We start from the raw sequence: 55,286 nt of genomic DNA, 5'->3' as shown, positions 1-55,286 counted from the left end.
ACCAGCGCCAGGCCGTTAAACTGCACCTGCTCCTGGAAGATGGCGTGGGTGCCGACAATCATCTGCACCTCGCCGCTGGCGATAGCCTCCTGCTGCGCCTGACGGGCTTTGCCTTTCTGTTTGCCCGCCAGCCAGCCGACTTCTATGCCCAGCGGTTCGAACCAGTTGCGGAAGTTATTGGCATGCTGCTCGGCAAGCAGTTCGGTGGGCGCCATCAGCGCCACCTGTTTGCCGTGGACGATAGCGCGCAAGGCGGCCAGGGCAGCGACCAGCGTTTTACCGGAGCCAACGTCGCCCTGCACCAGGCGCATCATCGGCACGTCCAGCGCCATATCGTGTTCAATCTCGGCGGTAACCCGCGCCTGCGCGCCGGTGGGCTTAAAGGGCAGGGAGGCCAGCAGTTGGTTTTTCAGGGTATCGTTGGCGCCGAGCGGCAGGGCGTGATAGCGCTGGGCGCCTGCCCGCAGCGCCAGCATGCTGAGGTTATGCGCCAGCAGCTCTTCCAGAATCAGACGCTGCTGCGCCGGGTGCTTGCCGCTTTCCAGCTCGCTAAGTTGCAAGGAGGGAGGCGGGCGGTGCAGCGTACGCAGCGCCTCCGGCAGGCTCATCATCCCCTGCGCCAGCTCCGGCGGCAGGAGTTCGCTAATCGCGCAGGTTTCCAGGAGCTCAAGCGCCTGATCGGTGAGCTTGCGCAGGGTCGCCTGCTTGATGCCTTCGGTGGTCGGATAGACTGGGGTTAACGTTTCCTGCAGCTCCGGAGTACTCATATCGCCCTGGACGCGATATTCCGGGTGGATCATCTCGGCGCCGTACTTCCCGCGTTTGGCTTCACCGTAGGCCAGTACCCGACGACCGGTCGCGAGGCTGTTTTTCATCGCCGCGTTGAAGTTGAAAAAGCGCATGGTGAGGATGCCGGTGCCGTCGCTGATCTGGCAGGTCATCATCCGCCGGCCGCCGAAGGTGATATTGCTGTTGAGCACTTCACCTTCCACGGTGGCATAAACTCCGGGAAGCAGCTCGGCTATCGGGTAAAGATGGGTGCGATCTTCGTAGCGTAAAGGCAGGTGCAGCAGCAGATCCTGTACCGTATGCAGGCCAATCTTCGCCAGTTTGCTGCTCTGCGCAGCGCCCACACCGGTGAGTGAACTGAGCGGAACGGCATCTAACAGGCGGCCTGACATTGGGTTTACCTCGCAGCCTGCATGGTAGCCCACCACGCGGCATCGGCTTCCACTTCGCCCTGCTCGTTAACGTGGGGGTAAGGCAGACCTTTTTGTCTGGCGACGCGGGCCAGCACCGGATAGCCGCCTTCGAACAGCAGGCGCTGCTGCTCTTGTGGCGGCAGCATGCTGTTGGCGCGTTGGTACATCCCGGCATTCTGCCGCTGGCGCTGCGCCTCGTAGAGGATCAGCGCCGAGGCGACGGAGACGTTCAGCGACTGCACCATGCCGATCATCGGGATAATGATGTCCTGATCGGCCAGCGCCAGCGCTTCCTGGGTGATGCCGGTTTTTTCCTGACCCATCAGGATGCAGGTTGGACGCGTATAGTCGATTTCACGAAAATCGATGGCTTTGTCGGAAAGGTGAGTGGCGAGAATTTGCATGCCCTGGCCTTTCAGGTGGCCGACGGCATCTGCGATAGTGCGGTGGGTTTTAACCTGCACCCAGCTGTTGCTGCCCGCGGCGGCGGAGGCCATGGTACGCATCCGGCTGCTCGGCCAGACGGCATGCACTTCGTGTACGCCAACGGCATCTGCGGTCCGGATGACCGCAGAGACGTTATGAGGCTTATGGACCTGCTCCATGCAGACCGTCAGGTCAGGCTGACGCCTGGCGAGCATCTCGCAGATACGCTCGTAGCGCTTTGAGTTCATAAAGCTAGTTTCGGTTACGGGTGACTTTAATCACGTCCGGCATGACGCGGATTTTGCGCATGATATTCGCCAGATGCACGCGGTCGCGCGCGGTCAGGCGGATAAAGGCGCTGTATACGCGGCCATCTTTCTCTTCCGTATTCAGGCTCTGGATATTGGAAGACGCGGTGTTGATCGCCGCCGTCAGGTTAGCCAGCGCGCCCTGGTGGTTAAACATGTCCACCTTGATTTCGGTGATGAACTCCTGAGCGGTCTCTTTATCCCACTCAACCGCCATAAATTTCTCCGGCTCTTTCTGGTAGCCGCGAATGTTACGACAGGATTCATGGTGGATAACCAGCCCTTTACCCGGGCTGACGTGGGCGATAATCGGGTCACCTGGAATTGGACGACAGCACTTGGCGAAGGTGATCAACACGCCATCGGCGCCTTTGATTGGCAGATGACCGTGGTTCGACGCGTTGGCCGGCACCGGCGCCGCAGCGGCTTCGCCCTGCTGCAGGTTTTTTGCCACCACGACGCTCATGGCGTTGCCCAGACCGATTTCCGCCAGCAGATCGTCAAGCGAGGCCAGCTTCATGCGATCGAGTTCGCGCTGGATATTCTCCGGTGGGATCTCGGCGAGTTTGCGGCTTCCGCCCAGCGCGTGATTGAGCAGACGACGGCCAAGGCTGACCGAATCGTCGCGCTTAAGGTTTTTCAGCAGCTGACGGATCTTGGCGCGCGCTTTCGAGCTGACGACAAAGTTCAGCCAGGCGGCGTTCGGGCGAGCGCCCGGCGCGGTGATAATTTCGACAGTCTGACCGCTGGAGAGCGGCTGCGACAGCGGATAGGGCTGACGGTCGACGCGCGCGCCGACGCAGGCATGACCGATATCGGTATGCACCGCGTAGGCGAAGTCCACCGGCGTGGCGCCGGCAGGCAGTTCGACAATGCGCCCTTCCGGGGTGAAAACGTAAATCTCATCGGGGAACAGATCGGATTTTACGCTCTCGATAAATTCAAACGAGCTACCGGCGCTCTGCTGTAGCTCCAGCAGGCTTTGCATCCAGCGCTGAGCGCGGATCTGCGCGGTGGTGCTGCTTTCGCCGCCGTGCTCTTTATAAGCCCAATGCGCCGCTACCCCCATCTCCGCCATCTGGTCCATGTCTTCGGTACGAATTTGTACCTCGACCGGGACGCCGTGGGGGCCGATCATCGAGGTGTGCAAAGACTGATAGCCGTTAGCTTTCGGAATGGCGATGTAGTCTTTAAAACGACCCGGACGCGGTTTGTAGAGGCTGTGCATCTGGCCGAGCACGCGATAGCAGATATCGGCATCATGGACGATAACGCGGAAGGCGTAGATATCCATGATCGAGTGAAAACGTTGCTCTTTGAGCACCATTTTACAGTAGATGGAGTATAGATGCTTCTCGCGACCGCTGACGCGGCAGGGGATCCCCGCTTCCTGTAAACGCCCTTCGATTTCAGAGAGGATCTTTTGAATCATCTCCTTACGGTTGCCGCGCGCCGCTTTGACCACCTCTTTAATGACGCGGTAGCGGTTAGGGTACAGCGCTTCAAAGCCCAGCTCTTCGAGCTCGGTTTTGATGTGATGGATACCTAAACGGTGCGCCAGCGGGCTGTAAATTTCCAGCGTTTCGCGGGCGATGCGGCGGCGTTTATCCGGGCGCAGCGAGCCCAGAGTACGCATGTTGTGGGTGCGGTCGGCAAGCTTGATGAGGATGACGCGAATGTCCTGCACCATCGCCATGATCATTTTGCGAAAGTTTTCGGCCTGCGCCTCTTTCTTATCGCGGAACTTGAGCTTATCAAGTTTCGACACCCCCTCTACCAGCTCGGCGACGCTTTTACCAAAAAGCTGTTCCATGTCCTGATAGGTGGCGGGGGTATCTTCAATCACATCATGCAGCAGCGCGGCCATCAGCGTTTCATAGTCGAGCTTCATCTCGGCCAGAATGCAGGCTACCGCGACCGGGTGCGTGATATAGGGTTCACCGCTTGAACGTGTCTGACCCTCGTGAGCGTCACGTGCAACGAGATACGCCTGCCGCAGACGCTTAATCTGGTCTTCCGGCAGGTAGTTTTGAATCAGCTGATTCAGGCTTTCAAACAGATACAAGGGCGACCCGCTGTGTGATTAACGACGACCTTCAGCAATCGCGGTAACGGCTTGTAATTCAGCGGCTTCCTGCTCTTGCTGTTCCTGGCGCTCACGTACGTCGAGGATCTGGTTGTTGATCAGACCTTCTTCGATTTCGCGCAGTGCGATAACGGTGGTTTTATCGTTTTCTTCCGGTACCAGCGGATCCTTTCCGCCAACCTGCATCTGACGAGCGCGACGCGCGGCGACCAGTACCAGGTCAAAACGGTTACCAATTTTCTCTACAGCGTCCTGAACAGTTACGCGTGCCATACTTAAAATGCTCCACAGGTGAAGAAATGACTGGGCATGATACTGAATGTGGGTTCAGTCTGCCAATAGTTTGGTGATTAAAGCGCCATGTCGCTGCTTTTGGCGGCTCATGCGCAGACGTTCAGCGCGGATGATATTTTTCAGGTCGCTCAGGGCGGTGTCAAAATCATCGTTCACAATCAGGTAATCATATTCCGCGTAATGGCTCATTTCCGCAACAGCCTGGGCCATCCGTTTCGCGATCACCTCTTCGCTGTCCTGGCCGCGGCCGCGCAGGCGACGGTCCAGTTCATCTTTTGACGGCGGCAGAATAAAAATACTGCGCGCGCCGGGCATGCTTTTACGGATCTGCTGTGCGCCTTGCCAGTCGATATCGAGGAAGACATCGACGCCGGTCGCCAGCACCTGCTCGATCGCTTTACGCGACGTGCCGTAATAGTTGCCAAAGACCTCTGCATGTTCCAGAAACGCGTTTTCGCCAATCATCGAGCGGAATTCGTCGTGATTCACGAAGAAATAGTGTTCGCCGTGCACTTCACCCGGACGCGGCGCCCGCGTGGTATGGGAGACCGATACCTGGGTGTCATACAACGGTTGGGTTTTTAATAAAGCCTGAATCAGGCTGGATTTACCCGCGCCGCTAGGGGCGGAAACAATATAAAGCGTGCCTTGAGCCATGAGTGTCTTTTGTATGTGGTTATCGAAAGAGGTCCTACATACGAGCCTATTATACACGTCGCCGCGGCGTGACGCAGTCATTGTCACACTTTTTGCCGCTGTTTCTTTCATTTTGCCTGCCGTTTTCCTGAATACGCCAGCCTTTGCTGCAATGAGGCGTAAATCCTGGAAGGCGCTTCGCAAGGCGAAAAAGCTTCCGTCGCGGCTCGCGGCATTCTGCAGCAGACTCTCCGCCAGGTGATGGAGGAGGGGACTGCAATGCGTAAAGGAGGGTGGTGGCTGGCGTTAGGGATGTTCTCTGCCAGCGCGCTGGCGACGTGTCCGGACTGGCCGCCGGCCAGAGGAAGGCAGGAGACATCACGCCTTCATCAGCAAATTGTCGCCTGGAAAGAGGCTTACTGGCGGCAGGGCGCCAGCGGAGTGAGCGATGACGTTTACGACCAGCTCACTCTGCGCCTGGCGCAGTGGCGACAATGCTTTCCGGGCGCGACGCCTGAGGATGACGATCTGCCTCCGCCCACCGGCGATGCGCGTCATCCGGTGGCCCATACCGGCGTGCGCAAGCTGGCGGATGAGGACAGCGTTGCCCGCTGGATGAAAAATAAATCCGACCTGTGGATACAGCCTAAAGTGGACGGCGTGGCGGTGACTCTCGTTTATCGCCAGGGGCGTCTGGTTCAGGCCATTAGCCGCGGCGATGGTCTACGCGGTGAGGCATGGACCGCCCGAGCGCGGCAGATCCCGGCGCTGGCGAAAGTGATGACCGGTGAACTGGCCGACAGCGTACTGCAGGGGGAACTTTTTCTGCGCCGGGACGGCCATGTCCAGCAGCAGGCCGGGGGGATGAATGCGCGGGCGAAAGTCGCCGGGTTGATGATGCGAGCCGACGCGGCGGCGGCGCTCAGCCAACTGGACGTCTTTATCTGGGCCTGGCCAGACGGTCCGTCCGATATGCGCCGTCGTCAGCAGCTGCTGGCGCAGGCGGGGTTTAAGTACAGCGGACAATATACCCATCCGGTGTCGCGCATCGAGCAGGTGGCGCAGTGGCGCCAGCGCTGGTATCGCTCGCCGCTGCCCTTCGTCAGCGACGGTGTGATTGTGCGCGAAGGACGCGAGCCGCCGGGGCGAGTCTGGTCGCCCGGAAAGGGCGAGTGGCTGGCAGCCTGGAAATATCCTCCGGCATCGCGGGTGATGCAGGTACGGGCGATCCGTTTCAGTACCGGCCGCAGCGGCAGACTCAACGTGGTGGCCGAGCTTGAGCCCCAGCGGCTGGATGATAAACGCGTGCAGCGGGTTAACGTTGGCTCTGTGTCCCGCTGGCAGATGCTGGATATTGGGGTTGGCGATCAGCTGCAGATCAGTCTGGCAGGGCAGGGTATTCCTCGGGTCGACGCCGTCGTCTGGCGGACGGCCGAGCGCCATAAACCGACGCCGCCGCCGGCGAAATTTAATGCGCTAACCTGCTATTTCGCCACCCCTGAGTGCAGCGAACAGTTTCTTTCCAGGCTGATCTGGTTGTCATCAAAGTCCGCCCTGAATGTCGATGGCGTGGGGGAAAATTTATGGCGCGTCATTCAGCAGCAAAACCCGATGACGCATATCTTTTCCTGGCTGGCGCTTACCGTTGAGCAGCTGCAGGCGGTGCCAGGGATTTCCGCCGCCCGCGGGCAGCACCTCTGGCATCAGTTTGATCTTGTTCGCAAACGACCTTTTATCCGCTGGGTGCTGGCGATGGGGATCCCGGTGCCGCAGGGGGCGCTGGCGCAGCTCGAAAGCGAGAACTGGCATTTGCTGGCGGCAAAAAGTGAAGCGCAATGGCGCACGCTGCCGGGCGTGGGGGAGATCAGAGCCCGCCAGCTGGTGGCTTTCCTGCACCATCCGGACGTGGTGGCGCTGGCGCAATGGCTTAGCGGGCAGCGCATCCCCGGATTTTAAGGCGGTTAGTGGGCGTCATGGGTGTAGTGGAAGACCGGTAGCCCCAGTTTCCAGCGTAGCGCCAGCATGCGGGCGGTAAAGCCGAACAGCAGTGTAGCCAGCACCACCACATCGTGGCTGCTGACGTAATGTTGCAGAGCAATATAGAGTACGGCTGCGGCAAAGGAGATCCCGGCATACAGCTCTTTCTGGAAGACCAGCGGAATGCGTTTGCAGAACATATCGCGCAGTACGCCGCCGAAGACACCGGTGATCACGGCGGCAATAGAGGCGATAACCGGGCCTTCGCCCATGTCCAGGGCGATCTGCGCGCCGATGATGGAAAACACGATCAGCCCCAGCGCGTCCAGCACCAGAAACAGCCGACGAAGGTGCGGCATCACCGGAGCGGCAATGGTCGTGAGGACGGCGGCGACGGCGACAATGATGACATATTCGGGATGCTTCACCCAACCAAGAGGATAGTGCCCCAGCAGGATATCGCGAACGGAACCCCCGCCCAGCGCGGTCGCAGTGGCGATAATGATGACGCCAAACGTATCCATCCGCCGGCGCCCGGCAGCCAGTGCGCCGGTCATGGCTTCCGCGGTGATACCGATTAAATACAGAACATGAAGCAGCATAGATCCCCCCAGGTAATGGCGGGCAGGTTAACGATTTGTGCGCAGGATCACGATTGAGATTTTCTAAAGCGAATCATTTACGCCAGGAAAAATTAATGGAAATAGTATCCGTGATGGCTTGATTTAAAGGTTTATTGATTTTTTAGGGATTTTTATTGATTAGAAAAAGTAATGCTAAGTGAAGCGATGGGTATCACTATCGAAAACACTATGATTACGCAATGTTTAAGTCTCGTCCTTTATTCTTTTATTTTTCCTTTTCAAGGCCTGAGAAAATGAGCGTCGCCGCCGGGAATAAAAATCATCTGATCCGCCTGATAGCCGTGGTATTAACCGGGATTCTGGCCGGTCTGTCCGGCATGGTTTTGGCACTAATTTTACACGCGATTCAGCACCTGGCTTTTGGTTACAGTTATGGGCAGATCGTCGGTTCGGTGTCATTTTTACAGGGCGTCACGGAGTCGTCCTGGCCACGCCGCATCGTGGCAATCGTGGTCGGCGGCGCCGTCGCCGGATTTGGCTGGTGGCTGCTTGGTCGCTATGGGCAGAGGCGGGTTTCCATTGCGGCGGCGGTGGCCAACCCCTGCGTACCCATGCCCGCGGGCACCACGACGATCCACGCGCTGCTGCAGATCGTCACAGTAGCGCTGGGCTCCCCGCTTGGCCGCGAAGTGGCGCCCCGGGAAATGGGCGCGCTGGGGGCGGGGATGGTGGCGCGTAAGCTGCGCCTGCTGGAAGATGAAACCCGCACGCTGATTGCCTGTGGGGCGGGCGCGGGTCTGGCGGCGGTCTATAACGTCCCGCTGGCCGGGGCGTTGTTCAGCCTTGAGGTCATGCTGCTGTCGTTTAGCTGGGAAAAAACGCTGGCGGCGATGATGACCTCGGCGATTGCCGCCTGGACGGCCACCCTGGGGTTAGGGGATGAATCGCAATACCATTTTGTTTCCAGCGCACTTCCGCACACCTTTCTCTGGTGGGCGATTCTGGCGGGCCCGATTCTTGGCACCGGCGCCTGGCTCTTTCGCAAAGCGACCAGCGCGGCGCGTTCACGCGCGCGAAGTAACTGGCAGATGCCGGTGTTCTGTCTGCTGGGGTTTTCTCTTCTTGCCATCCTGAGTCTTTATTTCCCCGAGCTTCCGGGCAATGGCAAGGGTCCAATGCAGCTGGCGCTCAGCGACGGGCTGCCTCTCTCCATGGTCGCTGTCCTGTTAGTATTGAAGATGGTGGTGATTCTGGCGGTGCTGCGCGGCGGCGCGGAGGGTGGATTGTTAACCCCAGGGCTGGCGGTGGGCGGATTGGTCAGCCTGCTGCTCTGCGCGCTCTGGCAGCTCGGCTTCCCTGGCGGTGATAAAAGCAGCTTCGCTGTGGTGGGGGCGGCCGCGTTTCTCGCCGCCTCCATGCAGATGCCGTTGACCGCAGTGGCGCTGGTGATGGAGTTTACCCACATGGATCACAGCTATCTGGCTCCGGCGCTGCTGTGCGCGGCAGGGGCGTTTTTAACCTGCCGGGTGCTGGATAAAAAATAGGCTTACCGAGCCGCGGTGAAAGTCAGGGAGGGGCCCGTTGATCCTGAAAGTAAAATCAGCCGCGTTTTTTCCTGATGGTTGCCTCATGGTTAATAAGCCATATTTTTCGTGCAATGCCGCCGCCGTAACCGGTCATCGAACCATCTTTGCCGATAATTCGATGGCACGGGATGATAATCGCGACGCGGTTAGCGCCGTTTGCAGCAGCCACCGCGCGCGTGGCCGTTGGTTTACCTATCTCCATCGCAATCGATTGATAATGCGTCGTCTCACCGAAGCTAACGTGCTGTAAACGGCGCCAGACCGCTCGCTGGAATTCGCTGCCTGGGGTATCAAGCGCCACCTCGAACGATTGACGCTGTCCGGCGAAATACTCCGTTATTTCCTGTTGCGCCTGCCTGGTGTGGGCATTTTCACCTGCGATGATGCTGGCGTTGAACCGCCGCTGCAGGTCGCTGAATTCTGACTCCAGCGCTCGTCTGTCGACAAACTCCAGCAGACAAATTCCCCGTTGCGTTGCACAAACAAACATTGGCCCTAACGGGGTGGTAAAACGATGAATTAAAACAACCTGGCGTTGCGCGCTGGGTGCGAAACCGGTCAATTTTTTGCAGGTATAGCCGAAGCCGCTTAAGGACTCGTAACCGCTATCGAAAGCGACATCGGTAGTTGAGCGGCCTGCTTTTAATTCCTGAAGCGCCATATTCAAACGCTGCATCCGTTGAAAAGCCTGAAAGGTGATCCCGTGGTTTTGCAGGAACCAGCGGCGAACGCGTTCCGGGCTAATATCGTGCTGACGTAGCTCGCTATCGCTGAGGCGGACCTTTGGAGCTTCTCGCAGCAGGCGGAGCGCTTGTTCAACAAAGGCGGGGGCCGTCCGGGCATTCTCCGTCGGGCGACAGACTTTGCATGGCCGGAAGCCGGCATCCAGCGCGGATTTAAAGTCATTATAAAATTCGACGTTTTCCCGCCGGGGTTTTCGCGCCCGACAGACCGAGATACAAAATACGCCGGTGGTTTTCACGCCGACGAAAAAAACGCCGGTGAATTCCACCGCGCGTTCAAGCAGCGCCTGATACCAGATATCGCACTGCATGCTGTCGGTAATTTTCATGGTCAAAAAACACCTGAGAAAGAATGTTGGGTTTGCACCTGACATAATAAGTCTTTCAGTCTGGCCTGCGTCGCAGCATAAATAAAATTGCCCATCGAAATTCGTTTTACGCCCAGTGTCGATAAGGTGCTGAAGTCAGCCAGCTCAGGCATACACATTACGTTTAAGGGTAAAGGCACGTGGTGAACGATGGCGGTAATATCCTCCGCGCGGGTGACGCAAGGCACAAAAAAACCGCATGCGCCGTGTTTGGCGTAGAGTTGACCGCGATAGAGCGTCTGAACCAGCGCATCTTGTACGTTGAGAAGAAAGGTATCGGTGCGGACATTAACAAACAGACCGGGACAGGCGCGGGTTATTTCCTGCAGTTTGACGGCAAAGCGCTCCGCATCGTCAAGACGACGCGTACCATCCACCACATGACTATCCTCGAGATTTATTCCACTCACGCCGAGATGCGCCAGACGCCGGATATTGTCAATGATGTGGCTGGTTGTCGCGCCGTAGCCCGCCTCTAAATCGACGCTTAACGGCAGTTCGCTAACGGTTTTGATGCGTGAGACGACATAAAACAGCTCGTCAAAACTCATCTCTTCGCCATCTTCATACCCTAACATTGCGGCGATAGCAGCGCTGGAGGATCCCAGCGCCTGATAACCAGCCTGCTGAGCAGCCTGAGCGCTGCTGGCATCCCAGACATTGGCAAGCAACAAAGGTTGGTTTTGCTGGTGAAGCGCATTAAAGTCCATTCTTTTCTCTCGCGGTAGTGTTTTCCTGACTGTGCCGCGTTGTGCTTATTTGCCACAACCGAAAACTGGACGACTATTTTTTATAAGTAGATTCTTATCATTCGCCCGTGAGAGAGATAAATAAAAAGGCCATGATTTATCATGGCCCTGGATACCGAGATACATTAACAAACGAGAAAGCGTTACTCGATATTCTGGATTTGCTCGCGCATTTGCTCGATGAGTACCTTCAGCTCAATCGCGGAGTTGGTCACCTCGGCGTTAATCGATTTTGACGCCAGGGTGTTCGATTCACGGTTGAACTCCTGCATCATAAAGTCGAGACGGCGACCCACAGCTTCTTTCTTCTTCAGAATGTTATAGGTCTCTTTAACGTGCGCTTCGAGACGGTCCAGTTCTTCGGCAACGTCGATACGCTGCGCCATCAGCACCAGCTCTTGCTCAAGGCGGTTATTTTCCAGCTGTACTTCGGCATCTTCCAGCTTGGCGACCAGGCGCTCGCGCTGCCACTGGAGAATTTCCGGCATATGAGCGCGAACTTTCGCCACTTCGCCGCTCACGCCTTCAAGCCGCTGCTCGATAAGCGCTTTCAGGGCCTGGCCTTCCGTTTCGCGGGCGACGATGAAGTCGTCCAGCGCGCCGTCAAGAGCGGCCAGAATGTCGGCGGCGATGGCGTCGAGATCCTGCTCTTTGGCGGCCATCACGCCCGGCCAGCGCAGGATATCAACCGGGTTGATTTCCCCTTCATCGCTCTGCATTTTCACCCAGTTGGCAGCGTTTACCAGCTGTTTAGCCAGCTTTTCGTTGAGGATGAGTTCACCCTGAGCGCTGGGATCTTGTTCAAAACGCAAGGTGCATTCGACTTTACCGCGAGTCAGGCGGGCGCGAATGCGCTCGCGTACCACGGGCTCCAGACTACGGAACTGCTCCGGCAGGCGGAAGTACGTTTCCAGATAGCGCTGGTTTACCGAGCGCAGCTCCCATGCGGCGCTACCCCAGTCACCCTTGATTTCACGGCGGGCATAGGCGGTCATACTGCGGATCATAGGCGTTCCTGTTTTCGTAATAATGAATGCAAGGATTATAGCCGTGCGGGCGGTGACTTAACAGGAATAGTGATGAAATACTTCAAGGACGATTGTTTTAAGGGATATCGCCGCAAAGTTATTTTCGCCAGGGGCTGTAGGTGGGGTTATATATTATGGGAATCCGTAGTTAATATTTTCTGATATTAGATGCGGGCATGGAATTCGGATGCCTTTGTACAAATGCATATACCGCCAGACAAGCTATTCTGTGAGTTTTAGGAAGTATAATCACCAGAAATGAGATAGGGTATTACCTTTAAGCATTATGTATGTTTTTTTTGCATTGATTACTATAAATTTATTAAAATTTTGGAGATTATATTTATGTTGAGAATACTGTTATATTAATTATATCTAATTGTTTTGTTTTGGCCTTTTAAAGTTTTGTGCGGTATTGTCCGACTGAAAGAACGCTAGTATAGTCGTTTAAGATGAGTTCTATAAAAAGGATTTTAATATGGACGCTATCTTTGACAGAGTCGTAAGGGAATTTTTTCCAAATACAACCATACCTTTTTGGAAAAAATGGCTGTTCAGGACGGCATTTGGCAATAAGGTATTTTCTCGCTTAATATATAACGAGCGACTCGTTAATAAAAATGGGGTCGAGTGGGTTAATGCAGTTGTTGAACTCCTTGAGTTGAAATGTGAAAGCGAACACCACCAATTTAACAACATACCTGAGCATGGGGCTACGGTTGTTATTTCAAATCATCCGACGGTTATCGATGGACTTAGCTTAATACATACGGTCTCCCGAGTCAGGAGTGATATAAAAATAATAGCCAATCACGTTTTGCCAATTATATTCCCCCAGGTATCGGAACTTACCATTGGAATTGAGAATATGGCCGGTAAGATGAGCCATAAAAAATTCCGCGAGATGAACGATCACCTGCGAAAAGGAGGCGTATTGATTATATGTCCTGCGGGTAAGCTGGCTAACTGGTCTCTTTCCGGGTTACAGGAGCATAAGTGGAACCCCGGTTTTTTACAGCTTGCTATGAGAAATAATGCAGCATTGGTACCAATTCATATTACGGGAGCAAACAGTAAGATTTATTATCTTACTGCAACATTCTGGCGGCAACTGTCGAATATGATGGTTATTCGTGAAGCTCTCCGCCATCATGGCAAGACCATGAAAATCAATATAGGACAGCAAATAGCCTTATCCTCGTTTAAAGAATACAATAAAGATCTTTCTGCCGCGGCAAATGTATGTTTGACGCACCTCCAGAGTATAGCGAAGAATGGCCCGGCTCTGTTAGATACGATTGCGCCGCAAGAATTAGAACCAGGTAAAAAGGAGCTAATTAGCGCAATAGAGGAGTGCGAAATATTAAGGCAGTTTGAAGACGGTAGAAAACTAGTGATATATCGCTGTAATACTAACCGAACCTCACCTATTATTGATGAGTTAGGGCGCTTACGCGAACGCTGTTATCGCGATATTGGTGCCGGAACTGGTAACGACCGAGATAACGATGTTTTTGATGAAAGTTATTATCATATCATTTTGTGGGATCCTTCTGATGTGGAAATCCTGGGAGCATATCGTGTTATGCCCGTTGGCGAGCAGCTGGCCCAACATGGTGTAACAGGCCTCTATAGCAACAGCTTGTTTAAATACCATGATAATGCCTATTCCTGTTTAGAGAAGTGTGTGGAAATTGGCCGCGGCTTTATTCAGAAACCTTATCAAAAAAGTAAGGTGCTTGATTATTTATGGCAAGGGATATTTGACTTTATAAAAAGATATCCGGACTATAAATACTTGCTGGGTGTGCTGACCATTCCTGGAACTTTTCCTGAAAAAGTACAGAAACTCATCATCAGTTTCTATAATATATACTTTTCCTCGACAGCTGATTTTTGTACGCCGATAGCATTGTTCACTGCCGAAAATGTACAGGATGATACTCCATTTTGTGGCGAAGATTTTAGAGCAGACTGGAGCATGCTTAATCACCTGCTGAGAGAAGAAGGTTATGAACTTCCCTGGCCTTTTAAACAGAGTGCTAAATGGTTCTCCCCGGGCGGATCGTCGATTCTTGCATTCACAAAAGATGATTCTTTTAATTCGATAGCTGGGTTAAATCTGAGCTCTATAGATAAATTGAATGAAAGCTACGTTAAGCATTATTTAAGAGATTAAACTGACGATGATTGTCCGGTCCTGGAGCGAGCGTGCCTCAATCCAGACCGTAGTGATAAGGGAAATGATATGCGTATGGATGCGTTTTAATGCGAAAGCCAATAAATGTATTTATTATACTGATATCGGTGCTGATACTCACCGGGTGTGATAACAAACCAGATAACATGTTATCCGGTTATTCACATGGAGAATTTGTATACCTTTCATATTCTGGTAATGAAAAAATAGAACGGATCTTGATCAATAAAGGAGATAACGTCGCCGCAGGACAGGAGTTAGTGAAGATTGAGTCCTTCGATGCGCAAAATATTTTCCTGCGCGCTGAGGAAAAACTATCAGCAGAGAGCGCTCTATTACGAAATCTGGAATCTGGAGAACGGCCTGAAGAGCTGGATATTATACGTTCGCAGATTAAAAAAGCACAATCGGCAGAATCCCAGGTAAAGCGGCAGCTTGGGCGATATCGTAATCTTTACGCCAATCATGCCATATCGCTTGCGGAATGGGAGGATATCCGGGATGAATTAACTCAAAAAGGCGCACAGGTTGAAGAGTTAATTAATCAACTCAAAGCACGGCAACTCCCTGCCCGGCAGGATGAGATTAGCAAGCAGCGCTCAATGGTGGCCGCGGCAAAACTCGAACGGGATAAGGCGCTGTGGGATGTCCAGCAAACGACGATTGTTTCTCCGGTCAATGCTAAAGTCTTCGATATTATTTATCGTGCCGGGGAGCGCCCTTCTGCTGGTAAACCAATAATCAGTCTGTTACCTCCTGAGAATATAAAAGTACGCTTCTTTATACCCGAAGCGAAGCTCGGTAAATTTAAAATCGGATCTAAGGTAAAACTTATATGCGATGGTTGCGCTGAGCCCATTGCTGGCGTTATTAACTATATCAGCCCTGAGGCCGAGTTTACGCCTCCAGTTATTTATAGTACGAAACGTCGTGAGAAGCTCATTTTTATGGCGGAGGCTATCCCTGCGCTGCAGCAGGCAGGGCGGATGAAAATCGGCCAACCGTTTGATGTGGAGATTATTGGCGATGAATAATCTTTGTATTGATGTAAAAAATCTCAATAAACATTTTGGCGAGCATCACGTCGTAAAGGATTTCTCTTTACAGGTGGCAAAAGGCGAGATCTATGGTTTTCTCGGTCCGAACGGTAGCGGAAAAACGACATCGATTCGAATGATGTGTGGTTTGATTACGCCGGATTCCGGTGAAGGTACTTGTCTGGGTATGGATATCTTTACGCAGCGGGAAAAGATAAAGAAAAAGATAGGCTACATGACCCAATATTTCTCAATGTGGGGAAATTTAACTATTCGGGAAAACTTACTTTTTATTGCGCGATTATATAGCCTCGATCGGCCTAGAGATCGGGTTGAACGTGCGCTTTCTGAGTTAGGCCTCACTGCCCGACAGCACCAGCTGGCTAAGGAGCTTTCTGGGGGCTGGAAGCAAAGAATGGCCCTCGCCGCCTGTATGTTGCATGAACCTGTTTTGCTATTTCTGGATGAGCCGACTGCTGGCGTGGATCCCAAGGCGCGGCGAGAGTTCTGGCAAATGCTGCACCAGCTCTCTGACCGGGGGATCTCGATACTGGTGAGCACGCATTATATGGATGAGGCTGAGCGCTGCCATAAGGTTGCCTATCTATCTTATGGTCGGCTGCTGGCGAATGGCACTATTGCGTCGATTATCGCCTCCCAGAATTTGATCACCATGCGAACCAGCGGCGCCGGTCTGACGCTGCTTGAAAGCCAGCTACAGCGCTTGCCGGATATTGAGCAAACGGTCATTTTTGGCAATCAGCTTTATATTACATCCAGAGATGAAGCGAAGTTAAAATCCGCGCTTTTTGCCTTTACGCAACAGGGTTATGAGTTCTGTAAGGTGGATACCAATCTGGAAGATGCATTTACCTACTTGATGAAAAATAATTGTGAAAAAAATTAATTTTAGCTTCTCCATTACGCGGTGGATTGGCGTGGTTATTAAGGAAATTCACGAGCTACGCCGTGATAAAGTCAGCATCAGTATGGTGCTCCTGACACCTCTTTTTCAGCTGATCATTCTTGGCTATGCCATCAATATGGATCCGCATAATCTTCCGACCGCCTTACTAAATTATGATACCGAACGCATGAGTCAAATCTTTGTGACGGAAGCGCAAAATACCGGGTATTTTTCGATGATTCCTGTCGATTCAGAAGAGGCGGCGCAGAAAGCCTTTGTGCGGGGGGATGTCACTTTTATCGTGACGATCCCTGAGGGGTTTACGCGCAAGTTACTGCGTGGAGAAAAGCCACAACTATTAATTCAGGGGGATGCCATCGATCCGATCACCACGGGGAATGCGCTCAGCGCCCTTGTGCAGGTAGCGAAGTCGATGTTTCAGCACGATTTGCCGGGCGACATGCGTGTGGTGCAAAAAGAGGATGATTTCGAGCTTATCATTCATCGCATGTTTAACCCTGAGGGGATAACCCAGTTTAATACTATTCCCGGTATTATGGGGTCGATACTCAGTACAACGTTAATCCTGATGACCGCCCTGTCAATTACCCGCGAGCGAGAAAACGGGGCGTTAGAGAATTTACTGGTCTCTCCGTTGTCCGGGCTTGAGGTCATTATTGGGAAAATAACGCCTTTTGTTATCATTGGTCTGTTTCAGGCGACGTTAATCCTGATTGCCGCCGTTTTGTTGTTCGATATCCCCCTTCACGGTAGCGTCTTCCTACTATTTTTTGTGCTGTTAATTTATGTCTTTCTTTGTCTGTCAATTGGTATCGGTATTTCTGGCTTAGCACAAAACCAGCTGCAGGCGCTGCAAATGTCCTCTTTTTACTTTATCCCTTCCATTATGCTGTCCGGCTTTATTAGCCCCTTTATTAGTATGCCTGACTGGGCGAAAGCCATTGGCTCCTGTTTACCGCTGACCTACTTCATCCGCCTGGTTAAGGGCATTATGCTGAAAGGCTATTCAGCAACGGCATTGTTGCCTGACCTCTTGCCGCTGATAGGCCTGGCGGTGATTGTCATTGGCGTGGGGTTGAAATCTTATCGTAAAACGCTGGACTGACATTATCGGCGCGTCCGGCTGGAGTGGGCATAGGCTTTTTGCCATGAAATTCGTATAATGCGCCCTCACATTCGTTTCAAGCCGGAGATTTCTATCATGCGTCCAGCAGGCCGTAGCGCTAATCAGGTGCGTCCCGTCACCCTGACCCGTAATTACACAAAACACGCTGAAGGCTCCGTGCTGGTCGAATTCGGTGATACCAAAGTGCTGTGCACTGCCTCTATTGACGAAGGCGTTCCGCGTTTCCTGAAAGGCCAGGGCCAGGGCTGGATCACCGCTGAATACGGCATGCTGCCGCGTTCTACGCACACGCGTAACGCGCGTGAAGCGGCAAAAGGCAAGCAGGGCGGCCGGACGATGGAAATTCAGCGCCTGATTGCCCGTGCGCTGCGCGCAGCGGTTGACCTGAAAGCGCTGGGCGAATTCACGATTACTCTCGACTGCGATGTACTGCAGGCCGACGGCGGCACCCGCACTGCCTCCATTACCGGTGCCTGCGTGGCGCTGGCCGATGCGCTGAATAAGCTGGTCGCCGCCGGCAAGCTGAAAACCAATCCGATGAAAGGGATGGTGGCCGCGGTCTCCGTCGGTATCGTAAATGGCGAAGCCATCTGCGATCTGGAGTACATCGAAGACTCCGCCGCGGAGACCGACATGAACGTGGTGATGACCGAAGATGGCCGTATTATTGAGGTGCAGGGCACTGCGGAAGGTGAGCCGTTTACCCATGAAGAACTCCTCACTCTCCTGGCGTTAGCCCGAGGGGGGATCGAGTCCATTATCACGACGCAGAAGGCGGCGTTAGAAAATTAATGATTAAGGCGACTGAGAAGTCGCCTTTTTTTTGCGCTTTATCCTTCATCACACCTGCGAAGGGGAGCGCGCAGTCTGACAATGATGAAAAGTACCAAAGGAGCGAATCCATGAAGCCGTATCAGCGCCAGTTTATTGAGTTTGCGCTTAGCAAGCAGGTTCTTAAGTTTGGCGAATTCACGCTGAAATCCGGGCGCAAGAGCCCCTATTTCTTCAACGCCGGCCTGTTTAACACCGGGCGCGATCTGGCTCTGCTGGGCCGTTTTTATGCCGAGGCGCTGGTGGATTCCGGAATTGAGTTTGACCTGCTGTTTGGCCCGGCCTACAAAGGAATCCCAATCGCCACCACCACCGCGGTGGCGTTAGCCGAGCATCATGACCGCGATCTGCCTTACTGCTTTAACCGCAAAGAGGCAAAAACCCATGGCGAAGGCGGCAATCTGGTCGGTAGCCCGCTGCAGGGCCGGGTAATGCTGGTGGATGACGTGATCACCGCCGGTACGGCGATTCGCGAATCCATGGAGATTATCCAGGCCCAGGGCGCGCAGCTGGCGGGCGTTCTGATCTCCCTGGATCGTCAGGAACGCGGCCGCGGCGAGATCTCCGCCATTCAGGAAGTGGAGCGGGATTACGGCTGCCAGGTTATCTCAATCATCACTCTGAAAGAGCTGATCGCTTACCTGGAAGAAAAGCCAGAGATGGCGGAATACCTGGCGTCAGTTCGCGCCTATCGTGAAGCCTACGGCGTCTGATGATGCGCCCGGCAGCCTCGGCTGCCGGATTTCCGCTATATCAGCTTAGCGCCCTGCGCATTGACGTACAGCGAATAGATTGACGTGCTGGACGCCATAAACAGACGATTGCGCTGTTCGCCGCCAAAGCACAAGTTCGCGCAGCGCTCTGGCAGTTTAATGGTGCCGATATGCTTACCCTGAGGGTTGAAGATCCGCACGCCGTCGAGTTCTTCGTTTCCGCTTCCCCATCCGCACCACAGATTGCCGTCTGCGTCGCAGGCGATCCCATCGGCGGTACCGTTCCCACAGTCGAGATATACCCGTTTATTTTTCAGCGTATTGCCTTCCACATCCCACGCCAGAATTAAGCGGTTCGGTGTCGCCCGGCTTTCCACCACGTATAAGGTCTTTTCGTCCGGCGAGAAACACAAACCATTTGGCCCTTTTACGTCGCCCAGTACCACGCTCAGTTTGCGGCTTTCCGGCTCCAGACAATAGACGTTTTGCGGCAATTCTGATGTTGCTTTGTGGCCTTCGTAAAAACCACTGATGCCAAATGGCGGATCGGTAAACCAGATGGTGCCGTCTGACTTCACAACGATATCGTTTGGAGAATTGAGGCGATGACCCTGGTAGCTATCGGCCAGTACGGTAACAGACCCATCGTATTCGGTACGCGTAATGCGGCGGGTGTCGTGCTCGCAACTGATTAAGCGCCCCTGTCTGTCGCGGGCGTGACCATTGCTATAATTGGCCGGGTAGCGAAAGATGCTGGTTTCTCCGCTGACTTCATCCCAGCGCATGATGGCGTTATTCGGAATGTCGCTCCACAGCAGCATTCGCATGTCGCCGAACCAGACCGGGCCTTCCGCCCAGCGGAAGCCGCTGGCGATGCGTTCGACCTTTGCGCTGGCAAGCATATAGCGACGAAAGCTATCATCGACGGCCACGATGCGTGGGTCCGGATAGCGTTCAGAGGGGGCCCATGCTGCGAAGCTTTTTTGACTGACCAGTAGCGATGCGGTTGCCAACCCGCCTATCTTCAGTAAATCCCGCCGTGACGTCGCCATCAAATCTCTCCTTGTCGGGTGGTGTTGGGGGAGGGTGAAATGTTCAGCAAGCTGGATAGTAGGAAAGGAAAGCGGAAACGCGCATTGGGCAATTCAACCAATGGCCCTGGGATTTGCGACAAACTTACGCAGATTGCGAGGAGAATCATGCAGCCTGGCGGCTGCATGTGAGGATTTACTGCAGCTGTGCGGCGACCAGCGGCCAGCGGGCGTCGAAATCATCCGTCGGACGATATTTGAACTCGCTGCGCACAAAGCGCGACAGCATGCCCTCGCAGAAAGCCAGCAGCTGGCTGGCCAGCAGGGTTTCGTCGAGGGTGTAGCCTTCGCCTTCGCGCATTTTTTTCTCGCGCATCACCTGGCGTAGCTGCGCTTCGATGCGCTCAAAAAGCTGGTTGATGCGACCCTGAAGCCGGTCCTGTTCGAACATCAGCGCGTGCCCGGTGAGGATACGCGTCAGCCCAGGATTACGCTCGCCAAAGCCAAGAATCAACAGAACGATCAGGCGCAGGCGCGCGGTGGTGTCCTTTTCATCTTTCAAAATCAAATTGATGCGCGTAATCAGACTGTCTTCAATGAACTCGATCAGGCTGTCAAACATGCGGGTTTTGCTGGGAAAATGGCGATACAGCGCGGCTTCAGAGACGCCGACGGAAGCCGCCAGTTTCGCGGTGGTAATACGCTGACTACCATCGCTGGATTCCAGCATCAGCGCCAGAGATTGAAGTATTTCTTCGCGACGATTCCGTTTCGCAGTTTGCTTTTCTGCCATGTTTTAAAATACCCCTGAAAATAAGCACTTGTCAGGCAGACATCCACAACGCGACCGCAAACCAGGGCTTGCGGTAATGTTATTGCGTTATGCGCGTTGGGATGCAGATTCCGTGTTGCTGGGCTTATTTACGCCCTGAGTGACCGAAGCCGCCTTCGCCGCGGTCGGTGGCATCGAAGGATTCCACCAGGTTAAATTCCGCCTGAACGACCGGCACAAAGACCATCTGTGCGATACGTTCGCCCGGCTCGATAATAAAGCTCTGCTGACCGCGGTTCCAGACGGACACCATCAGCTGCCCCTGGTAATCGGAGTCGATAAGGCCCACCAGGTTGCCCAGGACTACGCCATGCTTATGACCCAGGCCGGAGCGCGGCAGGATCACCGCCGCCAGAGAGGGATCGGCGATATGAATCGCAAGGCCGGTCGGCAACAGCGTGGTTGCGCCCGGCGCCAGCTCTACGGCGTCGTCGAGACAGGCTCGCAGGTCAAGTCCGGCGGAGCCGGAGGTGGCATAGGTCGGCAGCGGAAATTGCTGGCCGACACGCGGGTCCAGAATCTTAACGTCGATTTTTTTCATCATAACGGGTCACGATCTCGTCGAGTAATAATTGGCCCAGGAGTTCCTTGCGCTCAAGTGGTAAGCGCTTTTCCCCATCCTGCCAAAAAAGGTGTAGTGCGTTGCTGTCGCTGTTAAAGCCCTGATTAGGCTGGGAAACATCGTTGGCGCAAATCAGGTCGAGGTTCTTGCGGGCACGTTTTTGCCGCGCATATTCTTCCACATTATTCGTTTCGGCGGCAAACCCAACGACGTAGGGGCGATGTGATTTTAGCGCCGCGACCCCGGCCACGATATCCGGGTTTTTAACCATTTTTATTGTTAATTCATCACCTTGTTTTTTTATTTTATCTTCGGCGATGACGGCGGCGCGGTAATCCGCTACCGCGGCGCAGCCAATAAAAATGTGCTGCTGCTGGGCGCCAGCCTGGACGGCCGCTTCCATCTCCAGCGCGGTAGTGACATCAATGCGCTGCACAAACGGCGGGGTCGGTAGCGATACCGGCCCGCTGATCAAGGTCACGTTCGCGCCCCGCTGCGCTGCGGCGGCGGCAATCGCGAAGCCCATCTTGCCAGAGCTGTGGTTGGTGATATAACGCACCGGATCCAATGGCTCACGGGTCGGGCCCGCGGTAATCATGAGGTTGAGATGTTGCAAATCTTTGACAGGGGAGGCGAAATGCTGCGCGGCCATGTCTACGATAGTTAACGGATCGAGCATTCTCCCCGGGCCGACGTCGCCGCAGGCCTGGCTACCGCTGTCTGGTCCCCATAGCAGCAGCCCGCGGGTAGCGAGCGTCTGCAGATTATGCTGGGTGGCCTGCGCGCGATACATCTGCTGGTTCATGGCGGGCACCACGGCAACCGGGGATGGAGTGGCAAGACAGATCGTCGACACCAGATCGTTGGCCATGCCGGCCGCCACGCGAGCGATTAAATCGGCGGTCGCTGGGGCGAGGATCACCAGGTCGGCCCATTTACCGAGCTCAATATGGCCCATTGCCGCTTCCGCCGCCGGATCGAGCAGGCTGTCGGAAACCGGATAGCCGGATACCGCCTGCAGGCTGAGTGGGGTGATGAACGCTTTTGCCGCCTCCGTCATCGCGACACGCACTTCCGCGCCGCGTTCACGCAGCCGGCGCACCAGTTCCGGGGTTTTATACGCCGCGATGCCGCCGCTGACGCCCAGGACGATTTTTTTACCCGCCAGAGTCATCATGATGTCTTCCTGTTGCCGTAGACCAGAATCCGCGCATCTTATCACAATCCTGCCGCCGTCGTGTCTCTGCCGGGCATTCACTTTGCGAGCGGCTACGCAGGGTGAAAATCGGCGGGTCGGCAGCGCCGTCAGGCTGTGCCAGGATAGGCTGATTCACCCAGGAGGGCGCATGGACGGAATGGAAAATCTGATGCCACGGGAGAAGATGCTGCAGTACGGCATCGAAACGCTAACGGATGTTGAGCTGCTGGCGCTTTTTCTGCGCGTCGGCACGCGTCGTCAGGATGTGCTCAGCTATGCCCAGGCGTTACTGCAGCGTTTTGGCTCACTCTACGCTCTGCTTTCCGCTGATAAAGCGCAACTGATTGCTGTGGACGGACTGGGGCTGGCGAAATATGCGCAACTGAAGGGCATTGCCGAGCTGGCGCGACGCTATTTTAGCTCGCAGCTGGTCGAGGAGGCCGCGCTGGTCACCCCCTCGATGACGCGCGAGTTTTTACAAAGCCAGCTGACGGAAGAGGAGCGCGAGATCTTTATGGTGATCTTTTTAGATAATCAGAACCGGGTGTTGAAACATAGTCGTCTTTTTTCTGGTACTCTTAGCCACGTTGAGGTGCATCCGCGAGAAATTGTACGCGAAGCCATCAAAGTGAACGCCGCCGCCGTGATCCTTGCGCATAATCATCCCTCCGGTAGCCCGGAGCCAAGTCAGGCCGACAGACTGATTACCGAAAGGGTGATAAAATGTTGTAGATTCATGGATATACGCGTGCTTGATCATCTGGTTATCGGCCGCGGTGCGTATGTATCTTTTGCCGAACGTGGCTGGATTTAGCCCCGAACTGGCGATCCTTCGGGATCTTTGTCTGTTCGGGACTTGAGCACATCGCCGAGTCAGCGTATACTACGCCACCTTTGAGAATCTCGGGTTTGGCATTTGGGCCTGGCAGTCGAGAGTTCACATTGAACTGCGATGACCAGGCTGTAAAGCCTGACGAGGCGCCAATACCCCATACGAAGCTCGAGCTAATTTGATTTTTGGAGAATAGACATGTCCCGAGTCTGCCAAGTTACTGGCAAGCGTCCGGTGACCGGTAACAACCGTTCCCACGCACTGAACGCGACTAAACGCCGTTTCCTGCCGAACCTGCACTCTCACCGTTTCTGGGTTGAGAGCGAGAAGCGTTTTGTCACCCTGCGCGTATCTGCTAAAGGTATGCGTGTAATCGATAAGAAAGGCATCGATACAGTTCTGGCTGAACTGCGTGCCCGTGGCGAAAAGTACTAAGTACTTAGAGGAAATAAATCATGGCTAAAGGTATTCGTGAGAAAATCAAGCTGGTTTCTTCCGCTGGTACTGGTCACTTCTACACCACCACGAAGAACAAACGTACCAAACCGGAAAAAATGGAACTGAAAAAGTACGATCCGGTTGTACGTCAGCACGTTATCTACAAAGAAGCTAAAATCAAATAATTTTAGCCTCCTTGTATAAAAACCCCGCTTCGGCGGGGTTTTTTGTTTTTAAAACTCCCCCATATTGCTTTCACATACTCCCTTTTCAGTCACCTGTCCGTGAAGCACAATACGTCGGGTAAACGGAGGAAAATCATGCCTGAATTACCAGAGGTTGAAACCAGCCGCCGCGGCATCGAGCCGCACCTGGTTGGCGCAACCATTCTGCACGCCGTCGTGCGCAACGGACGGCTGCGCTGGCCGGTTTCCGAAGAGATTTATCGCCTGAGCGACGTTCCGGTTCTCAGCGTGCGTCGCCGCGCCAAATACCTGCTTCTGGAGCTGCCGGACGGCTGGATCATCGTCCATCTTGGGATGTCGGGGAGCCTGCGCATCCTGAGCGAAGAGCTGCCTGCTGAAAAACACGATCACGTTGACCTGGTCATGAGTAACGGCAAGGTGTTGCGCTACACCGATCCACGCCGCTTTGGCGCCTGGTTGTGGACCAGAACGCTGGAAGGCCATCCGGTACTGGCCCATCTTGGCCCGGAGCCGCTCAGTGACGCGTTCAACGCCGACTATCTCCAGCAAAAATGCGCGAAGAAGAAAACCGCGATCAAACCCTGGCTGATGGATAACAAGCTGGTGGTGGGCGTGGGGAATATCTACGCCAGTGAATCGCTGTTCTCCGCCGGGATCCATCCTGACCGGCTGGCGTCCTCGCTGTCGCGGGAAGAGTGTGAGCAGCTGGTGAAGGTGATTAAGCTGGTCCTGCTGCGTTCGATAGAGCAGGGCGGCACCACGTTAAAGGATTTCCTGCAAAGCGATGGCAAGCCGGGCTACTTCGCCCAGGAGCTACAGGTCTATGGCCGCAAGGGCGAACCCTGCCGGATCTGCGGCACGCCGGTCGTCGGGACCAAACATGCCCAGCGGGCGACCTTTTATTGCCGTCAGTGCCAGAAGTAGTCTCAGGAACAGGAATGTTTGTCGGCCAGGTCAGCGGGCCTGCGGGTGCGCATCTGGTGGGCCGGGGGCGTTTGTAGGCCAGGTCAGCGTAGCGCCATCTGGCACAAAGACCGGGACAGAGCCGGTGTGAATGGCCCAGCGGCGTAGTGCTGCGCCAGCCGACGTGGCTCATGTCCCGGCAGATGCGTTACTTCAGCTTATTCAACAGCGCCTGATGCACATTAGCTGGCAGAAAGTGAGAAACGTCGCCCTGGTGGCGCGCCACTTCCTTCACCAGTGAGGAAGAGATAAACGACCACTCTTTGCACGGCATCAGAAACACGCTCTCAAGGGTGGGCATCAGGTGGCGGTTCATATGAGCCAGCTGCATCTCATACTCGAAATCAGCCACCGCCCGCAGGCCGCGGATCAGGATATTGGCCTGCTGCGCGCGCGCGAAATTGGCCATTAAATCACTGAAGCCGATAACCTCCACGTTCACCAGGTGGGCCGTCGCCTGCTCTGCCAGCGCAATGCGCTCATCAAGGCTGAACATCGGCTTTTTACTCGGGCTGGCGGCGATAGCCAGCACCACTTTATCGAACATACTTGCCGCGCGGGTGACAATATCGATATGACCGTTGGTGATAGGGTCGAAGGTACCCGGATAGATCGCTTTTGTGCTCATGATGACTCTTTCTCCGAGTAGCCGTGGCTCAGCGCCCACAGCTCGGTATATTTCGTAAACGTATACTGCGCGTTGACCATCGCCAGTAACCATCCCTGTTTACCGTCCAGCACCCCACCGCGCAATAGCAACGTCTTGAGGAACGCGCCCAGCGTATGGCTGAAAATCCCTGCCATCGAGGTCTTCTTGCCCTTCTGGTGACGCTCAAGCGCCCACGCGGCGGCATACGCCAGCTGTTTTTGCTGGAAGCCAGCGAAGTCGCGGCAGGTCAGGTGCAGGAGATCGCCGGTCAGCGGAATAACCTCGGCGCCCAGGCTATCCAGCGATTCATGGACCAGATTATCGTTATAGCGGTAACGGGCGCGTTCGTACAGGCGCAGGACGCGATCGGGATACCAACCGCTGTGGCGCATAAAGCGTCCGAGAAAATAGTTACGGCGGGCGATGCTGTAGATGGCGCCGCGCTGGGGGGCGTCCAGTACCTTAAGAATAGCCTGCCTGAGTTCTGGCGTGACGCGCTCATCGGTATCGATCATCAACACCCAGTCGCCGGTGGCGTAATCCTGCGCGCGCTGGCGCTGAATGCCATAGCCTCGCCAGTCGGTATGGGTATAGACCTGGGCGCCGAGGCGGCGGGCCAGCTCAACGGTGTTGTCGGTGCTGCCGGAGTCGAGGACGATAATTTCATCCGCCCAGCTAACGGAGCCCAGACAATCCGGCAGCAGGTCGGCGGCGTTTTTAGCGATCATCACCACGGAAAGCCGGTTCGACATTAATGACTCCGCTGCGGCAGGTAAGGTTGCAGTAACTGTAGCAGACGCGACAGCGCGCCCTGGTTCTGATGCAGCACTTCCACCGCGTGACGGCCATACCACAGACGGTAATCTTCATCGGTCAGGAGCGTGGACACCTCCCTGACCAGCGAATCGGCATCGGTAACGGTGATCAGGCCATCGTCCTGCTGCAGCTTGGCGCAGATATCTTTGAAGTTGAAGGTATGCGGACCCATCAGCACCGGAATGGCGTGCGCCGCCGGCTCTAGCGGGTTATGGCCGCCGCGCTCCACCAGGCTGCCGCCGACGAAGGCGAGGTCGGCAATGCCGTAGAGCAGCATCAGCTCGCCCATGGTATCGCCAATGACTACCTGGGTACTGGAGGAGGGGATCTCGCCGGTGCTGCGCAGAGTAAAGCTCATCCCAGCCTTTTGTACCATCTCACGGGCGTCAGGGAAGCGCTCCGGATGGCGGGGAACAAGGATCAGCAGCAGGTTCGGGAAAGTCTCCAGCAGTTTTTTATGCGCCTGGAGGATGATTTGTTCTTCACCGTCGTGGGTGCTGGTGGCAATCCAGACCTTGCGGTGCGGTGCCCATTGCCGACGCAGCGTCACCGCCCGGGCCGCCAGCTCTGGCGTGACGGAGATATCGAATTTCAGGCTGCCGGTGACCGCCAGCTGGTTGCGCTTCAGCCCCAGAGAGAGGAAGCGGTTACCATCTTCTTCATTCTGCGCGGCGATAAGCGTAATGCGGCTCAACAGGCGGCGCATAAAGCCGCCCAGTTTGGCATAGCCTTTGGCGGAACGTTCGGACAGGCGCGCGTTGGCGATCACCAGCGGGATCTTACGCTTATGCAGCGCGGCCACCATATTCGGCCACAGCTCGGTCTCCATAACGATCACCAGCTTCGGCTGAACGGTGTTCAGGAAGCGGTTCATGGCGCCGGGCAGATCGTAGGGCAGATAGACGTGATGAACATCTTTGCCAAACGCCGACATGGCGCGCTCGGAGCCGGTCGGCGTCATGGTGGTGACGGTGATCGGCAGAGAAGGGTAGCGGTGGCGCAGGGCGCGGACCAGCGGAATGGCGGCTAAGGTCTCGCCGACGGAAACGGAGTGCAGCAGAATGCCATCCGGCTCTACCTTGTTCTGACAGAAGCCATAGCGTTCCGCCCAGCGTTTGCGATAGGCAGGAGCCTTACGACTGCGCAGCAGCAGCCGCAGCCACACCAGCGGCTGAATAAGGTAAAGTAGGGTGGTATAAAGCAATTCCAAACTATTTATCCGTTCTCTGTTTTGGCGGGCAAATTCTAAGCATTTAGCCCGCGTAAAGCTATCTCTTTGGCGGAAACAGCGGGTTTTTGGTCTATCCCGCGTGGCGATAACGCTTAATACGCAGATAACGGCGTCCCAGGCGCCAGCGTAAACGGAAAGTACAGGCGTTTTTCCAGATTAACCGCCAGATACCGCGGTCGAAGAATTCGTTAATAATAACATGCTTTTTGGACTCATCTTTCATGCTATCGAAGGTATGGATGATCCCCAGGCCTTCTTTGGCGATCTGCCAGCGACAGGCGGCGATATGGCGTACTTTATCCGGGTAGCGCTGGTTAATCGCCTCCAGCATCTCCAGAATCTTCATATAGTGGCGCGCCGAACGCATCAGCGTGTCGTCGTTGTCCGGCTTATGCGACACCGACTCAGAGTGAATGTAGTAATCATAGAACTGCTGACTGGTGTACTGCACGCGCTCCGCGGCCAGCAGGGCTTCTGTGGTCCATGGGATATCCTGATGGCGCAGGCCAGGCTCGAAATGGAAGTGATGCTGGCGGATAAAGTCGTGACGATAAATATTAAGCCAGGTGACGTGCAGAAACTTCCGCGAGTCCAGGGCCTGCTTAAGCCAGACATGGCCCGGCAGCACATCCGTCGAGGGCAGACGATCCAGTGGGAAGATCGGGTGGCTCTCGCGGCGCTTTTCGTACACATAGGTGCCGTTGCAGGTAGCGATATCGAGATGTTCTTTCTCGGCCATCTCCAGCAGCGTGCGATACATGCCCGGATAGAGTTTGTCGTCGATATCCGGAAACGCGAGATATTTGCCGCTGGCGGCGGCGAGGCCGGTATTGCGCGCGACCGAGACGCCCTGGTTTTCCTGCTCCAGCACCTGGACGTTCTGCAGCCGCTCCTGCCATTCGGCGATCACCGCCAGGCTGTTGTCTGTCGAACCATCGTTCACCAGGATCAGTTCATAGCTGTCCAGCTGCTGCTGTTCAATGCACTCAAAGAATTGCGCTAGAAATTTCTCACCGTTGTAGACGGCAGCCACGATGCTCAATAAAGGCGTTTGACTCATAAATCTTCGATCCTGGTTAACTAACGGCGTCAGGTGCGCTGCAGCTGACGGTACTGCTGACAAATGGATACGACGCTGAATTTTTCCAGCGCGGCATCGTCGATGGCCGGCGGGTTATGGTAAATGCTTTGCATCGTCTGAGCCAGCGCCGGACTGGTGAGATCCGCCAGACCGCGGGCAAGTTCGCCGGTGAGGATCTCGGTGACGCCGCCGGGGCAGCGGGTGCTGGCGACAGGAATATGTAACAGCAGCGCCTCCACCACCACATTGCCGAATCCTTCGCTATCGGAGCTCAAAACCAGCATCCGTGCGCCTTTGATCCACGGTAAGGGGTTTTTCTGAAAGCCTTTGAACCACACCCGATCGTCAATGTGCAGCGTTTTTGCCAGCTGGCGCAGGCGCTGCTCTTGCTCCGGTTTTCCCTGGCCTAGCAGCACCAGCGGTGCGTCGATGCCGCTCTGCGCATAGGCTTCAAGCAGGCGGTCATGGCGTTTGCCCGGATGGAAGCGACCGACGTGAATCAGGTAGTCACCGTCCGGGCGCTCGCTATCGGCTTCCGCCTCGGCGCGCAGGGCAGTGATATCGAAGGGATTGTAGATGGTTTTCAGCTGTGCCGGGCGCAGGGCAAACTCTTCCACCAGATCTCGCCCCACCGCGTCGGAAACCGTCACCACGTTGCGACCCTGATAAATTCGCTTAATTTTCTGCTGCTTCATCCAGCGGTCAAAGCCGGTGCGGTGCCCGAGATAGGAGGCAGAGAATACGCCGTGCAGACAGAACCAGACGTTACGCTCGCGCAGCGCCCGGCTGCGGGCGACGATGCGGTCGGTTTTGTGCAGGTTGGAGAGCACAAGGTCAAATTGCCCCTGCTGTTCGGCCCGCACGACTGCGGCATCCAGCTGGCGGGCGCGGCGGGACAGCTCGGTCAGCTTGCGCCACGGTTTACGGCAGCGATCGGCAACTACCTGGTAGTCGAGCCCCTCGGGCAATGGGTACTCGCAGACATCGCGCAGCGAAATGAGCGACACCCGATCGCCGTCGCGCAGGAACTGTGCCGCCAGGGTCAGGACCACTTTTTCCGCGCCGCCGCCGGGTAAACCGTCAATCACAAATAAGATGCGCATCGTTAATTCACCAGATCCTGATAAAGAGAAAGCAGCTGGGTTGAGAGTCGCTCGCTGGTGCAGGCCATAATGCGCTCGCGGGCGTGACCGCCTTCCGCGGAGCTCAGCGCGCGCGCGGGCAGGGCCATTACCGCCTGCTGTAGCGCCGGGATATCCAGAGCGTCGCAGACGTAACCGTTGTGGCCGTCGACGATAAACTCCGCCCCGCCGCAGCCGGTAGTGGTGATCACCGGCAGACCGCAGGCCATTGCCTCGAGGATGACGTTGGGGAACGGATCGTAGAGGGTCGGCAGCAGCAGACCATCGGCCATTTGATAGAAGGGCAATGTCTCCGACTGCATGCCGAAGAAGCGCACCCGCGCTTCACAGTTCAGGCTCTTCGCCAGCGCCTGATAGCGAGGCTGATCCTTATCTTTGCCGACCACCAGCAGGTAGCGATCGGTAGGGGCGATGGCGCGAATCGCCGCCGCCAGCCCTTTACGTTCAAAGCCGGAGCCGACGTAGATCAGGCAGGTCGCCTGCAGCGGCAGCTGCCATTTGGCGCGTAAGGCGGCAAAGGTCTCTTCGTCTGGCGGCAGGAAGCGCTGGTTGTCAATGGCGTTGTAAATAACGTGGATCTTCTCCGCCGGCAGGCCAAAGTCTTCGATAATCTCGCGCTTGATCATCTCGGCGTTGCAGATCACCCCGCGCAGGTGTGAGTCTTCATACATCTCGCGTTCCGCCTGCATGACGTAGCGGTGGTAACGGTCGGCGAACAGCAGGCGGCTTTTCCAGGCCGGTAAAATGCGCGAGCGCTGCTGCAGCCAGCGGCGATGAACGCCATCGCCAGCGCGGTAGAGATCGCAGCCGGGAATACGTTCATGGCTCTGCACCAGGTCGAAGGACTCGCGCTGCCAGAGCGCGCGCGCGGCGTTGGCAAAGCCGCGCTCGCGGCTGATGCGCCCCCATTTACGTGGGTTACAGATATGGATCTGCCAGTCCGGTTTCACCGGCCCCTGCCATTCGCGGGTGATGACGTTCAGTTGCAGATGACTGCTGTCGAGGGCTTCCAGCGCGCGGGAGACAAACCGTTCTGCGCCGCCGTCCGGGCGGTACTTCTGCCGCACCAGAGCCAGCCTGAATTTACTCATGCCAGTACCTTTTTCGCCGCCGCGATCACGGCGTCGGTAGGAATTAAATCAAGATAACGTTCGTCGGTGTTGGTGTTGATAGCGTCCGGATCGGGCAGCGGACCGAAGTCGCCGGCCCAGATCACCTCGCCTTTCGCCTGCCACGGACGCCAGAAGGTCAGCTTCGAGGGGCCGAACAGGGCGACCAGCGGAGTGCCAAGGGCTGCAGCCATATGCATCGGCACCGAGTCGACGCCGATAAACAACCGGGCATGATCGATCACCGCCGCCAGCTGGCGCAGCGTTAACTGGCCGGCTAAAGAGTGTAGTCGCGCCTGCGGGCAGCCGGCGATGATGGTATCCACCATCTTCTTCTCTCTAGCATCGGGGCCGGAGGTGAGCACCACCGCGTATCCTTCGGCGGACAGCGCGTTGATCAGGGCGCTCATCCGATCTTCGCGCCAGCATTTAAAGAACCAGCGCGACGTCGGCTGGATGACGATGTAGTGTTCCCGGAAGTCCTCCGGCAGCAGGGCGCGGCTGGCGGCCCAGTCTGCTTCGCTGTAGCCCATCCGCGCCGGCGCATCGTTCAACTGGAGACCGAGCGGAGCGAGAATAGAGAGATTCTGCTGTACCGTATGCAGCTGGTTGTGCTGTTGGGTGGAGGCCAGCGCGGTGTGGCAATAGCGCCAGACCGGGTGGCGGCGCTTCGGAAAATCAAAACCAATCCGCGTCGCGGCGCCGGTCAGTTTGCTGATAACCGCGCTCGGCCACTGGTCGGCCAGGTTAAGCACCATATCGTACCGCTGCTGGCGCAGCGTCTGAATGAGCTGCCATTGCATCTTCAGCTGATACCTTTTTCCCTGCTTTTTCCAGCGGCGATCGAGACCATAAATATGGTGGATATCGGGGTTGGCTGCGAGCATATCCCGGGTCTCTTCATACAACAGGACATCCACGCTGGCGGCGGGGTACTGCTGTTTCAGCGCGTGAATAAGCGGGGTGATCAGCAGCATGTCGCCATGATGGCGCAGCTTAATGACCAGGATCCGCGCCGGGTTCAACGGGCCGCGGGAGAGGGTTTCAGGCGTCATACTCTGTTCTTCATCCAGGATAAGGGTTCCGATTCTAGGGGATCAGACAGATTGAGAGAAGCGTTGTATTGCTCTACCATGACCCGATACGTATGGCCTGAGGACGTTTTCGTGCACAATCCCGCATTTCTCATTACGATTGATACAGAGGGCGATAACCTCTGGCAAAAACATGACAGCATCACCACCGAGAATGCGCGTTATCTTCCGCGTTTTCAGCAGCTTTGCGAAAAGTATGGCTTTAAACCGGTCTATTTGACCAACTATGAAATGGCCATCGACCCCTTTTATATCGAATTCGCCAGAGACGTGATTGCCCGCGGCACCGCGGAAGTCGGCATGCATCTGCATGCGTGGAACAGCCCGCCGACCGAGCCGCTGACTGCAGATGACTGGCGCCATAAGCCTTATCTTATTGAATACAGCGACGCTATGATGCGTGAGAAGGTCGACTATATGACGCGTCTGCTGGAGGATACCTTCCAGACCAAAATGGTTAGCCATCGCGCCGGGCGCTGGGCTTTTGACGAGCGCTATGCGCGTCTGCTGGTGGAATACGGGTATCAGGTGGATTGCTCGGTGACCCCGCGGGTGAACTGGAAGACCGCCAAGGGGGCGCCGCAGGGCGATGGCGGGACCGATTATCGCCGCTTTCCGCAGCATGCCTATTTCCTCGATGAAAATGACATCAGCCGCGAGGGCCACTCGCCGCTGCTGGAAGTGCCGATGAGCATCCAGTACAAGCACTCAGCGTGGATGAACAGCGTGAAGCAGGGCTACGACCGCCTGCGCGGCAAAGTGCGATCCCCCTCCGTACACTGGCTGCGACCGATGGGCGGCAATGTGGAGACGATGAAAAAAGTCGTCGAACAAACGTTGACGCAGGGCAATGACTACGTGGAATATATGCTCCACTCTTCAGAGTATATGCCCGGCGGCAGCCCCACGTTCCAGAATGAACGGGATATTGAGCGTTTATACGCTGACCTCGAAGCCTTTTTTAGCTGGCTGGCGCCGCAGGTGAAGGGCATGACGCTGGCAGAATATTACCAGCGGAAAATTACACAGCGCTAACACAGCTCAAGGTACCGTATGCGTATCCTTAAACAATTAACGCGGAAAAAGAATGCTTTTTTCCGCGGCATTAAATTTAATTTAATTAACTATCGATACAGAAATAAGCCGGCGCGTAAAGCCTTCGACCCAGCGGCTGTGCGCCGCGTGCTGCTATTGCGTCTGGATGATAAAGTCGGTGATATGGTGGTCACGACCGGCTGCGCCAGAATACTGGCCGAACGGGGATATCAGGTTTCGGTGTTAACCGGACCAATATGCAGCGAAATATTAGCAGGCTCAGAATTCATTCAGCAAGTATATTTATATCGGCCCCGCATGTCCTTAAATACGTTGCGGGCGGCGGGTTTTGATGCGGTTATCGATTTTGATGACGTGACCAACTATGAACGCTTTAAATTACTCGCCGATTTACGGGCGACCAGCGTGATTGGTTTTAATAAAGAGCCCTATAAACTTTACGATCACTCAATCGCTTTTTTTGACGGCAACAGCCATATTTCCCTGCGCTATAAGCAGGTGGTGAAGCTGTTTGGCATCGTTGACGACCGCCCGTATCACTATCATCTCCCCGGCTGCCGCCATGAGCGGGAGAAAGTGGCCCGCTTGCTTTCTCAGGCCGGAGAGGTCGAACTGCGTATCGCCATTAACCCTTTTACCGCCTCCGAGGATAAAGACTTCTGTCGTCACCAGGTGGCGACCCTGGTCGAGCGGCTACATGCTCTGCCTTACCGGGTCTGTATCGTGATGGTGGGGCGCACTGAAAAAATCCGCCAGTTGGGGCTGGATATGGCGCTGTACATCGCCGACAGCACCATCAACTCCGCCGTAGAAGTGATCCGCAGCTGTGATTTAGTCATTACGCCGGACACCTCGATCGTGCATATTGCCCGGGCTTTCGATAAGCCGATGGTGGCGGTCTATAACAAACGCAAACTCAAGAATACCGGGCTGCCCGGCTATCACATCTGGGCGCCGGGCTATGACAAGGCGAAGCAGATAGTCTGTGAAGAAGCGAATGTCGCCGATGTGGCGATTGAGTCGGTGTGGCCCGTGATTAAAGAGCAGGCCGACCGGCTGGTCGCCGCCCGCAGTTAATTTAAAAAGTTAATATAAAAAGGGCCGCTGACGGCCCTTTTTGTTAGCGTTTTTCCGCCAACCCTTTGCTGAGCGCAATGCCCAGCGGCAGCCAGAACAGCACCCAGGTTTCCCGGGGATTGCTGATGATAAACATCCCCTGCGAGGCCATAAACACCAGCGCGTAAAACAGGATCGCCAGACTGTAGCGGCTGTCGGTATGGCGCTTGCGCCACGCCTGCCATAGCCCGCAGGCAATGATCGCCAACAGCAGCAGTAACCCCACGATGCCGCCTTTCAGCAGGGCGCCCATATACACACTGTGGGTGGTGGTGATGTGCTCGCCGCTGTAGTTGATGAAATCCAGTTCATAGCTGAAACCGCGCCCCAGCCACGGCTGGCTGGCCATCTCCGACAGCGTATGGTGCCAGATGCTCAGGCGCAGCCCGCTTTGGGTGCCCAGCTCCTCGAAACGGGCGAGCAGCATGTCGCCCACCGGCGTCATGACCAAAAGCAGCGCTACCAGCACGGCCAGCGCCGCGGCGATCAGCAGGTTGCGGCGGGTGAAGACGTGCAGGTGCAGCGTACAGCCGACCGCCAGCACCAGGGCGATGATCGGCCCGCGGCTTTGGGTGAGCAGCAGCATCACCAGCATGATGACCACCGGCAGATAGAGCCAGTGGCTGGCTTTTTCTTTCAGTAGCATGCCGCAGATTAAAATGCCGATGCCGCAGTAACCGGCAAGGTCGATAACGTTCGTTGGTCCGGGGTTCTCGGGGGAGACCGCTCGTTCGGTGAGAACCAGCGTATGGTCGATAATCAGCGTCCACAGGGAGAGCACGGTGATCCCGCCGACCACCGCCAGCATCGCCAGTCGGCGGGTTCGTCCGTCCCTGAGCAGCATCGTCATCAGCAACAGATACCCGGTCAGATACACGCCGTGGGTGATCGGCGAGTCAATATGCTGCGGCGTATGGCCCCACACATTACTGAGGGCGTAATAGATAAAGAAAGCCGCCAGCAGCGTCCAGGTCTGCCACTGCTCGCGTAACACCCCGGCCAGCGCCTGGCGGTTTTCCAGGCGTACCAGCGACAGCAATAGCAGCAGGATCGATAAATGCAGCAGATTATTGGTCCGGGTGGACATGCAAAAAATCGCGCTGAAAAATAAAAACAAAGGAAAGACAATCGAGTAACCCTGTCTGGCGAAGTTACTCACTTTTAAAGTACTCATTAAACGCAACCTTTTCGAAGATAGTATCTGGCACAGCGCTTTCTGGGGAAAAATTAATCACCCGAATCTGGCGTTGCTGCAGTACCTGCGCGGCATGCGCAAAGGAGGGCATGACGAGGGTATCCACTTTTGTTGCCAGGTAAGAAGGCAATTTTTCTTGTTGTGTTTCGTAGAATCGCGGCTGGTTAAAGTTGGTCATATCCAGGCCGCTCACCAGGATAGTATTGAAGCCCAGCCAGGCGAGAATTTGCAGCGCCCAGTAGACCACCGTGCCGGCATCAAAGATGCCCTGGCGAATATCGGTGCTAAAACAGATATCCGGGCGCTGAGGATGAAAGCACATCGCCGCATTCTGCTGGTAAGTGCGCTTTATCGCTTCGCTGGCGACTTTCGGCTGGTAAATCTTATAGCAACCGTCCTCAATCAACGCCAAACGGCAGCGCAGCGCGTCCCCATAGCGATCGACGATTTTGGCGATCCCGTGCATGGTGGTGAACAGCAAAATATCCGGCTGGCTGACAATGGCGCGGATAATGTCCGGCTTCTTATCGAAAAATTCCATGTCGACGATGGTATAGAGCGAAAAGTGCAGCCGGTCGGCAAGATGCCAGGCGCCATTGACGCCCATCACCGGGATCGTTTTCGACAACAGGGAAAAATCGATATTGCGGGTTGAGGGGCCGGTGGCGGTCAGCAGGACTTCGCCCTGCATACTGTTTTTCAGCGCGCTCAGGCTGACCAGCGGCACCGTTTTCCCTTTATAGCGTAACGCGCTGATTTCGCCGCTTGGCGCGCGCGTAATACGGGTAAAAGGCCACAGATTTTCATTGTGGCGATACGCGCGAGGGCGCGTATAGCGGTAGATCTGCTTAAACAGGGATCCCATCAGAGCAGCCCCTGATTTTGCAGGAGAAGATGAATCCGGCTGGCCGCAATATCGCCGGTGCTGGCGCTGTTTTCCGGCCGCACGATATGCTGGTTTTTACCGTATCCGCCAATCAGCCCCGGGTCGGTCGGGCCGTAGAGCGTAAAGTTCGGTTTATCCAGCGCGGCGGTCAGATGGCTCAGCCCGGTATCGACCGAGACGACGGCCCGGGCGCCGGCCAGAACCTGCGCCACCTGCTCAAGGCTCATGCGCGGCAGCACTTCGACATACTCCCGGCCTTCCGCCAGCCGCTTCGCCCGCGCCTCTTCGTGCGGGGCCCCCCACGGCAGCTTAATGTGGACGCCGCTGTCGGCCAGCAGATCGAGAAGCTCCTGCCAGCGGGTTTCCGGCCAGTGCTTATCGTCGCGGGTGGTGGCGTGCAGAAACACCAGATAGGGCGCGGCAGCGCTAGCCTCGTGCTGCAGGAAATGGCGCGCAATGGCGTAATCCCCCTGGGTCTGGGGTTTCGCGTAGCCAAGGCTTTTGGCGAACAGCTCACGGGTACGCTCCACCGCGTGCTGCTGTTTCGCGATATGGTGGCGGCGGTTGTAAAACAGGCTCGCCAGCGGCTCGCGGGCCGTTTGCCAGTCCATACCGTGCTTGACGCCGTGCGCCAGGCGAGTAACCAGCGCGGCGCTTTTTACCAGCCCTTGGGCATCGATGATGGCGTCATACTTTACCGCCTGAACGGCCTCGCGAAAGGCTTGACGCTCGGCTTTGATCGGCGCGGAAAACCAGGCTTTGCGCCAGCGGCGGATCGCCACCGGGATCACCCGCTCGACGCTTTCATGCCAGGAGGGGATCTGCGCGAAACCCTCTTCAACCACCCAGTCGAAGCGGATGCCGGGGATAGCCTGCGCGGCGTCGGTTAGCGCGGGCAGCGTGTGCAGCACGTCGCCCATGGAGGAGGTTTTAACGATCAATACCCGCATCCGTTACGCTTCCTCGTGCTCGGTTTTTTCCGCTAATAGTTCGTTCAGCTCTTGCAGGACGCGTTCTGGGGTGATGTCGATCAGGCTCTGATGATAGCCTTCGGCGGCATCGCCTTTGCGCACCTTGTGGTAGCCGGTAATCAGACGGATAACCCGCGCTTTATGCGACAGCGGCGGGGTAAAGTCCGGACTGCTCGGGCCATACAGCGCCACCAGCGGGCGGTCCAGCGCTGCGGCGACGTGCATCAGCCCCGAATCGTTAGTCACTACAGCTTTACAGGCGGCGATCAGAATGACCGCCTGCTCCAGCTGGGTTTCACCCGCCAGATTACGGCACCAGGCCTGCTGCTCGCTGCTGAGGGCGGCGATGATCTCTTTGCCGGCCTCGTTATCTTTCGCCGAGCCGAAAAGCGCAATCTGATAGCCATCGTCGATAAGCTTTTTCGCCAGCGCAGCATAGTGATAGTGCGGCCAGCGTTTGGCCGGGCCGAACTCCGCGCCGGGGCAGAAGCCGACGATCGGCCGATCGTTGGACAGGTTAAAGGCGCTGCAGGCCTGCGACTTTTCCCCTTCGTTGACCTGCAGCTGCGGCCACAGCAGCGGCTGCGGCAGATCTTTGGCGCAGCGCATCACGCCGTTGTCGTAGGCCAGCGCCACGTAGCGTTCTACCATCAGCGGCCAGGCGTCTTTGTCCAGCACCCGGGCGTCGTTGAGCAGTCCGTAGCGCATCTCGCCGCGCCAGCCGGTGCGCAGCGGGATATTGGCAAAGAAAGGGACTAATGCCGATTTAAACGAGTTCGGCAGCACGTAAGCGCGATCGTAGCGACGTTCGCGCAGGCTGTGGCCGAGCTTACGGCGTTCGCCGATAGCCAGCGCGCCGTGACCCAGCGGCATCGGGATCGCTTCGTTCACTTCCGGCATGCGCGAAAGCAACGGACGGCACCAGGCTGGCGCCATCACGTCGATAATCGCCTGGGGATAGCGCGCCCTGAGCGTACGATAAAGACTTTGCGACATCATCATGTCGCCCACCCAAGACGGGCCTACCACCAATATTTTCATGCTTGTTTCTTACGCGTCGCGGTTTAGCCAGGCCATATATTCCGTTACGCCTTCGGCAACGGTTTTGAACGGTTTGTCATAGCCCGCTTTGCGCAGGTTAGTCAGATCCGCCTGAGTGAACGCCTGGTAGCGGCCTTTCAGTTTGTCCGGGAACGGGATGTACTCGATGCTGCCTTTTTTGTGGTATGCCAGGGTCGCATCGGCGACGGCCTGGAAGGATTCCGCACGGCCAGTGCCGAGGTTGAAGATGCCGGAAACGCCGTTTTCCCAGAACCACAGGTTGACGTCAGCCACGTCGCCCACGTAGACGAAGTCGCGCTTGAAGCCGTCGCTGCCTTCAAACAGTTTCGGGCTTTCGCCATTATTCAGCTGGGTATTGAGGTGGAAAGCGACGCTCGCCATACTGCCTTTGTGGCCTTCGCGCGGCCCGTAGACGTTGAAGTAGCGGAAGCCGACGATCTGCGAATTGGCTTCCGGCAGGATCTGGCGGACGTATTCGTCGAACAGGAATTTGGAGTAGCCATAAACGTTCAGCGGCTGTTCGTACTCGCGGGACTCGATGAAGTCGCTGGTGCGTCCGCCATAGGTGGCCGCGGAGGAGGCGTACAGGAACGGGATTTCGCGCTCCAGGCAGTAGTGCAGCAGCTCTTTGGAGTACTGATAGTTGTTGTCCATCATGTACTTGCCATCCCACTCGGTAGTGGAAGAGCACGCGCCTTCGTGGAAGATTGCTTCGATTTCACCGAACTCTTCACCCGCCATAATCTGGATCAGAAAGTCTTCTTTATCCATGTAGTCAGCGATGTTCAGGTCAACCAGGTTTACAAACTTGGTGCCGTCTTTCAGATTGTCGACAACCAGAATGTCGGTGATGCCTTTGTCATTCAGCGCTTTAACGATGTTGCTGCCGATAAAGCCTGCGCCGCCGGTAACGATGATCATAACTGTACCTTTGAAGTTGAGAGCCCGGAGACAATCCGGACATGAATGCTCTTATCATATCACCACATGAGCAAGCCTACAGCCATTCGCAGAATAAGGTGCTGGGCTGACGTGATTTATGCTGCAAATAATTCATTCAGGCCTGCATCATCTCGTATCAGCGTATAGCTTTGGGTAATATGTGCCAAATTTTGCCGAATCTGGAGAGTTGCAATGCGTGGTGATTTCTACAAACAGTTAACTAGCAATCTGGAGACCGCTCGGGCCGAAGGGTTGTTCAAAGAAGAGCGCATCATCACCTCGGCGCAGCAGGCGGACATTACCGTCGGCGACAGCCACGTGATTAACTTCTGCGCCAATAACTATCTGGGTCTGGCGAACCACCCGGAACTGATTGCCGCGGCGAAATCCGGCATGGACAGCCACGGTTTCGGGATGGCCTCGGTACGCTTCATCTGCGGCACCCAGGATACGCATAAGCAGCTGGAGAAGAAGCTGGCCGATTTCCTCGGTATGGAAGACGCGATCCTCTACTCCTCCTGCTTCGACGCCAACGGCGGCCTGTTTGAAACGCTGCTCGGCCCGGAAGACGCCATTATCTCCGACGCCCTGAACCATGCCTCGATCATCGACGGCGTGCGTCTGTGTAAAGCGAAGCGCTTCCGCTATGCCAACAACGATATGCAAGAGCTGGAGGCGCGTCTGAAAGAAGCTCGCGAGGCCGGCGCGCGTCACGTGCTGATCGCCACCGACGGCGTGTTCTCGATGGATGGCGTGATCGCCAACCTGCAAGGCGTTTGCGACCTGGCGGATAAATACGATGCGCTGGTGATGGTCGATGACTCCCACGCCGTCGGCTTCGTCGGCGAAAACGGCCGCGGCTCCCACGAATACTGCGATGTGATGGGGCGCGTCGATATCATCACCGGCACGTTGGGTAAAGCGCTGGGCGGCGCCTCCGGCGGCTACACCGCCGCGCGCAAAGAGGTGGTTGAGTGGCTGCGCCAGCGCTCCCGTCCGTATCTGTTCTCCAACTCTCTGGCGCCGGCCATCGTGGCCGCCTCCATCAAAGTGCTGGAGATGGTTGAAGAGGGGGCAGACCTGCGCGATCGCCTGTGGGCTAACGCGCGTCTGTTCCGCGAAAAAATGACCGCGGCAGGCTTCACGCTGGCCGGCGCCGACCACGCCATCATTCCGGTGATGCTGGGCGAGGCGGTGGTGGCGCAGAACTTTGCCCGCGAGCTGCAGAAAGAAGGGATCTATGTCACCGGCTTCTTCTATCCGGTGGTACCGAAAGGCCAGGCGCGTATTCGCACCCAGATGTCGGCGGCGCATACCCCTGAACAAATTGAGCGTGCGGTGGAAGCCTTTACCCGCATCGGCAAACAACTGGGCGTCATCGCCTAATAAGGGTATGAGATGAAAGCGTTATCCAAACTGAAAGCGGAAGAAGGCATCTGGATGACCGACGTACCGGAACCGGAAGTCGGCCATAACGATCTGCTGATTAAAATCCGCAAGACCGCCATTTGCGGGACCGACGTGCACATCTACAACTGGGATGAGTGGTCGCAGAAGACCATTCCGGTGCCGATGGTGGTCGGTCACGAATATGTCGGCGAAGTGGTGGGGATTGGTCAGGAAGTGCGCGGCTTTAAGATTGGCGACCGCGTCTCCGGCGAAGGGCATATCACCTGCGGCCACTGCCGTAACTGCCGCGCGGGCCGCACCCATCTGTGCCGCAACACCATCGGCGTGGGCGTCAACCGCCCGGGCTGCTTTGCTGAGTATCTGGTGATCCCGGCCTTTAACGCCTTTAAAATCCCCGACAATATCTCTGATGACCTGGCGTCTATCTTCGACCCGTTCGGCAACGCGGTGCACACCGCGCTCTCCTTCGATCTGGTCGGGGAAGACGTGCTGGTTTCCGGCGCCGGTCCGATCGGCGTGATGGCGGCGGCGGTAGCGAAACACGTCGGCGCGCGTAACGTGGTGATCACCGACGTCAACGAGTACCGTCTTGAGCTGGCGCGCAAAATGGGCGTTACCCGCGCGGTGAACGTGGCCAAAGAGAACCTTAATGACGTGATGGCCGAGCTGGGGATGACCGAAGGTTTCGATGTGGGTCTGGAGATGTCCGGCGCGCCGCCGGCGTTTCGCAGCATGCTGGATACCATGAACCACGGCGGCCGTATCGCGATGCTGGGTATCCCGCCGTCGGATATGTCCATCGACTGGACCAAGGTCATCTTCAAAGGGCTGTTTATCAAAGGTATCTATGGTCGCGAAATGTTCGAAACCTGGTACAAGATGGCGGCGCTGATCCAGTCTGGTCTGGATCTCTCACCGATCATCACCCACCGCTTCGGCATTGATGACTTCCAGAAAGGTTTTGACGCGATGCGCTCCGGCCAGTCCGGTAAAGTGGTTTTGAGCTGGGACTAACCCCCCATGCTGGCGTAAAAATCAGCAAAAAAGGCGCCTGCGGGCGCCTTAATTTAGATTTGGATAACATTTTTAGCCTGCTTAATATTAAGCGCACAATTTCTACATCGATTTTACGGTTATTCGCTTATACAGTGTGTTTAGTCGCAGTTTAACTTTGTAACTATCATGCTTAAACTCTCCGTATGCTTACTGACCTGTAACTCTGCGCGCCTGCTGATGGAGGTGCTGCCGCCTCTGCTGAAGGTGGCCGATGAATGTATCGTCGTCGACTCCGGCAGTACCGACGAAACCGTCGCTATTTGCCAGCAGTTTGGTCTCACCGTCCATCACCATGCCTATAAAGCCCACGGCGCGCAGATGAACTATGCCATCGGGCTGGCCAGCCATGACTGGGTGCTGTGCATGGACAGCGACGAAATTCTTGATAATGACGTGGTGGCGGCCATTCAGGCGCTAAAAGCGGGGGAGGAGCCTGACCCGACCTGCGCCTGGCGTCTGCCGCGCTACTGGTTTGTGCTAGGCAAACAGGTACGGACTATCTACCCCATTTCCTCACCGGATTATCCGGTGCGCCTCTTTAACCGCCAGCAGGCGCGGTTTAACGATCGGCCGGTGGATGACCAGGTGGTCGGACACGCGAGCTCCGTCAGGCTGCCGGGCTTCGTTCGCCACGATACCTTTTATTCGCTGCATGAAGTGTTTAATAAGCTGAACAGCTATACCACCCGGCTGGTGAAGTACCAGCAGATCAAACCTTCGCTGACGCGGGGGATCATCAGCGCCATTGGCGCTTTCTTTAAGTGGTATCTGTTTAGCGGAGCGTGGCGCTATGGCAAGGTCGGCGTGGTGACCGGCCTGTACGCGACGTTTTACAGCTTTCTGAAATATTTTAAGGCGTGGTACGCCCACGAAGATAACCAGGCGCCCGTCGCGCAAAAGCGAACGGACCCCTGAGTGGTCTAGTTGCCGGGATTGTCCCAGCCCTGCCATTTGAGGCGATAGTACTGGATCAGCGCGCTCTGGCTGATGCTATCGCTGAGGATAGTGAAGAAGCGGCTGGAGTTCACAGGCTCCAGCGGGCGCTTCGGTTTGCAAGACTTCACGCCATGGAACGGATTACGCGGCTTCTGCTGCGTTTGTTGCGCGGGCGGCTGGGCGTAGTTTGGCGTCGAGTTGTCGACCTGCGGCTCGTTCAGCAGGCTGCTCGGGCGCACCAGCGTGATATCCGGCGGCAGGTTATAGACCATCTGCTGCAGCACCCGCACCGTCGTCGGATGCGGATGGCCAATGGCTATCGCCGAACCGTTGCGCCGCGCCAGGGCGATGGCGCGATTGAACTGGTTGCGGATATCGGCTTCATTCTGCGTATCGTCGAGAAACACCTTGCGCTTAATCACCTTCACGCCGGTACCCTGCGCGGCGCGCATGGCCTGGGTGTTGCCGATGGTGACGCTGTCGAGAAAATAGAGATTGTAGCGCTCCAGGGCCTGCATCACCTTCTGCATGCCAAACAGGTTGGAGGTCATCGCGCTGCCCATATGGTTATTCAGCCCGACGGCGTAAGGGACTTTGCCGTAAGCCTCGCGAATAATGCGCTCGATCTCCTCGCTGCTCATTTCGGGACGCAGGGTGTCTTTTTCCAGCGGCTGTTTGCTGAGCGGCGCCATTGGCAGGTGGATGAGCACTTCATGGCCCTGATTATGCGCTTTAGTGGCCATTTCCCGGGCGTGCGGCGCGTTCGGCAGCACGGCGACGGAGATAGTTGCCGGCAGCGCCAGCACCTGATTCTCGGTCTGCGGGCGGTAGCCAAAATCGTCAATAACGATGGAGAGTTTGCCAGCGAACGCTGGCGCCGCCAGAGCCAGCGAACCGGCTACGGCAAGAGCAATTGCGCGAAATTGAAGCAAAACTTATCTTCCCAACCACGGCTGTGGATTGACCGCCTGACCCTGGCGGCGAATTTCGAAATAGAGCGACGGACGGCCCTGACCGCCGCTGCTGCCTACGAGCGCGATAGGCTGGCCGGCACGCACCTGGGTACCAACGCTGACCAGCGCGCTTTGGTTATAGCCATACAGGCTCATGTCGCCTTTGCCATGTTCGACCACCACCACCAGACCATAGCCCTGCAGCCAGTCGGCCAGAATGACCCGACCATCGGCAATGGCTCTGACTTCGGTGCCTTCAGACGCGGCGATAACCATCCCTTTCCAACGTAGTTCACCTTGCAGCTGTTCGCCATATCGATGAAGGAGCGGACCGCGAACCGGCCAGAACGCCTGACCGCGCGGCGAGCCCAGCCCGCCGGTGCGTGACATCAGCGAACGCTCACTTTCCGTTGGTTTATAGGTAGTGCCTTTGCGCGATGCTTCCTGCTGGCGGTCGCGCACCGCCTGCGCGTCGCGTGCTTCCCGATCGGCGCGGGCTTTGGCGGCAGCCTCCGCCTGGGCGATACGACCGCGTAGGCGCGATTCGTTAGCCCGTAATTCACTTAATTGTTGCTGACCCTGCTGAATGGAAGACTCCAGGCCGGAAAGGGTCTTTTTCCGTTCGTTACGCGCCTGCTCCAGCTTCGCCTGCTGGGCCTTTTGCTCGTAGACCAGCGTTTGCTGCTGGCTCTGTTTTTCTTCGAGCATCGACTTTTGCACCGCCATCTCTTCGCGCGTTTTCTTCAACTCCGCGATAGTCTCCTGGCGGGCCTGGTTGAAATAGCTGAAATAGACCTGCATCCGCTGATTGCGCTGGCCCTCTTCACCGCTGAGCACCATCTGGATGCCGGTATGCGGCCCCTGGCGGAAAGCGGCATCGAGCTGCGCGGCGAGGTTCCGCTCCTGAGACGCGCGCTGGCGCTCCAGCTTCGCGAGAGCGGCGTTCATCTCGTCAATCTGCTTATTGAGCTGGTTCAGGCTATCCTGGGTTTCGCGCAGTTTGCGGGCCGCGGCGGCGATCGCCTCTTCCTGCGCTTTGAGCTGGGCGAGCAGGCTTGCGCGCTGCTGCTCCTGTTGCTTAATCGCCCGCTGCCTGGCGGCGATGTCGGCCTGGATGGACTTTAGCTGATCGCGATCGTCGGCATGCGCAGATGACGCGCACAGCAATACGCCAGCGCTGAGCGCGCTGGCGTAAAGGACGGATCGAACTGCCGCTGCGATCCATGTAGTTGAATACATCGCCTTTCCCCTCATGGGGAAGGATTATTCCACGATGAACAGCGGCTTGCCAGTCATCTCTTGCGGGATTTCCATTCCCATCAGCGACAGCATGGTCGGGGCGATGTCGGAAAGTTTGCCGCCGTTGACCGCTTTGACCGCTTTATTACCGACGTAGATCAGCGGAACCGGCAGATTGGTATGGGCGGTGTGCGCCTGGCCGGTGGCCGGGTCGCGCATCTGCTCGGCGTTGCCGTGGTCGGCGGTGATCAGCAGCTGGCCGCCAACGGATTCCACCGCCTGAGCCACCTGGTCGATGCAGCGATCCAGCGCTTCAACCGCTTTTACGGCAGCTTCCATCACCCCGGTATGGCCAACCATATCGCCGTTCGGGTAGTTACAGATGATGGTGTCGTATTTTCCGCCTTTGATGGCGGCGACCAGTTTCTCGGTCAGCTCGGCGGAGCTCATTTCCGGCTGCAGATCGTAGGTCGCCACTTTCGGCGAGTTAATCAGGATCCGCTCTTCGCCTTTAAACGGCTCTTCTACGCCGCCGTTGAAGAAGAAGGTGACGTGAGCGTATTTTTCAGTTTCGGAGATGCGCAGCTGGGTTTTATCGTGCTTCGCCATCCACTCGCCGAAGGTATTGGCCAGCGAGGCGGGCGGATAGGCGCAGGCGACTTTGATGTCGGCGGCGTATTCGGTGAGCATCACGAAATCGAGATTAACCACTTTCTTACGCGCAAAGCCGTCGAAGTCGGCGTTGACGAAGGCGCGGGTGATTTCACGCGCGCGGTCGGCACGGAAGTTCATGAAGATCAGCGCGTCGCCGTCTTCCATCGCGGCATCGGCCTGGCCGGCGGCGCGGATAACGGTGGCTTTCACGAATTCGTCGTTTTCGTCACGGGCGTAGGCGGCCTGCAGACCCGCGACGGCGGTATCGGCCTGGAATTCGCCTTTGGCCAGGGTCAGCAGATCATAAGCTTGTTCTACGCGATCCCAGCGGTTGTCGCGGTCCATGGCGTAATAGCGGCCGATGAGCGATGCGATGCGACCTTTGCCCAGCGCGGCAAATTTGGCTTCGAATGTCGCCAGCGTTTTTTCCGCACTGCGCGGCGGCGTATCACGGCCGTCGAGGAAGGCGTGCAGGTAGATCTTCTCAGCGCCGCGCTCTGCCGCCAGCTCCACCATCGCCATGATGTGATCTTCGTGGCTGTGGACGCCGCCTGGCGACATCAGGCCCATGATATGTACTGCTTTGCCGGCGGCAACCGCTTTATCGACCGCGGCGGTCAGTACCGGGTTGGCGAAGAAGGTGCGTTCTTTAATTTCCACATCGAGACGGGTCAGGTCCTGATAGACGATACGACCGGCGCCCAGGTTGACGTGGCCTACTTCGGAGTTCCCCATCTGACGGTCCGGCAGGCCGACTTCGAGGCCGGATGCATCGATCAGGGTATGTGGACGTTTGGCCCACAGCGCGTCCATTACCGGCGTTTTAGCGCTATAAATGGCGTTATCCTGTTGGTCTTCGCGATAGCCGTAGCCATCCAGAATCACCAGTACCATAGGTTTTTTAGAAACCGACATTGCGACAACCTCATGCTCAAAGACAGAAATTTTGCGTAATTTTACTACAGCTGAATCGTTTAAATCCCCGTGAAAGATCAAAGAAAGGGAGCGGCCGGGCCGCGCCGGGTCAGCGAGAGCGGCTTTTTTTCGCCACCGCCCGCAGAAAATACATTACATCGCGCTCACTGGCTGTAATTGCCGCAAGGCACAGGTATACTCCTTTCCTGGTTTTTTTCTCACTTAGTCGGGAGTTGTAACCCCCCATGCAAGAAATTATGCAATTCATCGGCCGTCACCCGGTCCTGAGCATCGCGTGGATCGCGCTGCTGGGTGCGGTAGTGTTCACCACCTTCAAGGGGCTGATGTCGAAAGTTAAAGTCATCACCCGTGGTGAAGCGACGCGTCTTATCAATAAAGAAGATGCGGTGGTGGTCGACCTGCGTCAGCGTGACGATTTCCGTAAAGGCCATATTGCCGGCGCTATTAACCTGCTGCCCAGCGATATCAAAGCCAATAACGTCGGCGAGTTGGAAAAACACAAATCGCAACCCATTATTGTGGTAGACGGTTCCGGCATGCAGGCGCAAGAGCCCGCCAGCGCGCTGAACAAAGCCGGGTTTGAAAAAGTCTTTGTACTGAAAGAGGGCATTGCTGGCTGGAGCGGCGAAAACCTCCCTCTGGTACGCGGCAAATAACTTACCTCGCGTGGTGATGCCGCCGCGTTTTCTCCTTCACGTCTGACGTGAAGGGAACACAGGCTGCGGCGTAAAACCCTCAGGGTAACAACAGGAGTGAAGTCATGGCCAATATTGAGATCTACACCAAAGCGACCTGCCCGTTCTGCATCCGCGCGAAAGCGCTGCTGAACAGCAAAGGCGTAACGTTCCATGAGTTGCCGATCGATGGCGATGCCGCGAAGCGTGAGGAGATGATCCAGCGCAGCGGACGGACGACGGTTCCGCAGATTTTTATTGATGCGCAGCACATTGGCGGCTGTGACGACTTGTATGCGCTTGATTCACGTGGTGGACTTGATCCCCTCTTGCGCTAATTTTTGCGCGCTTTCCCTGGCGGAAGCGCGTATTTAAGGACAACACGAAAGGGTTTTACTATGTCAGAACAAAACAGCACCGAAATGACCTTCCAGATCCAGCGTATCTATACCAAAGATATCTCTTTTGAAGCGCCGAACGCGCCGCAAGTTTTCCAGAAAGACTGGCAGCCGGAAGTTAAACTTGATCTGGATACCGCCTCCACCCAGCTGGCTGAAGGCGTTTATGAAGTGGTGCTGCGTGTGACCGTGACCGCTGCGCTGGGCGAAGAAACCGCGTTCCTCTGTGAAGTACAGCAGGGCGGTATTTTCTCCATCGACGGCATCGAAGGCACCCAGATGGCGCACTGCCTCGGCGCATACTGCCCGAACATTCTGTTCCCGTACGCGCGCGAGTGCATCACCAGCCTGGTTTCCCGCGGTACCTTCCCGCAACTTAACCTTGCGCCAGTGAACTTCGACGCGCTGTTCATGAACTATCTGCAGCAGCAGGCTGGCGAAGGTGCTGAACAACATCAGGATGCCTGATGAACGCACTTAATGCTGCAATGACTGTGATCGGTGCCGGCTCTTACGGCACCGCTCTTGCCATCACCCTGGCAAGAAATGGCCACCACGTTGTGCTGTGGGGCCATGACCCGAAACATATCGCGACGCTGCAACACGATCGCTGCAACGCCGCGTTCCTTCCCGATGTGCCTTTCCCGGATACGCTGCATCTTGAGAGCGACCTGGCCACCGCGCTGGCCGCCAGCCGCGACATCCTTGTCGTGGTGCCGAGCCATGTATTCGGTCAGGTGTTACGCCAGATTAAACCGCTGATGCGTTCCGACGCGCGGCTGGTGTGGGCCACCAAAGGCCTGGAGGCCGAAACCGGCCGTCTGCTGCAGGACGTGGCGCGTGAAGCGCTGGGCGATGATATTCCGCTGGCGGTGATCTCGGGGCCAACCTTCGCCAAAGAGCTGGCCGCCGGCCTGCCGACGGCGATTTCGCTGGCGGCCACGGATCCGCAGTTTGCGGAAGACCTTCAGCGCCTACTGCACTGCGGCAAAAGCTTCCGCGTCTACATCAACCCGGACTTTATCGGCGTGCAGCTCGGCGGCGCGGTGAAAAACGTCATTGCCATCGGGGCAGGTATGTCGGACGGCATCGGCTTCGGCGCCAATGCGCGTACGGCGCTGATTACCCGTGGGCTGGTGGAAATGTCCCGCCTCGGCGCGGCGCTGGGCGCCGATCCGGAAACCTTTATGGGCATGGCCGGCCTCGGTGACCTGGTGCTCACCTGCACCGACAACCAGTCCCGTAACCGTCGCTTCGGCATGATGCTCGGCCAGGGTATGGACGTGCAGAGCGCCCAGGACAAGATTGGCCAGGTGGTTGAAGGCTACCGCAATACCAAGGAAGTTCGCGTTCTGGCACAGCGTTTAGGTGTCGAAATGCCAATAACCGAGGAAATTTATCAGGTATTGTATTGCGGAAAAATTGCGCGCGAGGCAGCATTGACCTTATTGGGTCGCGCCCGCAAGGACGAGCGCAGCAGCAATTAGCTTTCCTTTGTCACCTGAATGACCCTGCCAGCGCAGAACTGGCAGGTCATTACTATATCGCCTGGAGTATGCAATGCCGTGTGAAGAACTGGATATCGTCTGGAATAATATTAAAGCCGAAGCCCGGGCTTTGGCTGACTGTGAGCCGATGCTCGCCAGTTTTTACCACGCAACGCTACTCAAGCATGAAAATCTCGGCAGCGCGCTGAGCTATATGCTGGCCAACAAGCTGGCTTCCCCGATTATGCCGGCGATCGCCATTCGCGAAGTGGTGGAAGAGGCCTACGCCGCCGATCCGGAAATGATCGCCTCCGCCGCCTGCGATATTCAGGCGGTGCGCACGCGCGACCCGGCGGTGGATAAATACTCCACGCCGTTGCTCTATCTGAAGGGTTTCCATGCCCTGCAGGCCTATCGTATCGGCCACTGGCTGTGGACTCAGGGGCGACGCGCGCTGGCGATTTTCCTGCAAAATCAGGTCTCCGTCTCTTTCCAGGTGGATATCCACCCGGCGGCGAAAATCGGCCGCGGGATCATGCTCGACCATGCCACCGGCATTGTGGTCGGCGAAACGGCGGTGATTGAAGATGACGTCTCTATTCTGCAGTCGGTCACCCTCGGCGGGACCGGTAAAACCAGCGGCGACCGTCATCCGAAAATTCGCGAAGGCGTAATGATTGGCGCCGGGGCGAAGATCCTCGGCAATATTGAAGTCGGGCGTGGCGCGAAGATTGGCGCCGGTTCGGTGGTATTGCAGCCGGTTCCGCCGCACACCACCGCGGCGGGCGTACCGGCGCGTATCGTCGGCAAGCCGGAGAGCGACAAGCCGGCGATGGATATGGATCAGCATTTCAACGGCATCCACCACACCTTCGAGTACGGCGACGGGATTTGATGTATTGCCATTTGCCGCTGCTAAGCACAGAAATGTAGCCCGGATAAGGCGCAACGCGCCGTAATCCGGGAACCGCTCAGGTTAGCTGCGCAAGACCGCGCCAGGATACCCCAGCTGGCGCCAGGCTTCATACACCACCACCGACACCGCGTTTGACAGGTTCATACTGCGGCTGTCCGGCATCATCGGAATACGGATTTTCTGCTCCGGCGGCAGGGCATCGAGGATGCTGGCCGGCAGACCGCGGGTTTCCGGGCCAAACATCAAGAAATCGCCGTCCTGATAGCTCACTGCGCTGTGCGCAGGCGTGCCTTTGGTGGTCAGGGCGAACAGACGCTGCGGCTGCGCGCTGGCGACAAACGCCGCGTAATCCGCATGGCGCTGCACGGCAGTGAACTCGTGATAGTCCAGTCCGGCGCGTCTCAGGCGTTTATCGTCCCAGGTGAAGCCCATCGGCTCAATGATATGCAGACTGAAGCCCGTGTTGGCGCACAGGCGGATAATATTCCCGGTGTTCGGCGGGATCTCTGGTTCGAATAACACGATGTTCAACATACTGCCCCCTTAATTGCGGGGGGCAGAATAGCAGATATTTGTTGAACCCTCACCCTGAGGGAGAGGGGCGGCGTAAGGGAAAACGTGGAGAACTACGCGGCGTTATTCTGCTTCAGCGCATCGAAGGTCTGCAGCGCTTCGGCGTTCTGCACCAGCGAATCACGGCTGATTTCACGGATGCTTTTCGCCCCGGTGAGGGTCATCGCCACTTTCATCTCTTTCTCGATGAGGTTCAGCAGATTCGCCACGCCCTGCTTACCGTGGGTCGCCAGGGCGTACAGGTAAGCGCGGCCCAGTAGCACGCTGTCGGCGCCCAGAGCGATCATCCGTACCACGTCGAGCCCGTTACGGATGCCGCTGTCGGCGAGAATAGTGATGTCGCCTTTCACCGCGTCGGCAATTGCCGGCAGGGCGCGGGCCGAGGAGAGCACGCCATCGAGCTGGCGGCCGCCGTGGTTGGAGACGACAATGCCGTCAGCGCCGAAGCGCACCGCATCGCGGGCGTCCTCCGGATCGAGGATCCCTTTGATCACCATCGGACCGTCCCAGAAATCGCGGATCCACTCCAGGTCTTTCCATGAAATCGACGGATCGAAGTTATTCGCCAGCCAGCCAATGTAATCCTCAAGCCCGGTCGGTTTGCCGAGATAGGCGGAGATATTGCCCAGATCGTGCGGGCGACCGTTAAGGCCGACGTCCCACGCCCACTGCGGATGGGTGACGGCCTGCCAGTAGCGGCGCAGGGCGGCGTTCGGGCCGCTCATGCCTGAATGGGCGTCGCGGTAGCGGGCGCCGGGAGTCGGCATATCGACGGTAAAGACCAGCGTCGAGCAGCCCGCGGCTTTGGCGCGCTCCAGCGCATTGCGCATAAAGCCGCGGTCGCGCAGGACATACAGCTGGAACCACATCGGGCGCTTGATGGTCGGGGCGACCTCTTCGATCGGGCAGACGGAAACGGTAGAGAGGGTGAACGGAATGCCTTTGTCGTCCGCCGCGCCGGCGGCCTGCACTTCGCCGCGGCGGGCGTACATCCCGCACAGCCCGACCGGCGCCAACGCCGTCGGCATCGCCAGCTTCTCGTTGAATAACGTCGTTTCCAGACTCAGGTCCGACATATTGCGCAAAATACGCTGGCGCAAGGCTACATCGGAAAGGTCCTCGACGTTGCGGCGCAGGGTATGTTCGGCGTAGGCGCCGCCGTCAATATAGTGGAACAGAAACGGCGGCAGGATACGCTGTGCGGCGGCGCGATAGTCGCTGGCGGCGGAAATAATCATCACGAGTTCTCCCTGGAATTTTCATTGTGGTCACCGGGCAGGCGGGTAATTCGCGCCTGGCGGGCCTGGTCTTCATCAAAACGTTTGATGGTGGCGTGGACAAAGCCTAAGTGGCCCATCATCGCCTGGCGCGCCGCCTCGGCGTCGCCGGCGACAATCGCCTCCATGACGGCCTGGTGCTGTTCGGTCAGGCGGGCAAACACCGGCGGCACCTGATACATGCGCTGGCGGCTCTGCTTAACGGAGGAGTGCAGCAGGTCGAAAAAGCCGCGCATGGTTTGCAGGAGCACCACGTTATGCGAGGCTTCGGCGATCGCCAGGTGAAAGCGGACATCCGCCTGCGAGGCGATATCCGGGTCTTCACTCTGGGTCGCTTCAAAGCACAGACGAATTTTTTCTTTATCGGCGTCGGTGGCGCGCATCGCCGCGTGCCACGCGGTGCTGGCTTCGATGGCGTGGCGGGCTTCGAGGATATCGAAGCTGTAGTCCGGGTCATCGGCCAGCAGCGTCTTCAGCGGCTGGACGATGTTTTGCTCTGACCACGGCTCATGCTGAAAGCGGACGAAGGTGCCGCCGCCGCGACGGCTCAACAGCACCCCTTCATTGACCAGCATCGCCAGCGCTTCGCGCAGGGAATTGCGTGAGACGCCGAGCTGGGCGGCGAGCTGGCGCTCGGCGGGCAGTCGCATGCCCGCCTCCAGTTGTTGTTCTTCAATCAGCGCCCGGACGCGACGCGCCACGTCGTCGGCCAGGCGTTTAGGCATCACTATCACGGGATCATCCAGGTTAAAACGTAGGCCTGCAGCGTGGTGATCAGCCCCACCATGCAGGTGAAGATCAGGCTGTGTTTGACGGTAAAGCGGAACAGATCCGACTCTTTGCCCACCAGGCCTACCGCGGCGCAGGCGATGGCGATCGACTGCGGGGAAATCATCTTGCCGGTAACGCCGCCGGTGGTATTAGCCGCGACCAGCAGAATATCGGAGACGCCAATCTGCTGCGCCGCCGTTGCCTGCAGCGCGGCGAACAGGGCGTTAGACGAGGTGTCCGAACCGGTCAGGAATACCCCCAGCCAGCCAAGGAACGGCGAGAAGAAGGTAAACGCGTGGCCGGTATGGGCCAGCGCCAGGGCCAGGGTCGACGACAGCCCGGAATAGTTAGAGATAAAGGCGAACGCCAGCACCATGCCGATAGAGTAGATCGGCAGCGCCAGATCCTTCAGCGTCCCGGCGAAGGTGGTCAGCGCATCTTTCGGCTTCATGCGCAGCCAGACGATGGACAGCAGGGCGGCGAACAGAATGGCGGTGCCGGTTGCCGACAGCCAGTCGAATTTATACACCGCGGCGTAGGGCGTCGCGGCGCTAACCACCGGCGGCATACGGGCAACCATTTTGTCGAGGAATGGTACCGAAATATTGATAACGAAGTCATACATCGCGCCGCCAGGAGCGAACAGCGCTTTGAATGGCGGCACGCTCCACAGGGTCACGGTGGCGGTCAGGAACAGGAACGGCGACCAGGCGCGGATCACTTGTCCCGCCGTGTAGCGTGTGCGGGCCAGCGTCATATCCACCTGCGAGGCGCCGAGATCGCCGAAGCGGAAGATGCGTACCGGCTGCCAGCGTTTGAGGAACAGGGTCAGACAGACCAGGGAGACCAGCGACGAGATGATATCCGGCAGCTCCGGGCCAAGGAAGTTAGAGCTGAGGTACTGGGCAATAGCGAACGAACCGCCTGCGACTATCACCGCCGGCCAGGTCTCTTTAATGCCGCGCCAGCCATCCATAATCGCCATGATCCAGAACAGCACGATAATGGTCAGGAACGGCAGCTGGCGGCCCACCATCTGGCCGATGGCGAAGCTATCGATACCGGTCACCTGGCCGGCGACCAGAATCGGGATGCCCATCGCGCCGAAGGCCACCGGCGCGGTGTTGACGATCAGGCACAGGCCAGCCGCATACAGCGGGTTAAACCCGAGACCAACCAGCAGCGCGGCGGTAATCGCGACCGGTGCGCCGAAACCCGCCGCTCCTTCGAGAAAGGCGCCGAACGAGAAGCCGACGATCAGCATCTGCAGGCGCTGGTCCGGCGTAATCGACAGAATCGATGAGCGGATGATGTCGAACTGTCCGGTCTTCACCGAGATTTTATAGACGAAGACCGCGGCGATAATAATCCACGCGATAGGCCACAGGCCGTAGAAGAAGCCGTAGACCACCGAGGCTAAGGCGCGGTCCACCGGCATTTTATAGAACAGTAAGGCAACGACCAGCGCGATTGCGACGGTCCAGGTGGCAGCGATGTAGCCTTTGAGTTTGAGCTTAATCAGCGCAAAAAAGAAAAACAGAATCGGTAGCGATGCGATAAGACTGGATAGCCAGATATTACCGGCGGGATCGTAGTTTTGTTGCCAGAGATTCATGCAGGGTCTCCATCGGGCCGCCAGGAGAGGAGGGCTGAGTCTGCGCTCATTGCCGATCCCACCGAAGGTAAAATTGGCCCGGCCAATTAAGGGTATCAGGGTTGATGACAACGAATGGTTAATCAGATGTTGCTCACAAGCAACGGGTTTGTGATGGGTTTTGACGGATTTGTGAACTGCCAGGGGGTGGATGAAATTATTGGTTGGACCAATCGACCCGGCTGAAGGTAAAAATGTGGGGGAGTGAAGACAGAATAGCCCTCTCCGTACGGAGAGGGCTGGGGATCAAAATTCGCTGCGGGCGAAACCGGTCATCTCTTTCAGACCCATTTCCCGGCCCAGGGCGGTCATCGGATGGACAACCACCAGGCCGCGAACGCTTTTCTTCAGCTTGCCCATATCGGCCTGCTCTTTTTTGGTAATCGCGCGGCGGAACGGCAGGCTCATCAGCTTCTGCGCCTCTTTGCTCAGCTTCTGGCTCTGGACGGAACGCAGACGTTCAATCTCCGTTTCCAGAGTGGCTTTTTCTTTTTCCAGTTCAGCGTATTTATCGGCGGCTTCCACCAGCGACAGCTCGGCCTGCTGGTGGCGGATGGCGTCGAGACGATCGCTCAGACGCTTGATTTCATTCTTTTCGACTTCTTTCATGGTGATTTGATCTGTTAATAAAGGGGCTTCATTCGCCTATAGTATGTGCCGTGACCGCTATTGTTGATAGCTATTTATCAAAAATTCGCCGTTTGTCGCCCGCGGAATGCAATATCATTTATCGCTAATAATTTGAATTTTATTAATATTCCGCCTAATACCCGTTCTAATTTCATTTCTGTGAAGCCTGTCGGCAGATAAGCACGTTTTCCTTAACCCACGCTGGTGAATTGGCTAATGCTTAATCAGATTATTCCCAAAAGGAGGACGTGATGGCAAAGATCGGCGACGGCGTACCACGTTTAATCGACAAAGCGGTTGATTTTATGGCTTCCAGTCAGGCGTTTATGGAGTATTTGAAAAAGTCTCCGCGTCTGCAGCATGTACCGCGAGACATTCCTCAGGATAAGGAAGCGTTGTTCCTGCAGCGTCTGGAATATTATCGTCAGCTTTACCGGCCGACCTGCGACCAGACGGAACCGGAATCAGAGCGTTGATTTCTGAAAGGC

At 56.7% G+C, this 55,286-nt stretch carries 58 protein-coding genes (2 of these 58 running past the window's edge); 23 read left to right on the top strand and 35 right to left on the bottom strand.

Annotation, left to right across the window (positions count from 1 at the left end):
* The 5 genes in view from recG to gmk are tightly spaced (at most 54 nt apart) and all read right to left on the bottom strand, a layout consistent with a single transcriptional unit that may run on beyond the window.
* Positions 1–1,181 carry the 5' portion of an ATP-dependent DNA helicase RecG gene (recG, locus tag KHQ26_RS07465; RefSeq protein ID WP_004151504.1) on the bottom strand. Its footprint begins 901 nt before the window's first position, so the window shows 1,181 of its 2,082 coding nt (coding positions 1–1,181); it begins with the start codon at positions 1,179–1,181; the stop codon falls past the left edge of the window.
* A gap of 5 nt (positions 1,182–1,186) precedes the next feature.
* A complete protein-coding gene (gene trmH / locus KHQ26_RS07460; RefSeq protein ID WP_004181538.1) occupies positions 1,187–1,876 on the bottom strand; it encodes a tRNA (guanosine(18)-2'-O)-methyltransferase TrmH in 690 nt (229 codons plus the stop codon).
* Positions 1,877–1,880: 4 nt separating this feature from the next.
* On the bottom strand, positions 1,881–4,001 hold the full coding sequence (gene spoT, locus KHQ26_RS07455; protein ID WP_004150214.1) for a bifunctional GTP diphosphokinase/guanosine-3',5'-bis pyrophosphate 3'-pyrophosphohydrolase: 2,121 nt from the start codon (positions 3,999–4,001) through the stop codon (positions 1,881–1,883).
* Positions 4,002–4,019: 18 nt separating this feature from the next.
* Complete coding sequence (gene rpoZ, locus KHQ26_RS07450; protein WP_000135058.1) at positions 4,020–4,295, bottom strand: DNA-directed RNA polymerase subunit omega; 276 nt, start codon at positions 4,293–4,295, stop codon at positions 4,020–4,022.
* 54 nt (positions 4,296–4,349) lie between these two features.
* Positions 4,350–4,973 carry a guanylate kinase gene (gene gmk, locus KHQ26_RS07445; RefSeq protein ID WP_002922664.1) on the bottom strand — a complete coding sequence of 208 codons (624 nt, stop codon included), beginning with the start codon at positions 4,971–4,973 and terminating at the stop codon, positions 4,350–4,352.
* Between the two features lie 258 nt (positions 4,974–5,231).
* Between gmk and ligB the strand changes: the two genes are divergently transcribed.
* A complete protein-coding gene (ligB, locus tag KHQ26_RS07440; RefSeq protein WP_032410642.1) occupies positions 5,232–6,908 on the top strand; it encodes an NAD-dependent DNA ligase LigB in 1,677 nt (558 codons plus the stop codon).
* A gap of 5 nt (positions 6,909–6,913) precedes the next feature.
* On the opposite strand, the gene KHQ26_RS07435 is transcribed toward ligB, so the two are convergent.
* Positions 6,914–7,531, bottom strand: a complete 618-nt coding sequence (locus KHQ26_RS07435; RefSeq protein WP_002922654.1) for a trimeric intracellular cation channel family protein — start codon at positions 7,529–7,531, stop codon at positions 6,914–6,916.
* A gap of 275 nt (positions 7,532–7,806) precedes the next feature.
* Between KHQ26_RS07435 and KHQ26_RS07430 the strand changes: the two genes are divergently transcribed.
* Positions 7,807–9,057: a chloride channel protein gene (locus KHQ26_RS07430; protein ID WP_032410640.1), complete on the top strand. Its 1,251-nt coding sequence runs from the start codon at positions 7,807–7,809 to the stop codon at positions 9,055–9,057.
* A gap of 55 nt (positions 9,058–9,112) precedes the next feature.
* Here KHQ26_RS07430 and KHQ26_RS07425 read toward each other — a convergent pair whose 3' ends face one another.
* The 3 genes from KHQ26_RS07425 to KHQ26_RS07415 form a co-directional block, all read right to left on the bottom strand.
* Positions 9,113–10,171 carry a bifunctional transcriptional activator/DNA repair enzyme AdaA gene (locus tag KHQ26_RS07425; protein WP_020803793.1) on the bottom strand — a complete coding sequence of 353 codons (1,059 nt, stop codon included), beginning with the start codon at positions 10,169–10,171 and terminating at the stop codon, positions 9,113–9,115.
* 2 nt (positions 10,172–10,173) lie between these two features.
* On the bottom strand, positions 10,174–10,920 hold the full coding sequence (locus KHQ26_RS07420) for an isocitrate lyase/PEP mutase family protein (protein ID WP_004152903.1): 747 nt from the start codon (positions 10,918–10,920) through the stop codon (positions 10,174–10,176).
* A gap of 182 nt (positions 10,921–11,102) precedes the next feature.
* The gene (locus tag KHQ26_RS07415) at positions 11,103–11,966 is read right to left on the bottom strand and encodes a YicC/YloC family endoribonuclease (protein ID WP_002922636.1); all 864 of its coding nucleotides are present in this window, start codon (positions 11,964–11,966) and stop codon (positions 11,103–11,105) included.
* Positions 11,967–12,465: 499 nt separating this feature from the next.
* Here KHQ26_RS07415 and KHQ26_RS07410 point away from each other — a divergent pair, with 499 nt between their 5' ends.
* A complete protein-coding gene (locus tag KHQ26_RS07410; protein WP_020803797.1) occupies positions 12,466–14,166 on the top strand; it encodes a lysophospholipid acyltransferase family protein in 1,701 nt (566 codons plus the stop codon).
* Positions 14,167–14,203: 37 nt separating this feature from the next.
* Here the strand turns inward: KHQ26_RS07410 and KHQ26_RS07405 are convergent, their stop codons facing one another.
* Positions 14,204–14,335 carry a hypothetical protein gene (locus KHQ26_RS07405; protein WP_004216995.1) on the bottom strand — a complete coding sequence of 44 codons (132 nt, stop codon included), beginning with the start codon at positions 14,333–14,335 and terminating at the stop codon, positions 14,204–14,206.
* Between KHQ26_RS07405 and KHQ26_RS07400 the strand changes: the two genes are divergently transcribed.
* The 5 genes from KHQ26_RS07400 (at position 14,295) to pyrE (ending at position 18,822) form a co-directional block, all read left to right on the top strand.
* The gene (locus KHQ26_RS07400; protein ID WP_269465041.1) at positions 14,295–15,221 is read left to right on the top strand and encodes an HlyD family secretion protein; all 927 of its coding nucleotides are present in this window, start codon (positions 14,295–14,297) and stop codon (positions 15,219–15,221) included. The two genes, KHQ26_RS07405 and KHQ26_RS07400, sit on opposite strands and share 41 nt — an antisense overlap.
* Positions 15,214–16,131, top strand: a complete 918-nt coding sequence (locus KHQ26_RS07395) for an ABC transporter ATP-binding protein (protein WP_020804945.1) — start codon at positions 15,214–15,216, stop codon at positions 16,129–16,131. The genes KHQ26_RS07400 and KHQ26_RS07395 overlap by 8 nt, the downstream gene beginning before the upstream one ends.
* A complete protein-coding gene (locus KHQ26_RS07390; protein WP_020804942.1) occupies positions 16,118–17,257 on the top strand; it encodes an ABC transporter permease in 1,140 nt (379 codons plus the stop codon). The genes KHQ26_RS07395 and KHQ26_RS07390 overlap by 14 nt, the downstream gene beginning before the upstream one ends.
* A 96-nt stretch (positions 17,258–17,353) precedes the next feature.
* Positions 17,354–18,070, top strand: a complete 717-nt coding sequence (gene rph / locus KHQ26_RS07385; protein ID WP_002922602.1) for a ribonuclease PH — start codon at positions 17,354–17,356, stop codon at positions 18,068–18,070.
* Positions 18,071–18,180: 110 nt separating this feature from the next.
* Positions 18,181–18,822 carry an orotate phosphoribosyltransferase gene (gene pyrE, locus KHQ26_RS07380; RefSeq protein WP_020804946.1) on the top strand — a complete coding sequence of 214 codons (642 nt, stop codon included), beginning with the start codon at positions 18,181–18,183 and terminating at the stop codon, positions 18,820–18,822.
* A gap of 35 nt (positions 18,823–18,857) precedes the next feature.
* Here pyrE and KHQ26_RS07375 read toward each other — a convergent pair whose 3' ends face one another.
* The 4 genes from KHQ26_RS07375 to coaBC form a co-directional block, all read right to left on the bottom strand.
* Positions 18,858–19,874 (bottom strand): SMP-30/gluconolactonase/LRE family protein, encoded by a 1,017-nt coding sequence (locus KHQ26_RS07375; protein ID WP_004173905.1) that lies wholly within the window; start codon positions 19,872–19,874, stop codon positions 18,858–18,860.
* 175 nt (positions 19,875–20,049) lie between these two features.
* Positions 20,050–20,646: a nucleoid occlusion factor SlmA gene (gene slmA / locus KHQ26_RS07370; protein WP_002922598.1), complete on the bottom strand. Its 597-nt coding sequence runs from the start codon at positions 20,644–20,646 to the stop codon at positions 20,050–20,052.
* A 124-nt stretch (positions 20,647–20,770) separates the two neighbouring features.
* Complete coding sequence (gene dut, locus KHQ26_RS07365) at positions 20,771–21,229, bottom strand: dUTP diphosphatase (RefSeq protein WP_004145270.1); 459 nt, start codon at positions 21,227–21,229, stop codon at positions 20,771–20,773.
* Positions 21,207–22,421, bottom strand: coding sequence for a bifunctional phosphopantothenoylcysteine decarboxylase/phosphopantothenate--cysteine ligase CoaBC (coaBC, locus tag KHQ26_RS07360; RefSeq protein ID WP_004188117.1), 1,215 nt, complete (start codon positions 22,419–22,421; stop codon positions 21,207–21,209). The genes dut and coaBC overlap by 23 nt, the downstream gene beginning before the upstream one ends.
* 172 nt (positions 22,422–22,593) lie before the next feature.
* Here coaBC and radC point away from each other — a divergent pair, with 172 nt between their 5' ends.
* From radC to mutM, 4 genes are all read left to right on the top strand, one after another.
* Positions 22,594–23,259, top strand: a complete 666-nt coding sequence (gene radC, locus KHQ26_RS07355) for a RadC family protein (protein ID WP_020804953.1) — start codon at positions 22,594–22,596, stop codon at positions 23,257–23,259.
* Positions 23,260–23,475: 216 nt separating this feature from the next.
* On the top strand, positions 23,476–23,712 hold the full coding sequence (gene rpmB, locus KHQ26_RS07350; RefSeq protein WP_000091955.1) for a 50S ribosomal protein L28: 237 nt from the start codon (positions 23,476–23,478) through the stop codon (positions 23,710–23,712).
* Between the two features lie 20 nt (positions 23,713–23,732).
* Positions 23,733–23,900 (top strand): 50S ribosomal protein L33, encoded by a 168-nt coding sequence (gene rpmG / locus KHQ26_RS07345; protein WP_002922510.1) that lies wholly within the window; start codon positions 23,733–23,735, stop codon positions 23,898–23,900.
* Between the two features lie 135 nt (positions 23,901–24,035).
* On the top strand, positions 24,036–24,845 hold the full coding sequence (mutM, locus tag KHQ26_RS07340) for a bifunctional DNA-formamidopyrimidine glycosylase/DNA-(apurinic or apyrimidinic site) lyase (RefSeq protein WP_004173907.1): 810 nt from the start codon (positions 24,036–24,038) through the stop codon (positions 24,843–24,845).
* A 187-nt stretch (positions 24,846–25,032) separates the two neighbouring features.
* Here mutM and coaD read toward each other — a convergent pair whose 3' ends face one another.
* The 7 genes from coaD to rfaQ all read right to left on the bottom strand — a co-directional run bounded on the left by coaD (position 25,033) and on the right by rfaQ (position 31,967).
* Entirely contained in the window at positions 25,033–25,512 is a 480-nt protein-coding gene (gene coaD / locus KHQ26_RS07335; protein ID WP_002922501.1) for a pantetheine-phosphate adenylyltransferase, read from the bottom strand.
* Positions 25,509–26,285, bottom strand: coding sequence for a glycosyltransferase family 2 protein (locus KHQ26_RS07330; RefSeq protein ID WP_004145264.1), 777 nt, complete (start codon positions 26,283–26,285; stop codon positions 25,509–25,511). The genes coaD and KHQ26_RS07330 overlap by 4 nt, the downstream gene beginning before the upstream one ends.
* A complete protein-coding gene (gene waaA / locus KHQ26_RS07325; protein WP_004145263.1) occupies positions 26,285–27,559 on the bottom strand; it encodes a lipid IV(A) 3-deoxy-D-manno-octulosonic acid transferase in 1,275 nt (424 codons plus the stop codon). Before waaA ends, KHQ26_RS07330 begins: the two co-directional genes overlap by 1 nt.
* Positions 27,560–27,650: 91 nt before the next feature.
* A complete protein-coding gene (locus KHQ26_RS07320) occupies positions 27,651–28,640 on the bottom strand; it encodes a glycosyltransferase (RefSeq protein WP_004173909.1) in 990 nt (329 codons plus the stop codon).
* 29 nt (positions 28,641–28,669) lie between these two features.
* Complete coding sequence (locus tag KHQ26_RS07315) at positions 28,670–29,764, bottom strand: glycosyltransferase (protein ID WP_016529885.1); 1,095 nt, start codon at positions 29,762–29,764, stop codon at positions 28,670–28,672.
* A gap of 2 nt (positions 29,765–29,766) precedes the next feature.
* Complete coding sequence (locus KHQ26_RS07310; RefSeq protein WP_004173910.1) at positions 29,767–30,894, bottom strand: glycosyltransferase family 4 protein; 1,128 nt, start codon at positions 30,892–30,894, stop codon at positions 29,767–29,769.
* A complete protein-coding gene (gene rfaQ / locus KHQ26_RS07305) occupies positions 30,891–31,967 on the bottom strand; it encodes a putative lipopolysaccharide heptosyltransferase III (protein WP_004181527.1) in 1,077 nt (358 codons plus the stop codon). The genes KHQ26_RS07310 and rfaQ overlap by 4 nt, the downstream gene beginning before the upstream one ends.
* A gap of 111 nt (positions 31,968–32,078) precedes the next feature.
* On the opposite strand from rfaQ, the gene KHQ26_RS07300 reads away from it, so the two are divergent.
* Both KHQ26_RS07300 and KHQ26_RS07295 read left to right on the top strand, forming a co-directional pair.
* Entirely contained in the window at positions 32,079–33,041 is a 963-nt protein-coding gene (locus KHQ26_RS07300; RefSeq protein WP_002922494.1) for a polysaccharide deacetylase family protein, read from the top strand.
* Positions 33,042–33,059: 18 nt separating this feature from the next.
* Positions 33,060–34,139, top strand: coding sequence for a glycosyltransferase family 9 protein (locus KHQ26_RS07295; RefSeq protein ID WP_020804950.1), 1,080 nt, complete (start codon positions 33,060–33,062; stop codon positions 34,137–34,139).
* A 43-nt stretch (positions 34,140–34,182) separates the two neighbouring features.
* On the opposite strand, the gene KHQ26_RS07290 is transcribed toward KHQ26_RS07295, so the two are convergent.
* Genes KHQ26_RS07290 through rfaD form a run of 5 tightly spaced genes read right to left on the bottom strand, consistent with a single transcriptional unit; the run spans position 34,183 to position 39,213 of the window.
* Positions 34,183–35,352, bottom strand: a complete 1,170-nt coding sequence (locus tag KHQ26_RS07290) for an O-antigen ligase family protein (protein ID WP_029496964.1) — start codon at positions 35,350–35,352, stop codon at positions 34,183–34,185.
* Positions 35,330–36,238, bottom strand: a complete 909-nt coding sequence (locus KHQ26_RS07285) for a sugar glycosyltransferase (RefSeq protein ID WP_002922468.1) — start codon at positions 36,236–36,238, stop codon at positions 35,330–35,332. Before KHQ26_RS07285 ends, KHQ26_RS07290 begins: the two co-directional genes overlap by 23 nt.
* The gene (gene rfaC, locus KHQ26_RS07280) at positions 36,238–37,209 is read right to left on the bottom strand and encodes a lipopolysaccharide heptosyltransferase RfaC (protein WP_004152048.1); all 972 of its coding nucleotides are present in this window, start codon (positions 37,207–37,209) and stop codon (positions 36,238–36,240) included. Before rfaC ends, KHQ26_RS07285 begins: the two co-directional genes overlap by 1 nt.
* A gap of 3 nt (positions 37,210–37,212) precedes the next feature.
* Positions 37,213–38,271, bottom strand: a complete 1,059-nt coding sequence (rfaF, locus tag KHQ26_RS07275) for an ADP-heptose--LPS heptosyltransferase RfaF (protein ID WP_002922465.1) — start codon at positions 38,269–38,271, stop codon at positions 37,213–37,215.
* Positions 38,272–38,280: 9 nt separating this feature from the next.
* Positions 38,281–39,213 (bottom strand): ADP-glyceromanno-heptose 6-epimerase, encoded by a 933-nt coding sequence (rfaD, locus tag KHQ26_RS07270; RefSeq protein WP_002922463.1) that lies wholly within the window; start codon positions 39,211–39,213, stop codon positions 38,281–38,283.
* A 213-nt stretch (positions 39,214–39,426) separates the two neighbouring features.
* Here rfaD and kbl point away from each other — a divergent pair, with 213 nt between their 5' ends.
* The 3 genes from kbl (at position 39,427) to KHQ26_RS07255 (ending at position 42,615) form a co-directional block, all read left to right on the top strand.
* Entirely contained in the window at positions 39,427–40,620 is a 1,194-nt protein-coding gene (kbl, locus tag KHQ26_RS07265; RefSeq protein WP_002922462.1) for a glycine C-acetyltransferase, read from the top strand.
* A gap of 12 nt (positions 40,621–40,632) precedes the next feature.
* A complete protein-coding gene (tdh, locus tag KHQ26_RS07260; protein ID WP_002922461.1) occupies positions 40,633–41,658 on the top strand; it encodes an L-threonine 3-dehydrogenase in 1,026 nt (341 codons plus the stop codon).
* Positions 41,659–41,826: 168 nt separating this feature from the next.
* Positions 41,827–42,615, top strand: a complete 789-nt coding sequence (locus KHQ26_RS07255) for a glycosyltransferase family 2 protein (RefSeq protein ID WP_020804951.1) — start codon at positions 41,827–41,829, stop codon at positions 42,613–42,615.
* A gap of 5 nt (positions 42,616–42,620) precedes the next feature.
* On the opposite strand, the gene KHQ26_RS07250 is transcribed toward KHQ26_RS07255, so the two are convergent.
* From KHQ26_RS07250 to gpmM, 3 genes are read right to left on the bottom strand one after another with little or no spacing between them, the layout of a single operon-like run.
* Positions 42,621–43,568, bottom strand: a complete 948-nt coding sequence (locus KHQ26_RS07250; protein WP_004188139.1) for a divergent polysaccharide deacetylase family protein — start codon at positions 43,566–43,568, stop codon at positions 42,621–42,623.
* 3 nt (positions 43,569–43,571) lie between these two features.
* A complete protein-coding gene (envC, locus tag KHQ26_RS07245) occupies positions 43,572–44,843 on the bottom strand; it encodes a murein hydrolase activator EnvC (RefSeq protein WP_020804949.1) in 1,272 nt (423 codons plus the stop codon).
* A gap of 9 nt (positions 44,844–44,852) precedes the next feature.
* Positions 44,853–46,397 carry a 2,3-bisphosphoglycerate-independent phosphoglycerate mutase gene (gpmM, locus tag KHQ26_RS07240; RefSeq protein ID WP_004152046.1) on the bottom strand — a complete coding sequence of 515 codons (1,545 nt, stop codon included), beginning with the start codon at positions 46,395–46,397 and terminating at the stop codon, positions 44,853–44,855.
* Positions 46,398–46,642: 245 nt separating this feature from the next.
* Between gpmM and KHQ26_RS07235 the strand changes: the two genes are divergently transcribed.
* From KHQ26_RS07235 to cysE, 5 genes are all read left to right on the top strand, one after another.
* Positions 46,643–47,074 (top strand): rhodanese-like domain-containing protein, encoded by a 432-nt coding sequence (locus KHQ26_RS07235; protein ID WP_002922436.1) that lies wholly within the window; start codon positions 46,643–46,645, stop codon positions 47,072–47,074.
* 104 nt (positions 47,075–47,178) lie between these two features.
* Positions 47,179–47,430 carry a glutaredoxin 3 gene (gene grxC, locus KHQ26_RS07230; protein ID WP_002922429.1) on the top strand — a complete coding sequence of 84 codons (252 nt, stop codon included), beginning with the start codon at positions 47,179–47,181 and terminating at the stop codon, positions 47,428–47,430.
* Positions 47,431–47,490: 60 nt separating this feature from the next.
* The gene (gene secB, locus KHQ26_RS07225; protein ID WP_002922428.1) at positions 47,491–47,958 is read left to right on the top strand and encodes a protein-export chaperone SecB; all 468 of its coding nucleotides are present in this window, start codon (positions 47,491–47,493) and stop codon (positions 47,956–47,958) included.
* Entirely contained in the window at positions 47,958–48,977 is a 1,020-nt protein-coding gene (gene gpsA, locus KHQ26_RS07220) for an NAD(P)H-dependent glycerol-3-phosphate dehydrogenase (RefSeq protein ID WP_002922427.1), read from the top strand. Before secB ends, gpsA begins: the two co-directional genes overlap by 1 nt.
* A gap of 73 nt (positions 48,978–49,050) precedes the next feature.
* Positions 49,051–49,872 carry a serine O-acetyltransferase gene (gene cysE, locus KHQ26_RS07215; RefSeq protein ID WP_002922426.1) on the top strand — a complete coding sequence of 274 codons (822 nt, stop codon included), beginning with the start codon at positions 49,051–49,053 and terminating at the stop codon, positions 49,870–49,872.
* A gap of 81 nt (positions 49,873–49,953) precedes the next feature.
* Here the strand turns inward: cysE and trmL are convergent, their stop codons facing one another.
* The 5 genes from trmL to KHQ26_RS07190 all read right to left on the bottom strand — a co-directional run bounded on the left by trmL (position 49,954) and on the right by KHQ26_RS07190 (position 54,777).
* A complete protein-coding gene (gene trmL / locus KHQ26_RS07210; RefSeq protein ID WP_002922423.1) occupies positions 49,954–50,427 on the bottom strand; it encodes a tRNA (uridine(34)/cytosine(34)/5-carboxymethylaminomethyluridine(34)-2'-O)-methyltransferase TrmL in 474 nt (157 codons plus the stop codon).
* A gap of 92 nt (positions 50,428–50,519) precedes the next feature.
* Positions 50,520–51,704 (bottom strand): FMN-dependent L-lactate dehydrogenase LldD, encoded by a 1,185-nt coding sequence (gene lldD / locus KHQ26_RS07205; RefSeq protein ID WP_002922420.1) that lies wholly within the window; start codon positions 51,702–51,704, stop codon positions 50,520–50,522.
* Entirely contained in the window at positions 51,704–52,477 is a 774-nt protein-coding gene (gene lldR, locus KHQ26_RS07200; protein WP_002922415.1) for a transcriptional regulator LldR, read from the bottom strand. Before lldR ends, lldD begins: the two co-directional genes overlap by 1 nt.
* The gene (lldP, locus tag KHQ26_RS07195; protein ID WP_002922413.1) at positions 52,474–54,129 is read right to left on the bottom strand and encodes an L-lactate permease; all 1,656 of its coding nucleotides are present in this window, start codon (positions 54,127–54,129) and stop codon (positions 52,474–52,476) included. Before lldP ends, lldR begins: the two co-directional genes overlap by 4 nt.
* A gap of 285 nt (positions 54,130–54,414) precedes the next feature.
* Positions 54,415–54,777 carry a YibL family ribosome-associated protein gene (locus tag KHQ26_RS07190; RefSeq protein WP_002922410.1) on the bottom strand — a complete coding sequence of 121 codons (363 nt, stop codon included), beginning with the start codon at positions 54,775–54,777 and terminating at the stop codon, positions 54,415–54,417.
* Between the two features lie 272 nt (positions 54,778–55,049).
* Here KHQ26_RS07190 and KHQ26_RS07185 point away from each other — a divergent pair, with 272 nt between their 5' ends.
* The gene (locus tag KHQ26_RS07185; protein WP_002922402.1) at positions 55,050–55,274 is read left to right on the top strand and encodes a hypothetical protein; all 225 of its coding nucleotides are present in this window, start codon (positions 55,050–55,052) and stop codon (positions 55,272–55,274) included.
* On the opposite strand, the gene mtlR is transcribed toward KHQ26_RS07185, so the two are convergent.
* A protein-coding gene (gene mtlR / locus KHQ26_RS07180) for a mannitol operon repressor MtlR (RefSeq protein WP_002922401.1) crosses the window boundary here: on the bottom strand, positions 55,263–55,286 show its 3' end. It continues 573 nt past the right edge of the window; 24 of the gene's 597 nt are visible here — the last part of the coding sequence; its start codon lies beyond the right edge, outside the window; it ends in the stop codon at positions 55,263–55,265. The genes KHQ26_RS07185 and mtlR overlap by 12 nt on opposite strands.

The sequence above is a fragment of the Klebsiella sp. 10 genome (genome assembly GCF_018223925.1).
GTDB lineage: Bacteria > Pseudomonadota > Gammaproteobacteria > Enterobacterales > Enterobacteriaceae > Klebsiella > Klebsiella pneumoniae.
This window is presented reverse-complemented; position numbering and strand designations above follow the sequence as displayed.

Bases quoted from the DNA above. Each gene is read 5' to 3' on its own strand.
- trmH (WP_004181538.1), bottom strand. From the start codon at position 1,876: ATGAACTCAAAGCGCTACGAGCGTATCTGCGAGATGCTCGCCAGGCGT.
- rpoZ (WP_000135058.1), bottom strand. From the start codon at position 4,295: ATGGCACGCGTAACTGTTCAGGACGCTGTAGAGAAAATTGGTAACCGT.
- gmk (WP_002922664.1), bottom strand. From the start codon at position 4,973: ATGGCTCAAGGCACGCTTTATATTGTTTCCGCCCCTAGCGGCGCGGGT.
- ligB (WP_032410642.1), top strand. From the start codon at position 5,232: ATGCGTAAAGGAGGGTGGTGGCTGGCGTTAGGGATGTTCTCTGCCAGC.
- KHQ26_RS07435 (WP_002922654.1), bottom strand. From the start codon at position 7,531: ATGCTGCTTCATGTTCTGTATTTAATCGGTATCACCGCGGAAGCCATG.
- KHQ26_RS07430 (WP_032410640.1), top strand. From the start codon at position 7,807: ATGAGCGTCGCCGCCGGGAATAAAAATCATCTGATCCGCCTGATAGCC.
- KHQ26_RS07425 (WP_020803793.1), bottom strand. From the start codon at position 10,171: ATGAAAATTACCGACAGCATGCAGTGCGATATCTGGTATCAGGCGCTG.
- KHQ26_RS07420 (WP_004152903.1), bottom strand. From the start codon at position 10,920: ATGGACTTTAATGCGCTTCACCAGCAAAACCAACCTTTGTTGCTTGCC.
- KHQ26_RS07415 (WP_002922636.1), bottom strand. From the start codon at position 11,966: ATGATCCGCAGTATGACCGCCTATGCCCGCCGTGAAATCAAGGGTGAC.
- KHQ26_RS07410 (WP_020803797.1), top strand. From the start codon at position 12,466: ATGGACGCTATCTTTGACAGAGTCGTAAGGGAATTTTTTCCAAATACA.
- KHQ26_RS07405 (WP_004216995.1), bottom strand. From the start codon at position 14,335: ATGTTATCTGGTTTGTTATCACACCCGGTGAGTATCAGCACCGATATC.
- KHQ26_RS07395 (WP_020804945.1), top strand. From the start codon at position 15,214: ATGAATAATCTTTGTATTGATGTAAAAAATCTCAATAAACATTTTGGC.
- rph (WP_002922602.1), top strand. From the start codon at position 17,354: ATGCGTCCAGCAGGCCGTAGCGCTAATCAGGTGCGTCCCGTCACCCTG.
- pyrE (WP_020804946.1), top strand. From the start codon at position 18,181: ATGAAGCCGTATCAGCGCCAGTTTATTGAGTTTGCGCTTAGCAAGCAG.
- KHQ26_RS07375 (WP_004173905.1), bottom strand. From the start codon at position 19,874: ATGGCGACGTCACGGCGGGATTTACTGAAGATAGGCGGGTTGGCAACC.
- slmA (WP_002922598.1), bottom strand. From the start codon at position 20,646: ATGGCAGAAAAGCAAACTGCGAAACGGAATCGTCGCGAAGAAATACTT.
- dut (WP_004145270.1), bottom strand. From the start codon at position 21,229: ATGATGAAAAAAATCGACGTTAAGATTCTGGACCCGCGTGTCGGCCAG.
- coaBC (WP_004188117.1), bottom strand. From the start codon at position 22,421: ATGACTCTGGCGGGTAAAAAAATCGTCCTGGGCGTCAGCGGCGGCATC.
- radC (WP_020804953.1), top strand. From the start codon at position 22,594: ATGGACGGAATGGAAAATCTGATGCCACGGGAGAAGATGCTGCAGTAC.
- rpmB (WP_000091955.1), top strand. From the start codon at position 23,476: ATGTCCCGAGTCTGCCAAGTTACTGGCAAGCGTCCGGTGACCGGTAAC.
- rpmG (WP_002922510.1), top strand. From the start codon at position 23,733: ATGGCTAAAGGTATTCGTGAGAAAATCAAGCTGGTTTCTTCCGCTGGT.
- mutM (WP_004173907.1), top strand. From the start codon at position 24,036: ATGCCTGAATTACCAGAGGTTGAAACCAGCCGCCGCGGCATCGAGCCG.
- coaD (WP_002922501.1), bottom strand. From the start codon at position 25,512: ATGAGCACAAAAGCGATCTATCCGGGTACCTTCGACCCTATCACCAAC.
- KHQ26_RS07330 (WP_004145264.1), bottom strand. From the start codon at position 26,285: ATGTCGAACCGGCTTTCCGTGGTGATGATCGCTAAAAACGCCGCCGAC.
- KHQ26_RS07320 (WP_004173909.1), bottom strand. From the start codon at position 28,640: ATGAGTCAAACGCCTTTATTGAGCATCGTGGCTGCCGTCTACAACGGT.
- KHQ26_RS07315 (WP_016529885.1), bottom strand. From the start codon at position 29,764: ATGCGCATCTTATTTGTGATTGACGGTTTACCCGGCGGCGGCGCGGAA.
- KHQ26_RS07310 (WP_004173910.1), bottom strand. From the start codon at position 30,894: ATGAGTAAATTCAGGCTGGCTCTGGTGCGGCAGAAGTACCGCCCGGAC.
- rfaQ (WP_004181527.1), bottom strand. From the start codon at position 31,967: ATGACGCCTGAAACCCTCTCCCGCGGCCCGTTGAACCCGGCGCGGATC.
- KHQ26_RS07295 (WP_020804950.1), top strand. From the start codon at position 33,060: ATGCGTATCCTTAAACAATTAACGCGGAAAAAGAATGCTTTTTTCCGC.
- KHQ26_RS07290 (WP_029496964.1), bottom strand. From the start codon at position 35,352: ATGAGTACTTTAAAAGTGAGTAACTTCGCCAGACAGGGTTACTCGATT.
- KHQ26_RS07285 (WP_002922468.1), bottom strand. From the start codon at position 36,238: ATGGGATCCCTGTTTAAGCAGATCTACCGCTATACGCGCCCTCGCGCG.
- rfaC (WP_004152048.1), bottom strand. From the start codon at position 37,209: ATGCGGGTATTGATCGTTAAAACCTCCTCCATGGGCGACGTGCTGCAC.
- rfaF (WP_002922465.1), bottom strand. From the start codon at position 38,271: ATGAAAATATTGGTGGTAGGCCCGTCTTGGGTGGGCGACATGATGATG.
- rfaD (WP_002922463.1), bottom strand. From the start codon at position 39,213: ATGATCATCGTTACCGGCGGCGCAGGCTTTATCGGCAGCAACATCGTT.
- kbl (WP_002922462.1), top strand. From the start codon at position 39,427: ATGCGTGGTGATTTCTACAAACAGTTAACTAGCAATCTGGAGACCGCT.
- tdh (WP_002922461.1), top strand. From the start codon at position 40,633: ATGAAAGCGTTATCCAAACTGAAAGCGGAAGAAGGCATCTGGATGACC.
- KHQ26_RS07255 (WP_020804951.1), top strand. From the start codon at position 41,827: ATGCTTAAACTCTCCGTATGCTTACTGACCTGTAACTCTGCGCGCCTG.
- envC (WP_020804949.1), bottom strand. From the start codon at position 44,843: ATGAGGGGAAAGGCGATGTATTCAACTACATGGATCGCAGCGGCAGTT.
- gpmM (WP_004152046.1), bottom strand. From the start codon at position 46,397: ATGTCGGTTTCTAAAAAACCTATGGTACTGGTGATTCTGGATGGCTAC.
- KHQ26_RS07235 (WP_002922436.1), top strand. From the start codon at position 46,643: ATGCAAGAAATTATGCAATTCATCGGCCGTCACCCGGTCCTGAGCATC.
- grxC (WP_002922429.1), top strand. From the start codon at position 47,179: ATGGCCAATATTGAGATCTACACCAAAGCGACCTGCCCGTTCTGCATC.
- secB (WP_002922428.1), top strand. From the start codon at position 47,491: ATGTCAGAACAAAACAGCACCGAAATGACCTTCCAGATCCAGCGTATC.
- gpsA (WP_002922427.1), top strand. From the start codon at position 47,958: ATGAACGCACTTAATGCTGCAATGACTGTGATCGGTGCCGGCTCTTAC.
- cysE (WP_002922426.1), top strand. From the start codon at position 49,051: ATGCCGTGTGAAGAACTGGATATCGTCTGGAATAATATTAAAGCCGAA.
- trmL (WP_002922423.1), bottom strand. From the start codon at position 50,427: ATGTTGAACATCGTGTTATTCGAACCAGAGATCCCGCCGAACACCGGG.
- lldD (WP_002922420.1), bottom strand. From the start codon at position 51,704: ATGATTATTTCCGCCGCCAGCGACTATCGCGCCGCCGCACAGCGTATC.
- lldP (WP_002922413.1), bottom strand. From the start codon at position 54,129: ATGAATCTCTGGCAACAAAACTACGATCCCGCCGGTAATATCTGGCTA.
- KHQ26_RS07190 (WP_002922410.1), bottom strand. From the start codon at position 54,777: ATGAAAGAAGTCGAAAAGAATGAAATCAAGCGTCTGAGCGATCGTCTC.
- KHQ26_RS07185 (WP_002922402.1), top strand. From the start codon at position 55,050: ATGGCAAAGATCGGCGACGGCGTACCACGTTTAATCGACAAAGCGGTT.